Raw genomic sequence first — 57,078 nt, forward strand, 5'->3', positions numbered from 1 at the left:
CGGTGGCCTGCGTCCGGCCACGATCATCGAACTGGCCGCCGCCGTGGGTCATGAACTGCCCTCGACCGACCCGGTGGCACTGGGCGAGTGGTTCCGGGAGTCGGCAGACTCCGGCTCGCTGGTTCGCTACCTGGAAACCTTCGATCACACGGTCGCCGTCATGCAGACCAAAGAAGGCCTCTTCCGCGTGGCACAGGAATTCGTGGAGGACCTGGCCGACGATGGCGTGGTCTACGGAGAGGTCCGCTGGGCACCGGAGCAACACCTGACCAAGGGCCTGACCCTGGACGAAGCTGTTGAAGCCGTCCAGGCCGGGCTGGACGCGGGCGTGGACGCCGTCGAGGCCAGCGGCCGGCCCATCCAGGTTGGCCAGTTGATTACCGCGATGCGGCACGCCGATCGCGCCCAGGAGATCGCTGAACTGGCCCTCCGTCACCGGGACCGCGGCGCCGTCGGATTCGATATTGCCGGCGCTGAGGACGGCTTCCCGGCCTCGCGGTTCAAGGACGCCTTTACCTACTTGGCCGAACACCAGTTCCCGGTCACTGTCCACGCGGGCGAGGCGGCCGGCGTGGACAGCATCGCGGATGCACTGGTCAGCGGCCGGGCACTGCGGCTGGGCCACGGCGTACGGATCGCCGAGGACATCCAGGTGGACTTCGGCCCGGACGAGGAGGACGGCGACGAGGTTGGGATGGTCACCCTGGGCCGGGTCGCGGCGTGGGTCCGCGACCGCGGCATCCCGCTGGAGTGCAGCCCCTCGTCCAACCTGCAGACCGGCGCCATCGCCGTTTTCGGCGACGGCATTGAAGCCCACCCGTTCGACTTGCTCTACCAGACCGGGTTCAAGGTCACGATCAACACGGACAACCGGCTGATGAGCGGGGTCACGCTCTCGGACGAGTACGAGTTGCTGGTGGAAACCTTCGACTACGATCTGGACGACCTGCTGGAGATCACGCTCAACGCCGCGGAAGCCGCCTTCCTGCCGCTGGAAGAGCGCGAGGCGCTCGTCGAGTACATCGGCGAGGGCTTCCGCAGCCAGCTGGGCTGACCGCACCATGCCGCACGCCGGTCAGCCACCAGCAGCGGGACGGCATGGGGAAGGAACGACGGCGCAGCCCGGCCCCGGTTGGGCGGTTCCGCGGCTGCTTGAGGTCGTCGCGCAGCTGCGCGAACACTGCCTGTGGACCGCCGCGCTGACCCATGAATCGCTCGTCGAGTATCTGGTCGAGGAGGCCCACGAGCTGGCCGAGGCGATTGAAACTGGCCACACCGGCCAGGCCGACGTGGCCGAGCTCAGGGGCGAACTGGCGGACGTGCTGTTCCAGGTGCTGCTGCATGCCCGGCTGCAGGAAGAACGCGGACATTTTGATTTCGACGCCGTGGCCGCCGCACTGACAGCCAAACTCGTCCGGCGAAACCGGCACGTTTTCCGGCCGGACGGGTCCCTGCAGGAGACGTTTCCGGACACCATCGCCGAGATCGTGGCCAGCTACGACGACGTGAAGGCCGCAGAGAAGCCGGAGCGGACCACACCGTTTGACGGCGTTCCGACGTCGCTGCCGGCGTTGACCCTGGCGGCGAAATCCCTGGACCGGGCGCGCCGGGCGTCGGTCGTCGACCAAGGCGCGCAGCGCCGCGTGGAGACGCAGCCGGACCTGACCGAAGCTGAGGTGGGCGAGGCGCTGTTCGCCGTCGTCCGCCGCGCCGCGGAAGCCGGTGTGGACCCGGAACAGGCACTCCGGGCCGCCGTCCGGCGATTCCAGCAGCGCGTAACGGAAGAAAACCCCACGGGCTGATCTCGATTAGTCTTAAGCCGGACCTTGCGGCCGGCTGTTGCCATGCCTGCAGACATTCCATCTTTCGTTCCAACGAACAGGAGCTACCCCATGGCGCTGATCGATGCCATCCACGCGCGTGAAATCCTTGATTCCCGCGGCAACCCCACCGTTGAAGTTGAGGTGCTGCTGTCCGACGGCTCAATGGGCCGCGCCGCAGTTCCGTCCGGCGCCTCCACCGGTGCTTTCGAGGCCGTCGAACGCCGGGACGGCGAAAAGGGCCGCTACCTGGGCAAGGGCGTCAGCCAGGCCGTGGCCGCCGTGGTGGACACCATCCAGCCGGCGCTGGTGGGCCTCGACGCCACTGACCAGCGGCTGATCGACCAGACCATGCTGGACCTGGACGGCACGTCCAACAAATCCGATCTGGGCGCCAACTCCATTCTGGGTGTCTCGCTGGCCGTGGCGTCGGCAGCCGCCGAATCGGCCAACCTTCCGCTGTACAAGTACCTGGGCGGACCGAACGCCCACGTGCTGCCGGTGCCGCTGATGAATATCCTCAACGGCGGGTCGCACGCGGACTCCGACGTCGACATCCAGGAGTTCATGGTGGTGCCGCTGGGCGCCGCAACGTTCTCCGAGGGGCTGCGCTGGGGGGTGGAGGTCTACCACAGCCTGAAAGCCGTGCTGAAGGAGAAGGGCCTCTCCACCGGGCTGGGCGACGAGGGCGGATTCGCCCCGAACCTGCCCAGCAACCGGGCCGCCCTGGACCTGATCACCGAAGCGATCACCCGCGCCGGCTACACGCCGGGCACGGACATCGCCCTGGCCCTGGACGTGGCGTCCTCCGAGTTCTACCAGGACGGTGCCTACCAGTTCGAGGGCAAGTCGCTGACGGCGGCCGAAATGAGCGCCTACTACGGCCAGCTGGTGGCCGACTTCCCGCTGGTCTCCATCGAGGACCCGCTGGACGAATCCGATTGGGACGGCTGGGCGACCCTGACCGCCGAGCTCGGCGACAAGGTGCAACTGGTGGGTGACGACCTGTTCGTCACCAACCCGGAGCGCCTGCAGCAGGGCATCGACGCCAAGACCGCCAACTCGCTGCTGGTCAAGGTCAACCAGATCGGCTCGCTGACCGAGACGCTGGAGGCCGTGGCCCTGGCCCAGCGCAACGGCTACACCACCATCACCTCGCACCGCTCCGGCGAAACCGAGGACACCACCATCGCCGACATCGCCGTGGCCACCAACGCCGGCCAGATCAAGACCGGCGCCCCGGCCCGTTCGGAGCGGGTGGCGAAGTACAACCAGCTGCTGCGGATCGAGGAAGAACTCGACGACGCGGCACGCTACGCCGGTCGCAGCGCTTTCCCGCGTTTCACGGCGTAGTTCGGCCCAACCCTCGGTAATGTCTTAAGCGGGGCCGGCCGTCAGCCGACGCCGGCCCCGCACGACAACCACGGTGAGGAGCCTCAATGTCCACCCGACGCCCCAACATGCCGCGGGCCGGCCGCCCGGCCGGCAGCACGCAGGGCAGCGGCCAGGGGGAGGGCAGGGGCACCGACCGTCGGGAACCGGAAACCGGAAAAGTCATTCGGGCCGACTTCGGCCGAGCGGCGCCGGCTGCCGCGGCCCGGCCCGAGGCCGCCCCGCCAACCACACCGGAGGCAGGACACCGCCGGAAACCCAAACCACCGGCAAAGCCCAAGCCGGCCCCGTCGGAAGCCCGTGCCGCCGAACGGCGTCAGCTGTCCGAGGGAATCAGGCAGCCGGAAGGGCCGGCCCCGCGTCGGGAACAGCGGGAACCGGACCGGGAACTGCCCGCCGACGCCGTCCCGGTCCCGGCCAAGGCCTTCTCCGGCCGGCTGCTGGCACTGGCGGTGGTCTTGGTCTCCATCACGGTGCTGCTGGCGCCCTCAGTGCGGGTTTTCATAGAGCAGCGGGCAGAACTGGCCGCGCTGCAGGCGGACATCGCCGCCAAGAAAGACTCCCATGAGCAGTTGACCAAGGAACTGGCCCGCTGGGACGACCCGGCCTACATCAAGCAGCAGGCGCGGGATCGCATATTCTATGTAATGCCGGGGGAGAAGCGGTACATGGTCACCGGTGCGGAAGGACTGGGAGAGTCGGACGAACACGCATCCGCGACGGCGCCCGAGGACTTGCCGTGGGTCGACGCACTGTGGAATTCGATGACCCGGGCCGCCACGGACGTGCCCGCCGCCGACTAACAACGCGGCAGCCACGGCTGCCGGATCACACGGCTTGCTGCCAGATGAACCGCAGCGCCAGGAAGGACTGAGCCATGAACACCGCTCAGCGCACACCCACCCCCGAAGACCTCGACACGATGAGCCGCCAGCTCGGCAGGCCGGTACGCGATGTCGTGGAAATAGGCGCCCGCTGCGTCTGTGGAAACCCGCTGGTCGCCACGACCGCACCGCGGTTGGGCAACGGCATCCCGTTCCCCACCACGTACTACCTGACCCACCCGGTCATCACCTCCGCAGTATCCCGGCTGGAAGCGGCCGGGGTGATGACGGAAATGAGCGCACGGCTGGAGGGCGATCCTGAACTGGCCGCAGCATACCGGCGGGCCCATGAGGAGTACCTGGCCGCGCGCAATGAGGTGGGCCGCAGGGCCGGGATCGGGGAGGTGCCCGAGATCGCGGGAGTCTCGGCCGGCGGAATGCCCACCAGGGTCAAGTGCCTGCACGTCCTGGTGGGCCATTCGCTGGCCGCGGGCCCGGGCGTGAATCCGCTGGGCGACGAAGCGCTTGAGGGCATCGCCGAGTGGTGGACGGCCGACCGATGCTATTGCGCCGGCGCCTGGGACGTCGAAGGGGCTGCGCCCGCCCGTGATCTAAGCCGGCACACCCGGACCCAAGGCCTGCCGGCCGAGGCGCTGGCCGCGAAGAAGGCCAGGCGCTCCCGGGGCCAGGAATCCTCCGGCGGCGGCGCCGTCGACCCTCAGTCGCCCGGCGCAGCCGGAGGAGCGGAGTCCTAGTGGCACGTGTCGGAGCCATCGATTGCGGGACTAACTCGATCCGCCTGCTGATTGCCGATGTCCAGGACGGGGGGCTGAGCGATGTAGTCCGGGAGATGAAAATCGTGCGGCTGGGACAGGGCGTCGACGCTACCGGGTCGCTGGCACCCGAAGCGCTGGACCGGACGTTCGCCGCAGCGGAAGAATACGCCGTGCAATTGCGGCGCGAGGGCGTCGAAGCCCTGCGCTTTGTCGCCACCTCTGCCACCCGCGATGCTGCCAACCGGCAGGTTTTTGTTGACGGCATCCGCGACCGCCTCGGTGTGGAACCGGAGGTGATCAGCGGCCGCGAGGAGGCCGAGCTGTCCTTCGCCGGTGCCGCCAGTGTCCTGGCGCCGTCGCCGGGCGAAAAGATACTGGTGGTCGACCTCGGCGGCGGCAGCACGGAGTTCGTGCTGGGCAGCGCCGACGGGGTGCTGGCCGCGCTCAGCACGGATATGGGCTGCGTCCGTTTCACCGAGCGGTACCTGCGCTCGGACCCGCCCAGTGCGGCGGAGATTGCCGAAGCCGAGGCCGACGCCGAGCAGCATCTGACCCGCGTGCTGGACGAGGTGCCGCTGGCCGACGTCGACCGCTTGGTAGGCGTGGCCGGGTCCGTCACCACCGTCACCGCGCACGCTCTGCAATTGGACCGATACCGTTCCGACGCAATCCACGGGGCACGCTTGGACGGGGACCGACTGGATGCTGCCTGCACGTCGTTGCTGGAGATGACGCGGCAACAGCGGGCAGCGCTGCCGTATATGCATCCCGGCCGGGTGGACGTCATCGGCGCCGGAGCGCTCATCTGGCGCACCGTGTCACGGCGGCTGAAGGCATTGACCGCCGGACGCGCGGACGGCGCCACGGCCAGCGAACACGATATTCTTGATGGAATCGCCCTGAGCGCCGCCACCCGGCTGCCCACCCAGCGAGCCCCAGGGACCTAGACTGCTGTGCCAACCGAAGGGACATCTATGCGCCACCGCGAAAGTGAACGGCCAAGCAGGCGCTCGTCCGCCGCGAAGGCCATTTCGCTGGGGTCGGCGATTGCGGTGCTCGCTTCGCTGATGCTGGCAGGACCCGCCCACGCCGACTCCACCCGGGACAAGGAATACTGGCTGGACTCCTACGGGATCCGCGCCGTCTGGGAGGAATCGCAAGGCGAAGGCGTGAAAGTCGCGGTGATCGACAGCGGCGTTGACGCCACCCACCCTGACCTCAAGGGGGCCGTGGTGGGCGGCACGGATGCCTCTGGATCGGGAGATCCCGACGGCCAGCGCGGCATCGGACAGACGCCCGAGCACGGCACGCTGGTGGCAACCTTGCTGGCCGGGCGCGGTCATGCTCCGGACGAGGATAAAAAGGACACCAAGAAGAAGGACAAACAGCCCAAGGACAAGGACAAGGACAAGGGCATCGGGGCGGGCACCGACGGCGTGATCGGAGTGGCTCCCAAAGCGCAGATCCTGACCGCCTCCACCTGGCTCGGAACACCAAATCCTTCCGGCATCGGTGTTGACGAGCAGATCCCCGCGGCGGTCCGCTGGGCGGTGGACAACGGCGCACAGGTCATCAACATGTCGCTGACCAGTTCCAGCACCTCCTGGCCGGAGAGCTGGGACGCCGCGTTCCTGTACGCCGAACAGCACGACGTCGTTGTGGTTGCCGCCGCCGGAAACCGCGCGGGCGGAACCGAACAGTCAGGTGCTCCCGCCACCATTCCCGGCGTGCTGACCGTGGCGGGACTGAACCGCGACGGTGAAGCCAGCCAGGAGGCCTCGGCCCAGAGCATTGTCATTGGCGTTGCGGCGCCAGCCGAAGATCTGGTGGGCGGACTGCCGGGCGGCCGCTATGCCGACTGGTCCGGTACGTCCGGCGCCACCCCGCTGGTCTCCGGCGTGGCGGCGCTAATCCGCTCCAAGTACCCGAACATGAGCGCGGCCCAGGTCATCAACCGCATCATCAGCACGGCCAAGGACTCCGGCGTGCCCGGGCATGACCCGATCTACGGCTACGGCATACTCAACGCCGAAGCGGCGCTGAATGCCGAAGTTCCCGAGGTGGCGGCGAACCCGCTCGGTTCGATTGCTCAATGGATCACCGTGCACCGCCGCGGCCAAGTTGCTGCGCCGGAATCGCACTCTCCGGTGCAGTCCAAGGCGGCGGCGCCGGAGATTCCGGAACCGACCACCCCGGTGGCCGTTCCTCCGCGCACCGAGGACTCGGTACTGCCGGCCATCCTCGTCTTCTCGTTCGGCGCGCTGATCGCCGGTGTCCTGGCTCTGGGCGTAGTCCAGACGGTCCGGGCACGCCGGGCCGCGCGCGGAACGCAGGCTGTCGAAGACGCGGACACCGCCTTCATCCCGCCGATTCGGGACGGGAGCCAGAAGCCGATCAAGCGCTGATTGCGCCCCGGCCGCCACTTCGTGAAAACTTTCACAAAAGGCGCTACACTGGAGCAATGGCACTCACTCCTGCTCTGTCCGACCGCCCGCGCGTCCTTGTGGTCGGCGGCGGCTACGTTGGTCTCTACGTCGCGCTGAAGCTTCAGAAAAAGGTTAAGCAGCACGGCGGCATCGTCACCTTGGTGGATCCGCTGCCCTACATGACCTACCAGCCGTTCCTGCCTGAAGTGGCCTCCGGCAGCATCGAAGCCCGGCATGCCGTGGTCAACCACCGCCAGCACCTGCAGGACACCGAACTGATCACCGGCAGGGTCACCTCCATCGACCATGCCGCCAAGAAGGCCGTGATCACTCCCGCGGCGGGCGAGACTTTCGAGCTGGACTACCGCGACGTCGTTATAGCCGCCGGTGCCATTACCCGGACCTTCCCGATCCCCGGGCTGGCCGAAGTCGGCATTGGCCTGAAGACCATCGAAGAAGCCGTGGAACTGCGGAACAAGGTGCTCGAGCGGATCGAGACCGCCTCCCAGCTGCCGGCGGGGGCGGAACGGACCCGCGCACTGACGTTTGTCGGCGTCGGCGGTGGCTTCGCCGGCATCGAGGCGATGACCGAAATCGAGGATCTGGCCCGCGCTGCCGTCAGGAAGAACGGACGGCTGCGCCAGGAGGACCTGCGTTTCGTGCTGGTCGAGGCGATGGGCCGGATCATGCCCGAGGTTACCGAAGAGCAGGCCAAGTGGGTCGTCGAGCACATGCGCTCACGCGGCATTGAGGTCATGCTCAATACCTCCCTGGCCAAGGCAGAGGGCGGCGTGCTGGAATTGATCAACATGCCGGACAAGACCCCGGCCGAAACCTTCGAGACCGACACGCTGCTGTGGACCGCCGGCGTGCAGGCGAATCCGGTGGCGCGCAGCTTTGGCTTCCCGCAGGACGAACGCGGACGGATCAAGGCCGATGCCACCCTCCGGATCGTCGACGAGAACGGCCCGATTGACGGCGCCTGGACCGCTGGCGACGTCGCGGCCGTGCCGGATCTGACCGGCGGCGGGGTGGGCGGCTTCTGCGTACCGAATGCCCAGCACGCCATTCGCCAGGCCAAGCGGCTTGCCAAAAACCTTTACGCGGCCCGCTGGGGCGTCGGCAGCGTCCAGCAGTACAAGCACAAGAACCTGGGCGCCGTCGCCGGCTTCGGCCTCAACAAGGGCGTCGCCAAGATCATGGGCGTCAAGCTCAAGGGCTGGCCGGCATGGATGGCCCACCGCGGCTACCATGGACTGGCCATGCCAACCGTGGAGCGCAAGATCCGCGTGATCTCGAACTGGTTCTGGACCATCTTCCTGGGCCGCGACACCACGCGCCTCGCCGATCTGCAGACGCCGTACCGCCAGTTCCGTGAGGCCGCTTCACCGCAGCCGCGCCCGCAGGCCGCCGCCGCTCCCAAGCCGGCAGCAGATGCCGAGGGCACCGGGTCGGAGAAGGAACTCGCTTCCACCGGCCGCTAGCCAGACGCAGGCAGCAGGCCCGGCCACCGCACCGCGGTAGCCGGGCCTGCTGCTTTCTCCGAACCTGCTGCTCGATGCCTGCAGCCGCGGCTTAAAATGTTTTGGTGCTGATCAGGACAGAACAACCCGCGGACCGGCCCGCCGTCCTCAAACTGGTGGCGCGTGCCTTCGCCACCAAGGACGGTGCCGAGCCCGCTGAATGCCGGCTGCTGGCGGACCTGTACGCGTGCTCCGGTTTCCTGCCGGAGTTCTCCCTCGTCGCCGAAGACGGAGGGAACGTCGTCGGTCAGGTCATCAGTACGCGCGGTTGGATTGACGGGGCGCCCGCGTTGGGGCTGGGGCCCATCGCGGTGGAGCCGAACCGGCAGCGCTCGGGCGTCGGAGCTGCCCTGCTGGCCGAGACACGCCAGCGGGCCGAGGCTGCGGGGGAGAGCGTCATCCTGCTGCTCGGCAGCACTGAATACTACCCCCGCTTCGGCTATCGGCCCGCCAGCCAATCCGGCATCAAAGCGCCGGATCCCGCATGGGGCGATCACTTCATGGCGCTTCCGCTGACCGCCCTCCCGTCAGCGGGCACTTTTACGTATGCTGAACCTTTCGCCCGCCTGTAGGGCGGCACCAGGCTATCCAGTACCCTAGATAGGTGCAGAAACGTCCGGCCCCCGTAGTCCAATGGCAGAGACAACCGACTTAAAATCGGTCCAGTGTGGGTTCGAGTCCCACCGGGGGCACCTAAAAAGTGTGACGAGCGTTACAAGGATGTAATCGAAAACGCTTATTTTCAACAACAATTTCGACTAGTTTTCTCAGTAATCAGGAATACCTGGTAATCGCATCAAAGGTTCACAAACCTTTCGATCGAGGGGAAAACATACATGACTGCAACACGTAACGCAGTGCTTTTCGGCACCGGCGGCAACTCCGCGCGGGCGGGGAAGCTAGCCGCGCTCGGATTGGGGATCGCTTTGTTTGCCTCGGCCTGCGGCGGAGGGTCTTCCACGCCGTCGGGGACTGGTGGGGGAGAGTCGTCGGCGCCGGCGGGGGCGTCCGGGTTGGTGTGTCCCGAAGCATCAGAGGGCGGGGGGCCCACGAGCGGTTCAACCGGAAACCCGGCGGACGTCCCCAAGTCCAAGGGCTCCACTGATACTCCGCTGAAAATTGGAACGCTGCTGCCGACAACCGGAACTCTGTCCTTCCTTGGCCCGCCTGAAATCGCAGGCGTCAAGCTGGCCGTGGACAAGATCAACGAAGCCGGCGGCGTGCTTGGCAAAGACGTGGAAACCGTGCAGCGCGACTCCGGCGACACCACCACGGACATCGCAACGCAGTCGGTGACCGACCTGCTCAGCGAAAAGGTCAATGCGATTGTGGGAGCGGCGTCCTCGGGGGTTTCCTTCACCGTGATCAACCAGATCACCGGCGCGGGCGTTCTACAGATTTCACCGGCGAATACGTCGCCGGACTTCACCACCTGGGATGACAAGGGCCTGTACTGGCGGACCGCTCCTTCCGACGTTTTGCAGGGACGCACTCTCGGCAGCTACATGGTGACCTGCGGCGCCCAGACGCTCGGCATGATCGTGCTCAACGATGCCTACGGAACCGGTCTCGCGGACAACATCAAGCAGGCCTTCGAAGGCGCCGGCGGCCAGGTGGTGGCAACGGAGATGTTCAACGAGGGCGATTCGCAGTTCAGCTCGCAGGTTGACGCCGTAGTCAACGCCAAGCCTGACGCATATGCGCTGATTACTTTCGACCAGATCAAGTCGATTGCGCCGTTGCTGCTGTCCAAGGGCGTCAAGCCCGACCAGATGTTCTTGGTGGACGGCAACACCTCGGACCTGAGCAAGGAGCTTGACCCGGGTGCCATGGCTGGGGCGCAGGGTACGATTCCCGGCACCTTCGCCAAGGATGAATTCCAGGCGCAGCTGGCGACGGTCGATAGCAAGCTCAACTCCTACTCGTACGCGGGCGAGTCTTACGATGCGGTGAACCTCGTGTCGCTGGCCGCCGAGGCAGCCGGCAGCACCAAGGGCACGGACATCGCCAAGGAGATGCAGGCTGTCTCCGAGGGCGGTGAGAAGTGCTATGACTTCGCCGGTTGTGTGACGCTGCTGCGCGACGGCAAGGACATCGATTACGACGGCATCTCCGGACCGATTACCTTCGACAAGAACGGTGACCCGACCGAGGCCTACATCGGTATCTACCAGTACGACAAGACCAACGTGCCGAAGCCGAAGCTTGAGGAGTTCGGCAAGCTGTAACCGTTCCGCACCACCCGCACCATGCAGAGGGTCCCAGCCACCGGGTTGGGGCCCTCTGCCGTGCGGGCCCACGGACGCCTCATCGGCCCCCACGGACGCCACACCAGCAGCCGACGGACGCCATATCAGGAGGAGGCGGAAGCGGCGCCGCGCCGTCGCTCACCACTGCAGAAGGACTGACGAAAGTAGGCACATCGATAGGGCCAACGACGACGGCGGCGCCCGCCGCAAAGGGCAGGCGCCGCCGTCGTCGGCCGGTTGGAGGTGCTCAGGCAGTGTCCGCCAGGGTGCCCAGATAAAGCTGGATGACCTTTGGATCCTTGAGCAGTTCTCGGCCGGTGCCGGTGTATGCGTCCTTGCCTTGGTCCAGGACGTAGCCACGGTCGCAGATCTGCAGGCAGCGGCGTGCGTTCTGTTCCACCATGATCACCGAAACACCGGCCCGGTTGATCTCGTGCACCCGCAGGAACGTCTCGTCCTGCTTAACCGGGGAGAGGCCGGCCGAGGGCTCGTCCAGGAGCAGCACCGCCGGGTTCATCATCAGTGCCCGCCCCATGGCCACCATCTGGCGTTCGCCACCGGAGAGCGAACCGGCCCGCTGCGCGCGGCGCTTCGCCAGATCGGGGAAGATGCCGGCGACAAAGTCGAAGCGCTCCTTGAAGTCTTTGGGCCGCTGGAACATGCCCATTTCCATGTTTTCTTCGATGGTCAGCGTGGAAAAGACGTTGTTGGTCTGCGGGACGAACCCGATGCCGCGGCTGACCAGCTTATTGGCTTTCAGTCCCGTCAGGTCCTGACCGCGGACCACAACCGTGCCGGAATGCACTTTGACCAGGCCGAACATTGCCTTAAGCAGTGTTGACTTGCCGGCCCCGTTCGGGCCGATGATGCCGATCAATTCGCCTTGGCGGGCTTCGATGCTGCAGCCGTTGAGGATGTTGACGCCGGGCAGGTAGCCGGCCACCAAATCCCGCACAACGACCACCTGTTCCCCTGCCCCCACAGTGGTCGGGCTCGTATCCGCTCGGTGCGCATTCATGCCTGGTCCTTCCTGTTCGGGTCTCGGTCCGTATCGCGGGCCTCATCCGCGCTCGAATCATGCTCGCTGATGTGGCTGCCGAGGACTCCCTCGTCGGCCGTGCCGACTACCGACTCCGCGTCCTGGGCGAGTTCCTCCGTGAGCGCTTCGACCCCTTCCGTGTCGCCAAGGTCGACGTCGTGGTGGGCGCCCAAATAGGCATCAATCACGGCGGGGTCCTTCATGACGACGCCGGGCGGGCCTTCTGCCACGATCCGGCCTTCGGCCATAACCACCACCCAATCCGCGATGTGGCGGACCATATGCATGTCGTGTTCGACGAACAGCACGGTCATTCCCTCGGCCTTGAGGTTCTTGACATGCTCCAGCAGAGACTGGGTCAGGGCCGGGTTAACGCCGGCCATCGGCTCGTCCAGCATGACCAGCTTGGGCCGGACCATCAGCGCCCGCGCCATTTCCAGCAGTTTGCGCTGGCCACCCGAGAGCGAGGCTGCGTAGTCGTCGCGTTTGGCGTCCAGCTTGAATTTCACCAGCAGATCCTCTGCCTGCTCGGTGATTTCACGTTCCCTGGGGCCCCAGATCTTCTTGAACAGGGCTTTGAACAGGTTCTCGCCGGACTGCTCCGTGGCACCCAAGCGCATGTTCTCGATGACGGTCAGCTTGCCCATGACTTTGGTCAGCTGGAACGTGCGGACCATACCCATCCGGGCCACTTTGTAGGATGGCACGCCTGCCAGTGAGTGGCCTTCGAACGACCACTCACCGGTCTGTGGGATGTCGAATCCGGTGAGCAGGTTGAACAGGGTGGTCTTGCCGGCGCCGTTTGGCCCGATCAGCGCCGTGATCTGGTGCCGTGGGATCTCCAGATACTCCACGTCCACGGCGTTGACACCGCCGAACTGGCGCGTGACGTCCTTGGCTACGAGGATGGGATCGCGCTTGCGGCAGCCGGGACCCGGTTCGTCGGCAGCGATGGGGCGCGTGTCGGTCATGTAATCGTTCTGCACGGGTGACTGGTTCGCGGCGGAGCCGGCGCCTGCCGCGATGCCGTCTTGTTCGCTCATGCGAATACCAGCTCTTTCTTGTTGCCCAGCACCCCTTGGGGCCTGAAGATCATCAACAGCATCAAAGCGACACCGACCAGGATGTAACGCAACTGACCGGCCTGGGTGGTGGTGAGGAAGGTGATGTAGCCCGCCTCGATGGCTCCGTAGAGCAGCCCCTGGGTCAGCGAGAGCACTACCCAAAAGATCATGGCGCCGACGACGGGGCCGAGCACGGTGGCCATGCCGCCCAGCAGCAAGCACGTCCAGAGGAAGAACGTCAGTTCTGTCTGGTAGTTGGCAGGTTGGACAGCTCCACGGGGGAGCGTGAAGATCATGCCCGCAAAGGTGCCCAACAAGCCGCCGAAAATCAGCGACTGCATCTTGTAGGAGTAGACGTTTTTACCCAAGGAGCGCACTGCATTCTCGTCTTCGCGGATGCCTTTCAAGATCCGGCCCCAGGGGCTACGCATCAGCAGGAACACCAGCAGGCAGCAGAGGGCAACCAAGGTCCAGGCAACCACCCGGATCCAGAGGTCCCGCTCGTTCATGCTCGTTAGGCCGAAGTTGTAGGTGCCCTGTGGGAACGGGTTCATCGCGTAGAACCCGCCTTCAAACGCGGCCAACCCGTTGGCCGAACCGGTGATTTCGGTCAGTTCGTTGGTGGTGACCACGTACCGGATGATTTCGGCGGCGGCGATCGTGACAATGGCCAGGTAATCGGCACGCAATCGCAGGGTAGGGATGCCCAAGAGCAGTGCAAAGAGCACCGATCCGACGACCGCTATCAAGACGCCGACCACGAACGGGACATCCCATAGCAGGGTCGGTATGGCGAATCCGTAGGCGCCGATGGCCATGAAACCAGCTTGCCCGAAGTTCAGCAGTCCGGTGAAGCCAAAGTGGACTGCCAGGCCCAGGGAAGCCAGGGCGTAGGCGGCCGTTGTCGGGCTGACAATCTCGCCGAGTGCGTTGGTAAATATATTGAGGAAATCCATGGTGTTGCCTCCTAACCCACACGCTCTCGACGGCCCAGGATTCCCTGTGGTCGGAACAGCAGGACGACGATCATGATCAGCAGGGCGCCGACGTACTTAAGGTCTGCTACCAGCCAGAGCGTCGACAATTCGACGAACAGTCCGACCAGGACCGAACCAACCAGGGCCCCGAACACGGTGCCCAATCCGCCCAAGATGACGCCGGCAAAAACGAGCAGCAGGATTTGCTGTCCCATATTGAAGGTGACCCCGGGGCGGTAGTAGGCCCACAGAATGCCGCCGAGGGCAGCCAGCACGCCGCCCACTGTCCAGACAATCCTGATGACTCGGTCAACGTCGATGCCGGAGGCCGCGGCAAGCGCGGGGTTGTCGGCAACGGCTCGGGTTGCCTTGCCCAGACGGGTCTTGAGCAGCAGCATGGCGATCAGGACGATGACCACCAGACTGATAATCAGCGAGAGCAGCGTGTTGCGGCTGATGGAGATGACGCCAATCTCCAAGATGGGGCTGCTGGCCCCGGGAAGCTGTTGAGTGGCGCCGCCGAAAAAGAACAAGATCGTGTAGCGCGCGGCCAACGCCAATCCGATGCTGATGATCATCATGGGGATCAGCGCGGTACCCCGGCGGCGCAGCGGCTTCCAGAGCCAGCCATCCTGGACCCAGCCAAAGGCCCCGCCCAGCACGACCCCCAATAGCATCGCCAACCAGATAGGAAAGCCCGCCACGGAGAAGGCAAACATCAGGACGGCTCCAAGCGTGACCATCTCGCCGTGGGCGAAGTTGGTCAGGCCGGTAGTGCCGTAGATCAGCGACAAACCCACCGATGCCAAGGCCAGCAGCAGACCGAAGCTCAAGCCCGCAATCAGCCGTTCGACGAAAATCTCGCCGAAACTGGCACTCTGCACCACAATGCCCTCGCCCAGCGGGAAGACGGCGGCGGCATTAGACGTGTTGGTTAAGTTGACTTCGCGGGGATTGGGCGTGCCCTTGGCAAGGTTCACTCCCTCCGGGAGAGTGGAGACGTCGACCTCGACTTGGTACTTTCCCTGAACCGGAACTCCGATAGACCAGGTACCGTTTGCTCCCGTGGTCGCCTCGCCGCTGAACCCTTCCCCTGTCGCCGTGATTTTCACTCCGGCGACCGGACCGTCGGCGTTTCGCAAGACGCCGCTGATCTTGTAGCGGGAGGGTTCCGCAGGCGCCGACGTCGCAGGTGTTGCCTCTGGTGAGGCGGTCGAAGCCAGTGAGGGGGGAGCGGACAGCAGGATCCCCATGGTGATCGCCAGCAAGGCGAATAGCGTCCCCAATGGCCGAACAAGCTTCGGCATCGCTATCAAAATATGAACCTCCACAGTGTGGGGTGGTCCGCCGTATCACCGGCAGACACTGACAGCGTCTGTGATAAGAATCACTGACGTGTCGTTTATGTTACCTGCGCCACAGGCGGACGGGTGGCACGTTCTATCGCGATCAGGTAACAACTGTGAAGCACTCGTTAAGCAAACGTACAAGGTCGGGGCACCAAAGAGCAGGCTGGCTACAGTGACCGTAGCGGCCCCGCGAAAAGAAGCTGCCCCGACGGGCGCTACAGGTAGAGGCCGGTGCTGCTGTCGGCTTCCTCCGGCTGGGATACCGCGTGGATGTCGCGTTCGCGGAGGAGGGTGTAGTCGGCTGCGTTGACCTCGACTTCCGCACGGTCTTCAGGGTCGAAGAGCACCCGGTCGCCGACCGCAACTTGGCGAACCTGCGGGCCCGCTGCTACTACTTCGGCCCACGCCAGGCGCTTGCCCATCACTGCGGTGGCCGGAATGACAATTCCGGAGGATGAACGGCGCTCGCTGCTGTCCTGGTCCGGGGCCACCAGAATGCGGTCATGGAGCATCCGTAGGGGCAGTTTGTCCGGCGCGGAGGAGCGGTGCTTGTTGGAAGGACTGCGGGAAGTCACCGCAGCATTCTACCCGCGGCGGGCTCCGCCCGGAGCCGCCGCTTCCTGCCACAGAGCTAGGCACGGAAGAGTTCCTCGGCACGTTGTGGAATTTTCCGCCGCGCCGATCGTTGGCATTGGTAGTGTAATCAATAGCTCGCCCCCTGACGATGGAGGACAACAAGATGGCAATCGGAGGAAATCCGGTTTTCAACAACCCGAAGGTGTTCCGCGGTTCACCCGCTGGTTCTGCCGCAGCCGGTTCAACCGCACTGGCCGGACAGACGCAACTGACCAGCCAGCAACTGCAGGACCTGTACAACCAGCCGTCTGCGGGCCCCGCCCAGACCGGCCGGATGACGTACGACGACGTCATCTTCAAGACACTCGCTTGCCTGTCCCTGGTGGTCGTAGGCGGTGCCATTGGCTGGATGTTCCCGATCCTGATGATCCCGGGCATGGTTGTCGGGCTGGTTCTCGGCCTGGTCAACGCCTTCAAGAAGGAACCGTCCAAGGGGCTGATCCTCGCCTACGCAGCTGCCGAAGGTTTGTTCGTCGGCGGGCTGTCCATGGTCATCGACGGAATGTACCCGGGTGTCGCCCCGCAGGCCGTGCTGGGCACCGTGTGCGTCTTCGCCGTCACCTTGGCCCTGTTCAAGAGCGGCAAGGTCCGTGCCACCCCGAAGGCGATGCGCTTCTTCATGATCGCGCTGATGGGCTACGCACTCTTCTCGCTGGTGAATCTGGGCCTGATGTGGTTCGGCGTGCTGGATAACCAGTGGGGCATGCGCGGCACCGAAATCATGGGCATCCCGCTGGGTGTCCTCATCGGGTTGTTCGCCATCGGCCTGGCTGCCTTCTCGCTGATCGTCGACTTCACCTCGATCGAGCAAGGCGTAAAGCAGGGCGCGGACCGCAAGTACTCCTGGACGGCGGCCTTCGGCCTGACTGTGACCTTGATTTGGCTGTACGTGGAGATCCTGCGCCTGCTCGCCATCCTGCGCGGCGACGAATAATTCTGCTGCTCTTCCACCCGACCCCGGCCTAGTGCCGGGGTCGGTTGTTTAAGCGGCACCCGGTACGGTGTAACTTATGACGCGCGAGCGCACCGAAGCAGCCACCGGAGAACAGTTTGAACTGCGGCGTGCCGGGTCGCGTGCCGTGATTACCGAGCTCGCCGGCAGCCTGCGGCTCTTCGAAAAGCACGGTGTGCAGCTGACCGAAACCTACGACGACGATCGGATCCCGCCCTCGGCCTGCGGCATCCTGTTAGCGCCGTGGCCCAATCGGGTGGCCGAAGGCAGCTGGACTCTTGACGGCACCGTCCAGCAGCTGGACATCACGGAGCCGGCCCGCGGTCATGCCATCCACGGACTGCTCCGCAATACCGGCTACCGGCTCGTTGAATGCAGCGAGTCCAGGGTGGTACTGCGGGCGGAGATCTTCCCGCAGCACGGGTATCCCTTCCGGCTCAGTCATCATGCGGAGTACTCCTTGGACGAAGCCGGCGATCTGACTGTGCGGCAGCAGTTGCTGAACCTGTCCGGTGCGGCGGCACCAGTGGCGCTGGGCGCCCATCCTTTCCTGCGGTTGGGGGACGAACCTGCCGACCGGCTGACGTTGACTGTGCCCGCTGCACGGTTCTTTCCGGCGGATCCGCAGACCAAGATTCCAACGGCGGATGCTCCGGTGGACGAGCATACCGATCTCCGACAAGGCGCCCGGTTGGCGGAGCTGGCGATGGACCGGGCCTACACCGGACTGTCCGCCGGGCCCGACGGCCGGGTGGTGAGCACCTTGTCTTCGGATAGCGGGTCGATGGTCGGGCTGTGGCAGGCAGAAGCATTCCAATACGTGCATGTCTTTGTCACCTCAAAGTATCCGGGCCGGGCGTGCGCCGTGGCGGTAGAACCGATGACGGCGCCAGCGGACAGCTTCAATTCCGGCATCGGGCTGGCATGGCTGCAACCCGGCGGTTCGTTCGGCGGCAGCTGGGGGATTACGGCGCGGCTTCACTGAACACATGTCTGGGTGACAATATGAAACTATTGGCTTTATGAACCGGCCATTCCCCGAAAACCGTCTGCTGCCGGCGGCAAGAACGGCGGGCACCGACACCCGGCACCACGTCCGCGAGGACGTGCCCTATGCGTTGCGCATCAGCGCGGCGTGGGCCTGGCGGGTGGGCCTGATCCTGGTCGTCGGCGGACTCTTGGTCTGGCTGCTCAGCTTCGTCTCGCTGCTCATCATCCCGCTGATGGTCGCGGCCCTGATCGCCGCCCTGATTTCTCCCGTGGTCCGGTTCCTGCGCAAGGCCAAGGTGCCCAAGAGCCTCGCCGTCGCCATCACCATTCTCGGTTTCCTCGGGTTGATCGGTGGCGCTCTCTCGCTGGTTGGCCGCCAGCTCTACATCGGTTTCAGCGAACTGTGGGACCAGGTGCTGCAAGGTATCGGCCAGGTCCAAGGCTGGCTGACCGACGGGCCGCTCCGCCTGACCAACGAGCAACTCAACTCCTACCTGAACGAAGGCTTGCAGCAGCTGCAGAGCAACAGCAGTGCCATCTTTTCCAGCGCCCTGAGCGTGGGGTCCACCGCCGGGCACCTGTTCACCGGCCTGCTGCTGACCATCTTCGCGCTGATCTTCTTCCTTCACGACGGCGACCGAATCTGGCGTTTCTTGGTGGGCCTGCTGCCCAAGAAGGCCCGGGCGGCGGGCAACGGTGCAGGCCGCAAGGGCTGGACGTCGATGGTGCAGTACATCCGGGTCCAAATGTTCGTTGCCTTCGTCGACGCGGTCGGTATTGGTGCCGGCGCGGCCATTATCGGTGTGCCGCTGGCGCTGCCGCTCGGCGTGCTGGTCTTCCTTGGCTCGTTCATCCCGATCATCGGTGCGCTGGTGACCGGGTTCGTCGCCGTGCTCCTGGCCCTGGTGGCCAACGGCTGGGTCAACGCACTCATCATGCTCGCCATTGTGCTTGGCGTGCAGCAGCTTGAGGGGCATGTGCTGCAGCCACTGGTCATGGGTAAAGCCGTGTCGCTGCATCCGCTGGCAGTTGTGCTTGCGGTGGCGGGCGGCTCGATGGTCGCCGGAATCGCCGGCGCACTGTTTGCGGTCCCTTTGCTTGCGATCCTCAATTCCGTCGTCAGATACATCGCCGCCCGGGGGTGGGAAACAGACCAAGCACTGGGGGCGCCTCCTCCCGTGGAAGAGCCCTACATGGCGCCTGAACCGGCGCTGGCTTCGACCGGTCCAGGCAACCCGCCCGAGGCCTCAGAACAGGAATCCGTCCGCCGACGCCGCGTCCAGCTGCGCAGAAAAGAGTCCGACAAGTGACAGCCACCACCCAACTACCCGTCACGCTTGATGACATCCAGGCAGCGCGGAAGGTCCTTGATGGGGTCATCGCCAAGACACCGATTGAACAATCCCGCGCGCTGGGCCGGATGGTGGGTTCCGATGTCTTCTTTAAATGTGAGAATTTGCAGCGCGCCGGTTCCTTCAAGGTCCGCGGCGCCTACGTGCGCATGGCCGCGCTGACAGACGAGGAGAAGGCACGCGGGGTCGTCGCCGCCTCCGCCGGAAACCACGCCCAGGGCGTCGCCGTGGCTGCGGCTCGGCTGGGAATCAAGGCGCGGATCTTCATGCCTATGGGAGTAGCCCTGCCCAAGCTGGCCGCCACCCGAGGCCATGGCGCCGAAGTGGTCCTGCACGGCCACAACGTGGACGAAGCACTCGCCGAAGCCAAACGCTTCGCCGAGGAAACCGGCGCCGTGTTCGTTCACCCTTTCGACAGCCCGGACATTATCGCCGGCCAGGGCACGCTCGGACTGGAGATCTTGGAACAAGTTCCCAACGTGGACACCATCGTGATGGGCGTCGGCGGCGGCGGGCTGCTGGCCGGAGTGGCCACCGCGGTCAAGACCAGGGCCAAGGAGCTGGGCCGGGAAATTAAGGTCATTGGGGTGCAGGCGGAAAATGCGGCGGCCTATCCGCCGTCGCTGGCCGCCGACGCGCTGGTGCCGCTGCAGAAGGTGTCCACCATGGCCGACGGCATCGCCGTAGGCCGTCCCGGGCAGCTGCCGTTTTCGATTATCAGGGAACTGGTCGACGACGTGGTCACCGTCAGCGAAGACGCCCTGGCCCGCGCGTTGATCTTCTTGATCGAGCGGTCCAAGCTGGTGGTCGAACCGGCCGGCGCCGTCGGCGTGGCCGCGCTGATGGAAGGCGTCATCCCGAATCCCGGAACCACGGCGGTGATCCTTTCCGGTGGAAATATCGATCCCATGTTGATGCTGAAGGTCATCCAGCGCGGCCTGTATGCCTCCGGCCGTTTCATGTCCGTTCGGATCATGCTCGATGATCGGCCCGGTTCACTGGCCCAGATTTCGCGGATCATCGCGGAATCGGACGCCAACGTCACCCGCGTGGACCACACAAGGATCGGCGGCTCCATCAGCATGGGCGACGTCGCCATCACCATTGACATCGAGACCAAGGGGCACGAGCACTGCGAACAGGTGCTTGGCAGCCTCCGCGGCGAGGGCTTCCAGCCCGTCGTCGTGCACTGACCCATGCCCGGCAGCCGTGCCCTGCGCCCCGCCCAAGCCCTGGCTGGAGCTGGGGTTTTTGCGGTGCTGCTCTGGGTGGTCTTCCTGGTCAACGTGGCTGCCGGCGGCTACTTCAGCCTGCTGCTGGGGATTGCGCCTCGACAGGTGGACGGGCTCGACGGTGTGCTGTTCGCCCCGCTGCTGCATGCAGATACCGGCCACCTGTTGAGCAACACGCTCCCGCTGCTGGTCCTCGCGTTCCTGACGCTGCTGGAAGGAATCCGGCGGTTCCTGGTGGTGCTCGCGTGCAGTTGGCTGGCCTCGGGGATAGGCGTCTGGCTGACGGGTGCCGGACTGACGATCGGCGCCTCGGGCGTGGTCTTCGGGCTGCTGGCCTACCTGCTGGTCCGCGGCTTTTACAACCACAGCTGGCGGCAGATCCTGCTGGCGGCGGTCATCTTCGTTTTCTACGGCTCGGTACTGTGGGGCTTGCTGCCGACGGCGATGCCCGGCATTTCCTGGCAGGCGCACCTTTTTGGGGCAGCCGGCGGAGTGGTCGCCGCTGTGCTGCTGCGCAGACGCAGGCCTTACCTCGGCTGACCGCCCCGGCTGCCGTTGCGGACTTGCAAGCCGGCCAGCGCAGTAGATACGGCGAAGGCGGGTTCCCGCAGGAACCCGCCTTCGCCGTCAGCGCTGTGCGTGATCAGCCGGTGTAAGGCGTGGCCGAGATGATTTCCACCGAGATCTGCTTGCCGTTCGGGGCAGCGTACGTCGTGGATTCTCCCACCCGCAGGCCGTGGATGGCCGCGCCGAGCGGGGACTTCTCGCTGTACACGTCCAGGTCCGATTCCCCGGCAACTTCACGGCTGCCCAGCAGGAAACGCTCCGCATCGCCGGCGATCTTTGCCTCGATGACCATGCCTGGCTCGACGACGCCGTCGTCTGCCGGCGCTTCACCCACATGGGCGTTCCGCAGCAGATCGGTGAGCTGGCGGATCCGGGCTTCGGCCTTGCCCTGCTCTTCCTTGGCGGCATGGTAGCCACCGTTCTCCTTAAGATCCCCTTCGGAGCGGGCCTGTTCAATGCGGTCAACGATCTCTGCCCGGCCGGGGCCTGAAAGGTGATCCAGTTCAGCCTTCAGGCGGTCGTAGGCTTCCTGAGTGAGCCAGGCGACAGGTGCGCTGGAAGTGGACACGTAGTTCTCCTTAGTTGCTGCCGAAACCGCTGGACGCGGTTCCGGCACGGTGGCACTTTGCACAAAAGGCCGCCATGCCGGCGGCCACTTGATGCAAAGACCCCGCCGTGTTGGTGAACCATTTCGTTCTGGGATGTCCCAGTTCACCAGCTAGGCGGGGTGGAATGTATTTGCTCAATTGTAGTCAGGCGCCGCCGGTTTTCCCAATAACTCGGATGCAAAGGATGTTTTCCCCTCGGTTCCGGGGAAGGCGCGGCCCGGTCCGGTCGGGCGGATGGGCGCAGTCCCACGGCGACTGCTGCGTCAGCTGTTGGCGTCCTCGGCCCAGCAACTGTCCACACCGCCGGAGACAGCCATGGACTCGGTCCGGAGCTGGACGCGGTGCGATGTGGTCCCGTTGGTGGCTTCATCGGCGGGACCGATCGTTGCGACCTTCCAGCCTACGACGGCGTAATTGTCGTTCAGGGCCTTGACGGCGCACTGGACGGTGGCCCCGGGATCCTTGGTGAGTTGGAAATCCACGGTCATGTGTCCTGCGTCGGCCACGGCAAAGCCAACGTCCTTGCTCTCAATCTGTGGGCCGCTTTGGCTGAGGGCGAAAAAGCCAGCGCCGACAACGGCGACTCCGAGGGCGCCTCCAGCCAGCGCAAGTTTGGCGCGGCGGGACAGCGATCGCCGCGGTGTGCCGTAACGGTTGGAAACAGTTAAGCTGGAGGAAGTCTGAGGAGTACGGGGGCCTGCGGTGCTCACGCCCTCAAGTTTATCCTCCCGCCCACGCCAGATTTCCCAGGAGCAGCCCACGTGAGCTTCGATGCAGCCCAGCCAGCGCAGAGTGACGGACTGCGCCTGCTGGCGGTCCATGCCCATCCCGACGACGAATCCAGCAAGGGTGCGGCGTCGATGGCGCGCTACGCCGCCGAGGGCGTCCAGGTGATGGTAGCGACCTGCACGGGTGGAGAACGCGGGGACATTCTCAATGCCGAGGCGGCCACGGATCCCCAGGCGCACCGGGACCTTGCCGGGATCCGGCGGCTGGAGATGGCTCAGGCTGCGGCCGAGCTGGGTATCCAGCAGCGCTGGTTGGGGTTCGCAGATTCCGGCTTGCCGGAGGGGGACCCGCTGCCACCGCTGCCGTTCGGCAGCTTCGCCACGCTCCCGCTGGAACGGGCCGCCGCTCCGCTGGTCAAACTGGTGCGCGAGTTCCGGCCTCATGTGGTGATCAGTTACGACGAGAACGGCGGCTATCCGCACCCCGACCACATCATGGCGCACAAGGTGGCGGTGGAGGCGTACCATGCCGCCGGCGACCCCGAGCGGTATCCGGAGGCGGGCAGCGCTTGGGAGCCGCTGAAGCTCTACTACGATCGCGCATTCAATCCGGAGCGGTTCCGCGCACTCCACTTTGCTTTGGAGGAAGCAGGGCTGCAGTCGCCCTACGCCGCGCGGATCGCGGCGTGGCTCGAGGCAGACGCCGAGGGCCACCAGCCGCCGATGCCCAACCACCGCACCACCACACAGATCGACTGCGGCGACTTTTTCCGCCACCGTGACCGCGCGCTGCTCTCGCACCGGACCCAGGTGGAGCCCACCGGATTCTTCTTCGCCGTCTCGGAGGAGATGCAGCGGACGGTCTGGCCGTGGGAGGATTTCTCGCTGATCCATGCACGGGTGGAGACCAGTGTTCCTGAAACGGATTTCTTCGCGGGCATAAGATAGAGCTGCAGCCAACCAGCGCCGGAGCCTCGCGTCCCGGACGCACCCAGAAAGAGACGAAATTTGCCCCTGATCCAGATCCTTGCCGCCGTCGCCGCCGGTGCCGGCGAGCCCACCCTCCGGCCCGGACTCGACCCAAACCAGGTTACGCCCGGGCCCTGGGGCTTCTTCTTTACCTTTGCTCTGGCGGCCGTGGTGATCGTCTTGGTCTGGGACATGACCCGGCGCATCCGACGGGTCCGCTACCGCTCGCAACTGGAAGAAAACGTTAACGCCGGTGTTCGGGAAACCGGTCCCGGCTCGTCCGGACAGGCAGGCTCTGCAGGCGGCGGAACGGATCACGACGCCGAAGGCGAGGCGCCGGCGACCGGCAGAACGAACGAACCCGGTGGCGGCCCACGCCGCCCGGACCGCGGCGACTGACCGTGGCCGGCCGACTGCGCACCGAGGCCTCGGCCTACCTGCGCCAGCACGCCGGAAATCCCGTGGACTGGTGGCCTTTCGGCGATCAGGCCTTCGAACAGGCACGTCTGCGCGACGTGCCTGTTTTTGTTTCGGTGGGCTACGCCGCGTGCCATTGGTGCCACGTGATGGCGGGCGAATCCTTTGAGGACCAAGCCGCCGCGGAGTACTTGAACGAACACTTCATCCCGGTCAAGGTGGACCGGGAAGAGCGTCCGGATGTGGACAGCATCTACATGGCAGCCACGCAGCTGATGACCGGGCAGGGCGGCTGGCCGATGAGCGTGTTCACGCTGCCGGATGGCAGGGCCTTTTACGCCGGCACGTACTTTCCGCCGCGGCCGCTGCCGGGCCAGCCGTCGTTCCGCCAGGTGCTTCAAGCGGTGCATGAGGCCTGGGAGCAGCGCCGCGGGGCCGTCGAGACAACCGCTGTGTCGGTGGCGCAAGCGCTGGCGCAGGCCGGGGAAGCGAACCGCGGGCTTCTCGGCGACCTCTCGGTGGTGCCCGGCGGTGTGCTGCCGCTGCCGCCCGGCAGTCCGGCGGTTGAGCGGGGACCGGTGCACCTGCCGTCCGGCGAAGACGGAGAAACCGACGAAGCTGTCCTCGAAGAAGCCGTCGAGGTGTTGTCGGGTCAGGAAGACACAGTCTTCGGAGGTTTTGGCGGGGCGCCGAAATTCCCGCCGTCGGCCGTGCTGCACTTTCTGCTCCGGCATGCCGGGGCGTCCCGGTCCGACTCAGCGCAGCAGGCCGCCGGGTTGTCCGCCCGAACCTTGTCGGCGATGGCGGGGTCCGCGTTGTACGACCAGCTTGAGGGCGGCTTTGCCCGTTACACGGTGGACCGGCGGTGGTCGGTGCCGCACTTCGAAAAAATGCTTTACGACAACGTCCAGTTGCTGCGCGTCTACGCCCAATGGGCCGTGCAGTCCCCGGCGGGGGCGGACCGGGACCTGGGCTGCGCGGTCGCGGCAGGGACCGCAGAGTGGTTGGTGGACCGGCTGCAGTTGCCCCACGGCGGCATCGCTTCCTCGCTGGATGCGGACACCGTCGTCGATGGCGTCCACCACGAAGGTGCCACCTACCTGTGGTCGCCCGCCGAGCTGCGCGAGGTGCTCGGAGCCGACGACGGCGGCTGGGTGGCGTCCGTGATGAGCGTGGGAGAGCGAGGGAACGTCACTGCCACCGGGTCGACGCTGTATCCGGGGCGGACGTTGGAACCCGACGAACAGCAACGCTGGGCGGCGTTGCGCCCGGTACTGCTTGCGGCCCGGCAGCAGCGGGCGCAGCCGGCACGCGACGAAAAGGTTGTGGCCGGCTGGAACGGTTTGGCGGTAGCCGGGCTGGCCGAAGCAGGAGAACTGCTGGGCCGGGCGGAGCTCACCGCGGCGGCCGTGGCTGCAGCCGACTACCTGCTGTCCGTGCATCTGGATGGCAGCGGCCGGCTGGCCCGCGTTTCGCACGACGGTTCAGCGCAGCGCTTCGAGGGATTGCTGGAGGACTACGCCGGCGGTGCGGAGGGATTGTTCGCGCTGTACGCGGCCACCGGTGACAGCCGCTGGTACCGTGCCGCAGAAGGGCTGGTGCTGCGGGCGGAGGCGGTGTTCCTGCGGGATGGAACGCTCAGCGACCAGGCTGTCCCGGCAGCACAGGTTGCTGCTGCCGCCGGCGCCGTTCCACCGGCTGACCCGCTGGAGAGCGCCACGCCCAGCGGCACCAGCCTCTTCGCCGGTGTGCTGGCCACGTATGCGTGCTACAGCGGTTCCGTGCGGCACCGCCAGCTGGCGGGCAGGTTACTCGGTTATCTGGGCCGGATTGCCGCCCGGGCGCCACGGGCCGCCGGGTGGGGGCTGGCCGCTGCGCAGGCACTCGCGGCCGGGCCGGTCGAACTGGCGGTCACCGGGAACCCGGGAGCAGCCGCGGCGCTGATTGCCGCGGCACGCGCAAGCGGCAGCCCGGGTATCGTCGTCGCCCGTCGCGCGTCTGGCACCGCACAGGAAGATGCGGCACCGCTTGTGGCGGACAAGCCCGTCCCGGCGGACGGTGCGCTGGCCTACGTCTGCCGCGGGATGGTGTGTCGCCGCCCGGTGGCAACGGCCGCTGCCCTGCTGGCGGAGCTGGGCGCGGCTGGGAACTAAAGCGGGAAACGCCCCCGTCAGCCGGCGCGGGCCTCAGCCGGCGGTGCCAAGCACCGCGATCATAATGGCGATGTAGTGGCAGGCAAAAGCCACGACGGTGAAGGCATGGAACAACTCGTGAAAACCGAACCATGCAACTGAGAAGTTCGGCCGCTTGATCCCGTAAACGACTGCGCCGGCGATATAGAAGGCGCCACCCGCGCAGATCAGTACTGCAGCGGGGACGCTGGCGGCGAAGAAGTCGGGCAAGTAGAACAACGCCGCGAGTCCTAGCGCGCAGTAGATCGGGACGTAAAGCCACCGCGGGGCGTGCGGCCAGAGCACCCGGAAGCCGACGCCGGCGATGGCGCCGGCCCAGATCAGCCAAAGCAGCAGCGTGGCCTTCGACGGTTCCAGCAGCGCCCAGGCCAGCGGCGTATAGGTGCCGGCAATGACCAGCATGATGTTGGTATGGTCCAGGCGCTTAAGCAGCAGCTTGACCGGCGGGCTCCAGTTGCCGCGGTGGTAGACGGCACTGACGCCGAAGAGGAGCAGCCCGGTCACGGCGTAGACTGCGCAGGTCCACTTAGCGGCGGCGGTGGGCGCAAGGGCCACAAGGACAATGCCGGCCGCCAAGGCCAGGGGAGTGGCCCCCGTATGCAGCCAGCCGCGGAACTTCGGCTTGATATTCAGAGCGTCCGCGACCTGCTCCACGGCCCGTTCAACCGGTCCGTCGGTCGCTTCTGTCCGTGCGGTCGAGCCGTTATTTTCGCGCCGGGATCCTGCCGGCCCGGCAGCAGCACGGTGTTCACTCATGCGGATATTCTAGCGGCAGCGCAGCCCTTGTTACTGGTCGGTAACAAGGGCTGTGTACGGGACCGGCCGGCCGGGAGGATAGAATTCAAAGTCGTGAATGGGCGATCAGGAAGGCAGAGTGCTGTGTCTCTTCCCGGCGTCCTCTACCGCCTCTATGAGCGCCGTCTGCAGCGTTCGCTGGTCCCCGGCCGCATCCCCGGCCACATTGGCGTGGTGGTGGACGGCAACAGGCGCTGGGCGAAACTGGCCGGAGCGCCGACCAGGGAAGGGCATCAAGCCGGGGCGGACAAGATTCTCGAATTTCTCGGCTGGTGCGGGGACCTGGGCATCAAAGTGGTGACGCTCTACATGCTGTCCACGGACAACATGGGCCGGTCCGAAGACGAACTGCGCGAGTTGCTGGGTGTCATCGGCAATACCCTGGACCGGTTGGGCGAGGGCAAGAACGTGCGCGTCCATCCGGTCGGTGCGCTGGAAACCCTACCGGCGGACCTCGCCGCCAAGCTCCGCAGCTTGGGGGAACAGACCGCTGGCGTGGAGGGGGTCCATGTCAATGTGGCGGTGGGCTACGGCGGCCGCCGGGAGATTGTCGACGCGGTCAAGGGCCTGCTGCGCCACGCTGAGGCCGACGGCAAGAGCCTGGCGGAGGTAGCGGGGACACTGACCGTTGACGATATTTCCCAATACCTCTATACCAGCGGCCAACCGGATCCGGACCTGGTGATCAGGACCTCCGGGGAACAGCGGCTCTCCGGCTTCCTGATGTGGCAGAGCGCCTACAGCGAGTACTACTTTTGCGAGGCGTTGTGGCCGGACTTCCGGCGCCTCGATTTCCTGCGGGCGTTGCGCGATTATGCCAGCCGGCAGCGCCGCTTCGGCGCCTAAGGCGCGCCGCAGGAGCAAGGGGCGCATCGACGTCGTTCGTTCATCCGAAATTTGCTGAAACGCCTTGGTCCGGGCTCTTGTGCTGGCGAATTACAACAGCGTAATTTGGAACCATCAGTCAGCAGTCCGCAGATTGATCGGGAGGCCACCAGTTTGATGCGCAGAGCGACAGCTGCATCGGGGGAGGCCGGTTCCGGCCTGGTGGCCTTACCGTCCGCGCCCCGCTTCACATCAGTCGGAGCCGCCGCGCTCCGGACGGGAGCAAGCATGACAGCCACCAAGAACCAGAGTCTCACCGCCACGACCGGACCCAGGAAGCAGCCCGCAGCTGCCACCTCGGCCGGTCGTGCTGTTTCCGCCGGGGAACCGGAAACAGCACGTGCGTCGTACGTCCTGGACACCTCCGTGCTGCTCTCCGATCCTCGGGCACTGCTGCGGTTCGCCGAGCACGAAGTGATCCTGCCGGTGGTGGTGATCACCGAGTTGGAGGGCAAGCGGCACGATCCGGAGCTGGGCTACTTTGCGCGCCAGGCATTGCGGCTGCTGGACGACCTGCGCGTGCAGCACGGCGGCCTGAACCACGCCATCCCGCTGGGCGCGGAGGGCGGCACGCTGCGGGTGGAACTCAACCACATCTCACCCGATGTGTTGCCCGCCGGGTTCCGCGGCATCGACATCGACAGCCGGATCCTGGCGGTGGCCAAAAACCTTGCCGATGAGGGCTGCAACGTCACGGTTGTCTCCAAGGACCTGCCGATGCGGGTGAAGGCGTCCGCGATGGGACTCCAGGCCGATGAGTACCGCAACGAACTGGTCAAGGATTCGGGCTGGACCGGCGTGGCCGAGCTGGATGTGGCCGACGACGAAGTTAACACGCTGTACGGCCATGAGCCGGTTTTCATTCCGGCGGCAGCGGAGATGCCCGCCAATACCGGCCTGGTGCTGCTCTCCAGCCGCGGTTCCGCGCTCGGCCGGGTGGGCGCGGACAAACAGGTACGGCTGGTCAAGGGCGACCGGGACGTGTTCGGCCTGCACGGACGTTCCGCAGAGCAACGGCTGGCAATCGACCTGCTGATGGACCCCGAGGTGGGGATCGTTTCACTCGGCGGCCGGGCCGGAACCGGAAAGTCCGCGCTGGCGCTCTGTGCCGGACTGGAAGCGGTGCTGGAGCGGCGGGAGCATCGCAAGGTCGTGGTGTTCCGGCCGCTGTATGCCGTTGGCGGCCAGGAATTGGGATACCTGCCGGGTTCCGAATCGGAAAAGATGAATCCGTGGGCGCAGGCGGTGTTCGACACGCTCGGCGCGCTGGTCTCCACGGAGGTGGTCGAGGAAGTCATGGACCGCGGCATGCTGGAGGTGCTCCCGCTGACCCATATCCGCGGCCGCTCGCTGCATGACTCCTTCGTGATCGTGGACGAGGCGCAGTCGCTGGAGAAGAACGTCTTGCTCACGGTGATGAGCCGGATCGGCCAGAACTCCAAGATCGTCCTGACCCATGACGTGGCGCAGCGGGACAATTTGCGGGTGGGCCGGCACGACGGTATCGCGGCCGTTGTGGAGACGCTCAAGGGCCATCCGCTCTTTGGCCATGTGACGCTGACCCGGTCCGAGCGCTCGCCCATCGCAGCCCTGGTGACCGAGCTGTTGGAGGGCGCGGAGATCTAGGCAGCCTTTTCCACGGGGAAGCTGGCTGCCGCATGGCGGCCGGCTTCTTTGTGCGTGCGGCGCTTAGGCGCCGACGGACGGAAGGTTCACGGCAACCCGGGTTCCGGCACCCGGGGCGGATTCGATCTGCAGGGTGCCGCCAGCATCGTGCACGGTATCGCGCAGGATACGCAGGCCGAGGTGGCCGTCCCGCTGTGCATCGGCCGGACTGAAGCCGTCGCCGTCGTCGACAATTTCCAAAAGCACGAAGTCGCCCCCATCGGTCAGCGATACCTGGACCAGTCGGGCCCGGGCATGCTTGGCGGCGTTGGTGACTGCCTCCCGTGCGACGCGGTAGAGCAGGGCAGGTTGGACGATGGCCGCAGGGGCGGAGGCATCGATTTCCAGCTGCCAGTCCGACCCGTGTTTGCGAACCAGGTCGCCCAAACCATCCAGCGCGACCGGCAGCCGCTCGGCCGAGAGGTCGGGCGGATACAGGGCCACGGTGATCCGGCGCAGCGTGGCAATGCTGCCTTGGACAATGTTCTTCGCCAGCGCCTGGAAGTCGTGGTCTGGCTTTGTCCGCTGCTGTTCGCGCGATTCCAAGCTGTAGGACAAGGCGGCCAGATCCTGGATGACATCGTCATGCAGGGCGCGGGCCAGCCTCTGCCGTTCATGGTCAGAGGCTGTGATCGACTGTTGGAGCAACCGCCGGCGGTCCTCACCGTCTTTTTGCAGGCGGCGGGCCATTCGGATCCCCGGAGCCAGTTGGAGCAGTTGCAGCAGCGCCAGCGCTACCAGGACGACGGGCAGGACGCCCAGCATTTCGTCCTCCATGCGCTTGATCTCATCCGGCGGGTAGTACAACTCGAAGATGTAGTCGCTGCCGTTGCCGCCCTTTGCCTGAACATAGACTTCGACGAATTCACCGTGGTCCAGCTCAAAGATGTTGTCCTCCCGTCCCGGGGTTCCCAACACGGAGACAGGAGCCCCGCCCTGCAGCTGGGCCGCGAGGCTGGCTGGAAAGTCGAACTGCTGTCCGACCAGCGCATCAACATCCGAGTAGAGAATGGTCCCGTCCACATCCCAAATTTTTAACCGAAAGACGTGGCCGTCGCGGATCAGCGGGTCAACTTCGTTGTCCAGCTTGGCCACGGCGGCGGCATCACCGGCCAGCAGCGCATCCGTCACGACCGGTGCGAATTCATGCTCAACCATCATTTTGGTGCGCTCGGCGACGTGTGCCAGCGCTTGGTCCACGGCCAGGGAACGGGCGACGACCGCCACGGGAACCGCAACAATGATCAAGGCTGCCAGTCCGGACAGTGCGAAGCGCCGCAGGGCCGCCTGAATTTCCGAGCCTGTCCGCCCGTTCTCTTCCGTCCGCGCGTCGGGGAGAACCCTGCGCCGGATGCGGGTGGCCAGGTCAACGCTCATGGCCGGCGCCCAGCAGTTCCAGCCGTTGTGCCGTGGCGACGGCTTCCAGCTGCGAATGGGCGCCGAGCTTGGCCAGGATCGATTTCACATAGCCACGGCAGGTGTGCGTGGAGATGCCCAGCGTCCGTGAATTGGTGCGAACGTCGTACCCGGCGGCCATCAGGGCCAGCACCTGGCGCTCACGTTCGGTGAGAGCCGGGGAACCCGGTGTTCGGGCGGCCTGCGGGCGACGGTTCTGGCTGAGGATGGCGGGATAGACCACCATGCTGCCGATCGTGGCGTGCCGGATGCTCTCCAGCAGGGTGGATAGCGACCCGTCCTTGGGCAGGAATCCGCACAAGCCCGATCCAGCGGCACGGGCGAGGACATCGGGCGACGGGTTGCCGGTCAGCAGGATGATCCGCGTATCCGGGGCGGCCGCGAGGATCTGTTCGGCGGCCTCCAGCCCATCGCCGTCGGGCAGGTGGTAGTCCATGACCACCACGTCGGGCTTGGACCGCCGGCACAGGGCAACGGCTTCGCCGACCCCGGCGGCGTTGCCGACATTGATCAGGTCCGGTTCCCTGCCCAGCGCATCAGACAACAGCTCCGCGAAGGTAGTGTGATCGTCCACCACGGCAACGCGGAGTTCATGCTCAATCCCCAAAGAGCTCATTTTTCCCCAACTCAAGACACTAAGGACTTGACCCCACTATGAGTATGCATGGACCGTGAAAGGTTGTACATACTTTCACAGTCCATGCCTCTGACGGCCTCGTGGGGATCAGCTGGCCATGAGCGCCTTGGTCAGGAAGGTTTTAACGATGTCACCGGCTGCCACATAGTGCGATTCGACCGGAACGGAAGCCCTTCGGTGCGCCATCTGCGTGCGGGTGGCCCCTGGCGCCAGCCGTTCGTTGAGCACCAGCAGCGCAGCCAGCACCTCCGAAAGGCCGGACTCGGCCGTGGCGTGCAGCAGCCGGCCGTACACCTCCTGCAGGGCAGGACCCGGGGAACAGCCGAGTTCGTCATTGAACAGGCGCCGGCACCGATCGTAGGCCTGCAGCCCGTCGGCGTGGCGGTCGCATTGTTCCAGCCCGATGATGAGGGCGGCCCAGGCCGCTTCGTTGAGCGGAGCGGCGGCAATGCAGCGCTGGGCCCAGAGCACAGCCTCGTCGGGCCGACGCAAAGTCAACGCTGCCTCCGCGGCCAACAGTTGCGCGTGCAGCACCATCTCTGCGTGCGCGGCGCGGGCTTCCTCCGCCCACTCCGGAGTCAGCTCGTCGCCGAGCAACGGCCCGGAAGCAAGCGAGAGCGCATCGGTCAACAACGGATACGCGTCGGCCGGAGCGGCGAATTCGGCGGCCCGGAGCAACTGTTGGAACCGGTACACATCGACGTCGACCAACTCCCGGTCGATCATGTAGCCGCCATTGGCGGTGCGCAGCGGTCCGGACTTGGCGCAGCCAGGCTGCAGATTGCGGCGCAGAATGCTGACGTAGCTTTCCAAGGTAGCCAAGGCTTCGCCTGGTGCCCGACCGCCCCACAACATGTCCACCAGCCGGTCTTTGGACATCGCCGAGCCGACATTCAACAGCAGGATTTCCAATACTTGGCGCGGTTTTGGTCCGCCCAGCTTCTCGGCCGTCAGTACGGTATTCCCGCGCGAAATGCGTAAATTTCCAATCATTTGAACCGAAACGGGCATGGCCCGTCCACCCAATTGCTCCACGATTCCCCCTCGTAGGATGCACCCCCCAATGAGTGCACAACCATCGTGTGCTGGCAGCGTCTCGGCGGGACAGCCCCTAGTGGGGGAGTCCCTACCCCCAATTTGAGGGGGTGGCTGCCCAGCACCGGGTTTTCCCAAGGACTCGCCGCGATTCTTTAACCGTGGCACCTGAGGCTTGCGGTGCAGCGCAGGCCAAGCCTGCGCGGCAGCCGCAGATCGGCCGGGGCCCACGCGGCCGGGCCCTGGCCCTCGTCCCCCCAAAGCCAGGGCCCGGTCCAGCCAGGGGCAAGCGCTCAGGCCGGGTAGGGCCGGACGGGCCAGGGAATGTGCTCGCGCACATCGGTGAGGTTCATGCTGACCTCCAGGAACAGGTCGTCAAGCATGTACTCATCCACTCCCAGGATGGTCAGCGAATGCCCGCGTCCTTGCTGCGGCCCGTCCAGGGCGACGGCGAATGCGCAAACACCAGTCCTCCAGTCGATCCGCACTCGAGTACGGCCTTTCAGAAGCAGCGGATGGCCGGCGTCGTACGGTCGATACGTGAGGTTGGGCGAGACGATGGCCTCCAGCACCTGGCGGCCCCCGTGTTCGGTTTCGCTCAGTTCATGGATTTCAACCGGGTTGGCGAAGGGAGCTTCATACGCCACCGGAGCGCTGCCGGCCAGCTCAACCGGATCCAGCATTGCCGACCAGCGTCCGTTGCCGAAGATCGGTTCCCCGTAAGCGGCCTCGGGCCGGCGGCGGACCAGATCAATGCCATTGAACACTGGCGTGACCAGATGCGGCGGCAGCAGCCACGACTTGCGTGTGGCGCTGACGTAGAAACCGTCGCGCGAGTCGTTGATGCCCGTAGTGCTGTAGAGCAGCTGGCCGTCGCCCGACTCCACCCGGAGGGCGCCCGGGCGGCGGGTCCAAGCACGCAGCATGCCGGCAGACGGATCCCCCTCCGGCGCGTCTGGATTGACGGCGCGCAGTTCAAACCGCAGCGAGTTCCACTTCCACGGAGAGGACCGGCATAGGCACCTAAAGATTTCCGCATTGCCGGCCGCGTCGCCGGGTCTCAGCACGCTCCCGCCGTTCATATCCACAGTGTAGCCGCCGGGTCACGCCTCCGGCCCGGCGTGCAGTAGGTTGGGTCCATGGTCGAGGAATTGGTGCTGCTGTGGCACGACCATACGCTCGCATTCTGGATGCTGCTGGCCGCCGGAGGGTATCTGCTGGTCGTCGGGACTGGGTTGAGCTGGATCGATCTGCGCACGCACCGGTTGCCGAACCGCATCGTGTTTCCGGCCTATGCCGTCTCCGCGGTGCTGCTGCTCGCCGCCTCGCTTGCCGGCCACGACGGCGGTGTCTTCTGGCGCGTGCTGGCCGGAGGCGCGTTGCTCTGGGCCTTCTACTTCGCGGTCCGGTTCGCCTATCCGGCGGGCATGGGATTCGGCGACGTGAAGCTGGCCGGCGTGCTGGGAATGTATCTCGGGTATTTGGGCTTCGAACACCTGCTGTGGGGGACGTTTGCCGCGTTCCTGCTGGGCGGAGCGTACGGATTGCTGCTGGTGCTGCTGCGGCGCGGCACCCTGAGCAGCCACATCCCGTTCGGACCGTTCATGGTGGCGGGAACGTGGATGGCGCTGCTGATGCCGACCTAGCGACGTAGGCTTGGATGATGCCAACTCCCGATTTCATCCTGCGGCTGCGCGAGAAGATTGGCCACGACCTGCTGTGGCTGCCCGGGGTCACCGCCGTGGTGCTGGATGACCGGGGTCACCGCCGTGGTGCTGGATGACCGAGACCGGGTGCTGCTGGGCCGCCGCGCGGACAACGGCCGCTGGACGCTGATTACCGGAATTCTGGACCCCGGCGAGCAGCCTGCCGTGGGCGTCGTGCGCGAGGTTTTGGAAGAGACCGGCGTCGTGGCCGAAGTTGAACAGCTGGCCGAGGTCTACGCCGGTGGTCCGATGGAGTTCGTCAACGGTGACCAGGCCCAGTTCCTGACGCTGAACTTCCGGTGCCGCTACGTCAGCGGCAATGCCCGGGTGAACGACGACGAGTCGGCCGAGGTCGGCTGGTTTGGACTGGAAGAGCTTCCGGAGCTGACCGACTACCACCAGGCCAGACTGAGGGCAGCGCTGAGGGCCACGGGCGTCCCGGAGTTTGTCCGCTGAAACTACTGGACGTCCGAGTCGGGCGGCGGCAGGACCACTTGCCGGTCTTCGTCGACGGATTCAACGCCCTCAATACCGGCCAGGGAAGCGCGCTGTCCCTCCGGAAGTGAACCGGTGATCATGCCCAAGGTGGAGAGCACGTTCTCCACGTGCATGCCGCCGGCCGTCAACTGCTCGGCAATCCGACCGGTATCGGCGAGGTAGTCATGGCGCACCGTGACGGTGATCTGCATACCTCCCATGATATGTCTCCGGCGACCGGTCAGGGGAAGGGGTTGGCAAGGGGTTACTGAGGGGCAAGCACCAGCCCTGCGGCGACATCGACCGAAAGCAGGGGCAAGCGCTCGGCTTCCTGGACCAGGGTGGCCCACAGTTCCAGACCTCGCCGGCCGGTGGCCTGCGCCCACAAGGCTGCGACGCCGGCAGCATGCGGCGTCGCCATGCTGGTGCCGCTGATGGTGTTGTAGCGCTTCGGCATGGGCCAGGAGGAGTACACGTGGGCGCCGGGACCGGCGCAGTCCACCTGCCCGCCGCGCAACGGAAGGCTGCGGGCTGAGAAGAACGCGAGGTCGAGCGCCTGGTCCAGGGCCGCCACTGCCATGATGAACGGGCTATTGGCCGGGGAACCCACGAATCCGAATTCGCCTTTCCGCCGGTCCGCATTATTGCCCGCTGCGGCGACGAGCAGGGATCCTTGTTCCAGCGCCCGGCTTCCGGCGGCTGTGTAGGGCGGGTGAATCTGTGCCACATCGGCGCCCAGTGACAAGGAAATCACCGCGCAATTGTTTCCCACGGCCCAGTCGATCCCTGCCAAGATGCCGGCATCGGTGCCGGAACCGGCGTTGCTCAGCACCTTGCCGGCAAAGATTTCCGCTTCATGGGCCACACCGTAGCGGGGACCCGTACCGGGAACTTTCGGGCCGCAGGCGATCCCGATGCAGTGCGTGCCGTGTCCGTGCCCGTCCTGGGGCGGCTCGCCGGTGACGAAGGATGAGCTGGTAATGCCGCGGCCGGCAAAATCCGGATGCGAGCCATCGACGCCGGTATCCAGCACGGCCACCCGCACACCTTGTCCCGAATAGGGAGACGAGACTGCCCGGGTTGCTTGCAACCCCCAGGTGAAGTTGTTGTTGTCGGCGAAATCCGCGGGCGCGGCCCCTGCGTCTCGCCCGGTATGGAGGCCAGCTGCGAGGCGTCCGGCCAGGTCTGCCACGCCGTCGCGGTAGCCCGCCACATAGTCGTCGGCCGAACCCAGCACATCGTGGATGAGTTCGGGCGAGACCGAAAGGACCCGGTGTTTGTCCGCGGAGCTCACTTGGAGCGCACCGATTTGGTCCGGGGCGGCGTCGACGACGGCGATGCCCAGACTCGCAAAGAGGGTTGCCTCCGCGCCGGAGGCCGTGTCCGGATCCACCCCGCGGGTGCCGAAATCCCGGCTGTCCGCCACATGGGTCAGCCCCGCTGCCTCAGCCAGGATCCCGGCACAGTCATCGGAGCGGTCGGCGAAGACGACGATATAGCGTCCAGTGGTTTTCGGTTGTTCCGGCAGTGGGTAGTCGGCCGTCCTCAGGGACGGGGCCTGCGAATCGCCAATCATGGAGACCTCCTGCACAGTTCTCGGCATGTCCCCAGACGGCCCAGACAGCGGTCGTATCCGGCCTCCACCGGCTGTGCCCAGGGGGCACGTGTGCGCTCATCCTAGTACGGGCCGCCGCGCGCACAAGCTGTTTTCAATCGTTTCAGCCTCGTCAGGGCCCAATTAGCCGCATAAGCCGCTTCTCAGGCCCCACAGACGTCGGGCGGAACGGCTCCGAAGAAGCCCGGAGGGCGCCCCGGCACAAGCCGGAGCGCCCTCGGATACGCGTGCGGCGCGGGGTACTACTTCGCCTGCGGCGGGACGGTCATGGACAGCACATCCAAGGCGGAATCCAACTGCTCTTCGGTCAGTTCGCCGCGCTCCAGGAAACCAAGGGCCACGACGGACTCGCGCACGGTCAGGCCTTCCTTGACCGAGTGCTTGGCGATCTTGGCGGCGTTTTCGTAGCCGATGTACTTGTTCAGCGGGGTCACGATCGAGGGGGAGGCTTCGGCCAGGAACCGGGCACGCTCCACGTTGGCGGTCAGCCCGTCGATCATCTTGTCCGCCATGACGCGCGACGTGTTGGTCAGCAGGCGGATGGACTCCAGCAGGTTAGCGGCCATCACCGGAATGCCCACGTTCAGCTCGAAGGCGCCGTTGGTGGAGGACAAGGCGATCGTGGTGTCGTTGCCTACAACCTGGGCAGCAACCATGATGGCTGCCTCGCAGATGACCGGATTGACCTTGCCCGGCATGATCGAGGAGCCCGGCTGCAGATCCGGGATGGCGATCTCGCCCAGTCCGGTGTTGGGGCCCGAGCCCATCCAGCGCAGGTCATTGTTGATCTTCATGAACGCGTAGGCGATGTTCCGCAGTTGGCCGGAAGCCTCGATCAGGCCGTCGCGGTTGGCCTGTGCCTCGAAGTGGTTGCGGGCCTCGGTCAGCGGCAGCCCGGTGTCGGCCGCCAGCAGCTCGATCACGCGCTGCGGGAAGCCAGCCGGAGTGTTGATGCCGGTGCCGACGGCGGTGCCGCCCAGCGGGACCTCGGCCACGCGGGGCAGCGAGGCTTCAATGCGTTCGATGCCGTAGCGAACCTGGGCGGCGTAGCCGCCGAACTCCTGGCCCAGAGTGACCGGAGTGGCATCCATCAGGTGGGTGCGGCCGGACTTCACCACATCCTTGAACTCCTCGGCCTTGCGCTCCAGCGAAGCGGCCAGGTAGTCCAGCGCCGGGATCAGGTCGTTGATCAGCGCCGAGGTGGCGGCCACGTGCACCGATGTCGGGAAGACATCGTTGGAGGACTGCGAGGCGTTGACGTGGTCATTCGGGTGGACCGTCTTGTCGCTGCCGGCGTCCTTCAGGGCACGGGTGGCAAGCTCCGCCAGCACCTCGTTGGTGTTCATGTTCGAGGAGGTGCCGGAGCCGGTCTGGAAGACGTCGATCGGGAAGTCGCCGTCGTACTGGCCGGTGGCTACCTGGTCGGCGGCCGTGGCGATCGCCTTGGCCAGTTCGCCGTCCAGCACGCCCAGTTCGGCGTTGGCGGTGGCGGCAGCCTTCTTGATCCGGGCCAGGGCCTCGATGTGGGCGCGCTCCAGCGTCTTGCCGGAAATCGGGAAGTTCTCGACGGCGCGCTGGGTCTGCGCACGGTAGAGGGCGTTGACCGGAACCCGGACCTCACCCATGGTGTCGTGTTCGATGCGGTATTCAGCAGAATCAGCAGAAGTCATGGCTCCAAGCTTAGGCCCGCCGTGGCGCCGGTTCCGAATCGTGTTGCGGCGCAGCCGGTGGTGCGACGGCGGCCCGCTGCGCGTGCAACCGGCCGCCGTGGGGGGCTAGAGCGCGCCGTGTCCTGCGACCAACTCGGCGCGGCCATCCGCCAGCCGGTAGGCGACTCCGACGACGGCGGTGCGTCCGGCGTCGACGGCCTCCGAAATGGCGCGCGAACTGTCCAGCAGGCGTTCGGAGGATTGGCGCACGTTTTCGATCACCATGTCGTTGAGGTCGTCGTGTCCGGCGCGCCGGGCAGCCAGGACCGACGGAGAAATCCGCTCCACCAGGTCGCGCAGGCCGCCGCGCGGCATCACGCCGGTGTCAATCGTGTCCTTGGCGGCGGTCACCGCGCCGCAGCTGTCGTGGCCCAGAATGACGATCAGCGGGACGTTGAGCACGTCCACGCCGTATTCCAGCGAGCCGATCACCGCGTCGCCGAGAACGTGTCCGGCGGTGCGGACCACAAAGGCATCGCCCAGGCCCAGATCGAAAATGATCTCCGCCGCGAGGCGCGAGTCGGAGCAACCAAAGATGATGGCAAAAGGATTCTGTTCGTTGACCAGCGAACTGCGCCGGGCGGCGTCCTGGTTGGGGTGGACCGACGCGCCTGCAACAAAGCGTGCATTGCCGTCGAGAAGTTTTTGCCAGGCCTGGGCGGGAGTCAGTGAGGTGGGCACGAAGCAACCTTACTGCTTTCAGTGGCCCTCACCGTGCATTCGCGACGCTTCGGCGGAGGTAGGTTACTTGCGGTCCAGTTCTTTCACGACGGCGGTGGCCAGCACGTCGAATTCGTCCAGTTCCGCCGTGCCGCTGAGGATGACGGTGAAATCGCCGTGCTCCAGCACCAGGCTGCGCTCGCCCTTGCCGGCATCGCGCAGTTCCCAACTGGCGCCGGCCTTGCGGTCGCCGGTCACCGGTGCGTTGTCGGTTGCCTGGCTGATCCACGTGGGATTCGCCTTGTCCGTCTGGACCAGCCCGATGTACTGGTGGCCCGGGGTGAGGTAGCCGACTTCCCAAGCCGGTACCCGGGCCGTGCCTCCGGTGTTCCACCGGGCGTAGTTGGATGACCAGCCAGCCGGCAGGTTAACGGCAAGCGGCAGGTAACCCGCGCTGGATTCAGCCTGCAGGGCGACGCCGGGCACGTCAATATTACGTTTGTAGACTTCCGGCTTGCTGCCCGGGTTCAGGAACATCACCGGCAGGAGCACGGCAAGCGTGAGACCCACGGCCAGCAACATGCCGACTACCGGTGCTTTCGCCCGGTTGGCCTGCTTGGCCGTCAGGACAGGCTTGGCAGGCAATTCAGCCGATCCAGCCGATTCGGTCGATTCCTCGGGACGCACTTCACTCACGCTCCCATGATCTCAGATACCCGCCGCCCGCGCGCACACGGGCAGCCGCCCAACGGCCGGACGCTGGCCCCGCGCTGGATCCCCGGGTGCAGGCGACTATGATCGAAAGCAATGGAAGATGTCCGCAGCGCAGATTCATCCACCACGGCACCACAGCCGGTGTTGTCTGAAGAGCTACTCGAAGATGAGGTCGAAGTGTCCCACGAAGCCCAGGCTGATCCCTTTTCCAACTTTCCGCCGTCGATGCGCGTCGGTGACAATGAGCCGGACCGCAACCTGGCCCTGGAACTGGTGCGCGTCACCGAAGCCGCGGCGATTGCCGGCGGCCACTGGGTGGGCTACGGGGACAAGAATGCCGCCGACGGCGCGGCCGTGGACGCCATGCGGGCGTTCCTGTCCACCGTCAGCTTCAACGGAGTGGTGGTCATCGGCGAGGGCGAAAAGGACGAAGCACCGATGCTGTTCAACGGCGAAAAGGTCGGCGACGGCACCGGCGCAGAGTGCGACGTCGCCGTGGACCCGATCGACGGCACCCGGCTGACGGCGCTGGGCATCAACAACGCGCTCTCCGTATTGGCTGTCTCCGAGCGCGGCACCATGTTCGACCCTTCGGCCGTGTTTTACATGGAGAAGCTGGTCACCGGCCCCGAGGCCGCGGACCTGGTGGACCTGCGCCTGCCGATCAAGCAGAACCTGCACCTGATAGCGAAGGCCAAGAACAAGAAGATCAACCAGATCAACGTGATGATCCTGGACCGCGACCGGCACAAGCCGTACGTGGAGGAGATCCGCGCGGCAGGTGCGCGGACCAAGTTCATCATGGACGGCGACGTTGCCGGCGGCATCGCAGCCGCCCGTGAGGGCACCGACGTCGACGTCCTGATGGGCATCGGCGGCACGCCGGAGGGCATTGTCACGGCCTGCGCCATCAAGTCTCTGGGCGGCGTGATCCAGGGTCGGCTCTGGCCCACCAGCGACGAGGAAAAGCAGAAGGCCATCGACGCCGGCCACGATCTGGACCGGGTGCTGACCACCGATGACCTGGTCACCAGCGACAACTGCTTCTTCGTGGCCACCGGCATCACCGACGGCGACCTGCTGCGCGGCGTCCGGTACAAGAACCACAAGGTCCTGACGCAGTCGATTGTGATGCGTTCCAAGTCCGGCACCATCCGGTTTGTCGAGGGCGAGCACCAGGAATACAAGTGGGATCGATTCGAGCGGAAGCTCTAGTCAGCGGCCTCAGCGCAACGCGGACGGTCTAAACCCAACGAAAACCCCGCACCGGCCCAGGCTGGTGCGGGGTTTTTACGTGCTCTCCCTGCCGGCGTGCCTGCAGGGAAAGCCGGGTCAGCGGGGGAGCTTGCCTCGCAGCTTTTGAAGGGACGGCACGACGGCGTTGCGCGCCTTGTGCACCGCCGGCAGCACGGCGGTGCGCGCCTTGTTCACCGCAGGGCCGGCCGCCTCGCGGGCCCGCCGGGTGAGCAGATAGGCCCGGTACATGAGCTGGTTGACCGGCAGGTCCCAGCTGCCCGGGTAGCTGACCTCGTAGCCGCCGAATGAACGTTTGAAGCGCGAGAACCCGGCCCATTGATGGTCGGGCTCGTCTTCCGGGCTGACGCCCCACATGTCGAACCGGTCGATGCCGGCGGCCCGGGCATCCATCATCATGGTGACCACCAGCGGAATCCCGGCATTGAGCTTGCGGTGGGCGTCGTCGGCCGCGGCGTGCGCGTAGACCCGGGTCGATTCCGTGTCGTAGGAGAGCGCTGCCGCGATCGGCTTCCCGTCCAAGCGCGCGATGAAGATTTTGGCCGCACCGGCCGGCACCAGGTTCCGGGCAGCCTGCCGCAGGTAGTCATCGGACTGGGCCTTGAAGTCTGCGCGCTCGGAGACGTCGTGCAGGAATCCCAGCAGGATGCCGATGTCTTCGGGGTCCTTGGAGACGTCGAAGGTGACGCCCTTCTTGTGGATGTTGCGGTAGAGGTTCCGGCTGGTGCTGCGCATGCCGGCCAGCAACTCCTCTTCCGGCTGCTTGAGGTCCAGCATCCAGGTCAGCTTCGGCTGGACATCCACCGGGGCCTTGACCAGGCCCAGTGACTGCAATGCCGCCTGCGGCCGTTCCCCGAGGTCTGTGCCCACCGGTTCGATCCGCACGTAGTGGGCGTGCTGCTCGGCGGCCAGCGAACGCAGGGCGGCAAGGGCACGGACCAAGGCCGCGTGGTCTGCCGCCTCGGGGCCGTAGGGGACATACAGGAAGCGTCCCAGCGGCGTCTTTTCCAGCAGGGCCAGGAAGGTCCAGCCGTCTCCGCTGCGTTCGAAGACCTCTTTGCCCAGGCTTCGTTGGAAGCGGGCCCACGGCTCGGACTGCAGGATCGAAGCGGTCAAAGTGTTGCTCCCGTTCGTTGTTCGTCGAATTCATGTGTGCTGCCCGAAGTGGTGACCGCAAACAGCACGGCACCGGCTTCAGTTCCGCCCGCCGGATGGACGTTCACCGGCTGTTCGGCAGCGGGAATGAAGGCGGCCTCGCCGCGGCTGATCGTCAGGTCGGACCTCGGCGAGTCCAGCAGCACGCTCCCGGAGACCGCCAGCACAATCGTGGGACCATGCTGGGCCAGCGGAACGGGGCTGCCGCCGTCGGACAATTCAATGCGCTGGAGTTGGAATTCGGCAAATGGCGGGCAGTACAGCTCCTGACCCGCATCGGTGGTGGTCCGTTCCACGAATGGTGGGGTGATCGGACGGAAGTCGGTGATCTTCACCAGCTCCGGCACGTTGATGTACTTGGGTGTGAGGCCGCCGCGCAGCACGTTGTCCGAGGTCGCCATCACCTCCACGCCGAGGCCCTGCAGGTAGGCGTGGATGTTGCCGGCCGGCAGGCAGAGCGCCTGGCCGGGGGAGAGGTTGACCAGGTTGAGCAGCAGCGAGATCAAGGCACCGGGATCGCCCGGATAAAGTTCTGCCAGGCGGGCGGCAGCTGTGTATTCGCTGCCCAGGCTGCCGGCCGGAGCGGCCGCTAGGACGCGGGCCGTGTCGGTGGCCAGCCCGGTGGAACGGTCGCCGCCGTCGAGCAGGGCGACGAAGGCGCCGCGCAGGGCCGCTTCCTCGTCGGCCGTGTCCAGCAGATGCAGCACGTCGTCCAGGAGATCCAGACTGGCACCGGCCTCCGCCAGCTTCGGCCTCAGCCCGGCCAGCAGCCGGGCGGCGTCGCGCGGGGGACGGAAACCGCACAGCGCCTGGAAGTCGCTGAGCGCAAAGATCATCTCCGGCTTGTGGTTGTCATCCCGGTAGCTGCGCTGCGGGTCGTTGAAGGAAATGCCGGCGGCGTTCTCCGCGGCGAATCCGGACTTTGCCTGCTCCAGTGTGGGGTGGACCTGGAGCGAGAGGGCCGAATCGGCGGCCAGGACCTTGGTCAGGAACGGCAGGGTGGCACCAAACAGCCCCAGCACTGATTCGCCGAGAGTGGCGCCCGGATTCTCCTTGATGAACTCGTCCAGCGGCTGCTCGCGGTCGGCCAGCTGCACCGTGGAGGGAGAGTCGGGATGTGCACCGATCCAGAGCTCGGCTTCCGGCCCGCCGGACGGTTCCCGGCCGAACAGCTCGGCGATCGCCGTCGTCGAACCCCACGCGTAGGGGCGCAGTACATTGGTCAACCTGTACATCTAGAAGCCTCTTCCTCGTCCTTGTGTAACAAATGATCCTGCCAGAACAACCTGGTGCGGCCCGCCTGCCCGCCCGGCCAACCCGTCCAGCAGCACCCGGCCTCGCCGGAATAACGAATCAGGGCAGCGAGCACTTGCCGTTGTCGGCCAGCAGGGAACCGAGCGTATCGGTGTCGCCGATCTCCGCCAGCTGCTGGAGGTATTCCTCGGTGATCTGAGGAGTCGCCGCGGCCGGCGTCTCCGCCGGTTTCGTTGTGGACTTCTTCGGCTTCTTGGCTCCGCTTCCGGAGCCTCCGCCGTCGTTCTTGGAGGCGTTCTTTTCAGTCTCCTGTTCCTGACTGAACATCTTCTGAACCCGCGCGTGGATCACGGAGAAGTCCGGGTACGTGACGAAGTTGTCCGCCGCCGTGCCGAAGTCCGGCGGCCCGATGGTCAGCCGATCCGTCTTCTGATCCTTGGCTTTCAGCGCCAGCGAGACGAAGCTGCCCAGCTGGGAACTGGGGATGTCTGTTTCCACCACCTGCTCGCCCGCTTCGGCCAACTGCTGGAAACGAGTCAGCACGGTGCCCGGGTCCAGCTGGTTGACCATGGCGGACATGACGCACTGCTGGCGCTGGACGCGGTCGTAGTCGGTGGCGAATTCGCGGGAGCGGGCGTACCAGAGTGCGTGGTAGCCGTCGAGTTTTTGGACGCCCGGGGCAATCCAGCCCTTGGGCGGGTAATGCTGGTTGGTTCCCGGAATGGTCCTGTTGGAGATGGGCACCCAGCCGCCGGCGTCCACGGTGATGCCGCCCATCGCGTCCACCAGGGACTCGAAGCCGCCCATGTCCACCAGGGCGTACGCCTGGATCTCGATGCCCAAAATGCCGCTGACGGCGTCCTTCATGGCTTCCGCTCCCGGATTCTTGGCGTCCGGGTAGCGGTCGGCATGATTTTGCTCCACGTCCACGTACAGGGCGTTGATGATGCACTCGTCGCCGCAGTTGAAGCCTTCCGGATAGACCTCGTGCATGGGAGAGTCGGCCGGGAACGGAGCGTTTTGGAAGTTGCGCGGAATGCCGAACATCACGGTGTGGCCGGTCTCCGCGTTCACGCTGACCACCTGGATGCTGTCCGGGCGCAGCCCGACCCGTCCCGCGCCGGCGTCGCCGCCCATCAGCAAGAAGTTGTAGCGGCCGTCGACCGGGTCGAACGCTGGCCGTGTTTCGAAGATGTTGCCGAAGGCATTGCGGCTCACGTTGAGCAGATAGGCGGCGTAGCCGAGGCTGCCGCTGGTGACCACCATCAGTGCGGCCAGTGCCACGGCCACCGCGGGCTTGGCTCCCGGGGCCAGCAGGTTGGGCCTGATGATCCGCAACGTATTCAGGAACAAAAAGGCCCAGAACAGTGCCAGTGCTGCCAGCACCACGACCAGTACCAGCGAGCTCCAGCGGCCGGTGGCCAGGTTCACCAGCAGCGGCCAGTCAACCAACGCCACGATGCCTGCCGCCAGGATAGCTGCCCACACCAGGAGCGTGACCGCCAGTGCGCGGCGGCCCAGCGCACGGTCCCCGGCCACCAATTGCGCACTGCCGGGGATGACCAAGGTCAGCAGCAGCAGGACGAAGGCACGCTTGGTCCGCACGGGCGCCGAGGCGTGCTGCGGATAGCGGACTGGGTCCGTTATTCCGCGCGCCGACGCGCCGGACGGCCGGGTGGTCGGCTGGGGACTCACTGGCTAGGCCTCGCCGGAGCCGGTGACGCGTTCGCGCAGGGCGGCTCCCTTGTCATAGGCGGCCTGCCGCAGGCCGGTGGCGAACTCCAGCAGGGCAGGCTGCAGCTGCTCGGCCAGCGTATCGCCGCCGGCTGCCAGCATGCGCACGGCCAGCAGCCCCGCATTGCGGGCTCCGCCGACGGACACGGTTGCCACCGGAACGCCGGCCGGCATCTGGACGATGGAAAGCAGGGAATCCATGCCGTCCAAGTACTTCAACGGCACCGGCACGCCGATCACGGGAAGCGGAGTCACCGAGGCGAGCATGCCGGGCAGATGCGCGGCACCGCCGGCGCCGGCGATGATGATGCGCAGTCCCCGGGTATGGGCTTCCTTGCCGTAGCTGATCATGTCTTCCGGCATCCGGTGCGCGGAGACGACGTCCGCCTCATACGGGATGCCGAATTCTTCCAGCGCCTGCGCGGCGGCCTCCATCACGGGCCAATCGGAATCGGAACCCATCACGACGCCGACTATCGGCTTTTGGCTCATGGCTTGCCTTCCTGGGGGTCCACACCGTCACGGATGATCGAGGCGACACGATCCGCGCGCCGGCGCAAGTCCTCCACCTGGGACGCGTCCCGGCCCACCACGTTAACATGGCCGATCTTGCGGCCCGGACGGACCGACTTGCCGTAACCATGGACCTTGACCGCGGGCTCGGCCGCCAGCGCGCGCGGGTAAGCCGAGAACAAATCCGTATTGGCGCCGCCCAGATAGTTCTTCATCACGACGACGCCGCCGAGCACCGAGGTATCACCCAGCGGGAGGTCCAAGACCGCGCGCAGATGCTGTTCGAACTGGCTGGTGGCAGAGCCGTCCTGGGTCCAATGGCCGGTGTTGTGGGGGCGCATGGCCAGTTCGTTGATCACGAAGCCGGCGCCGCGGCCAGGCGTGGCGAATAATTCGGCTGCCATGACGCCGGTCACGCCGAGCTCGTCGGCGAGCTGCAGGGCGGCCTGCTGGGCGGCTGCGGCGACTTCTGCGGGCAGGTCCTGGGCGGGGGCGATCACTTCGTCGCAGACCCCGTCCACTTGGATGGTGTGGGCCACCGGCCAGGCCCGGGCTTCGCCGGACGGCGTCCGGGCCACCAGCGCCGACAGCTCCCGGCTGAAGTCGACTTTCTCTTCGACCAGCAGCGCGCCGCCGGTGAACCAGTCGGCGGCGTCGGCGGCCGCGGAGGCGTCCTGGATGATCCGCACGCCCTTGCCGTCGTAGCCTCCCCGCGGCGTCTTGAGGACCACCGGCCAGCCGGTCTGCTCGCCGAAGGCCACGAGCTCGTCGACGGTGGAGACGGAGGCCCAGGTTGGGTTCGGCAGCCCCAGCTTGTCCACCACCTCGCGCATGACCAGCTTGTCCTGCGCGTGGATCAGGGCGTCCGGATGCGGCTGCACGTTCACGCCGTCGGCAATCAGGGCCTGAAGGTGTTGAGTGGGAACGTGCTCGTGGTCGAACGTCAGCACGTCCAGGCCCTGGGCGAAGTCGCGCAGCGTCTGCAGGTCGCGGTAGTCACCGACCGGTGCCTTGGCGACGGCGGAAACCGCCGAGACATCGTCGGCTTCGGCCAGAACACGCAGTTCAAAGCCGAGTTCCACTGCACAGGGGGCCATCATCCGGGCGAGTTGGCCGCCGCCTACTACACCGATTACTGGAAAACTCACCTTGTCAGGTTACCGAACCGACTCTGGCAGACCTGCATTGCCCACCCCCGCGCCGGGATGTCCTAGGTAACGTCCAGTCTGGGGCAATACAATGATGCGTTGGCCGGCACCATTCCGGCGTCAGAACGAAAGGGCTTTTCCTTCGATCATGAATCGAACTATTTCCGAGCGCATCAGCGGCCTCGTCTCCCTTTTTTGGCGGGAAGTAGCGAAGTTCGGCACGGTCGGCGGGATCGCCTTCATCGTGGACAACGGCGTGTATTGGTGGCTGATCAACGGGCCGATGGACGACAGCGTGGTGAAGGCGCGGTTTGTTTCCGCCTCCGTGGCGACCCTGTTCTCCTGGGTGGCCAACCGCTATTGGACGTTCCGCCACCGCCGCCAAGCGAACGTGCTGCGCGAACTCGTGCTCTTCGTCGTGATCAACGTCATCGGCATGATTATTTCGGCTGGCTGCGTCTGGATTGTCCGGTACCCGCTGGAAATCACCGAACCCACCATGCTGCTGTTCGCCGGCATCTTCGGTACGGTCCTGGCTACTGTGATGCGGTTTTTTGCCTACCGCTTCCTGGTGTTCAACGCGGAACTGGACGCCGAGCCGGAGTTCGCCGACGACCACGAAATCTTCGAAAGCCACCACGGCCAGCATGTGGCGACCACGCGGGCGTCGGACACGCCCGAAATGGACGGGCCGCAGGCGTCCGGCCCCACGAGGAGCTAGGCGGCGCGAGGAGCTGCCACGTCCCGTAGCCAGGCGGCCAGCCGGCCGGCGGGTCTCAGAGTTGGGCGCTGACGCGTTCGCTGTCCAACAAGCGCTGGGTCACTGCCACGCCTGCATGCACCAGCACCACGGTGCCGCCGCCCTGCCATGTCGCCAGGGCCTCGCGCAGCACCTCGGGCCAGGCGGTCTGCGCCGGAACCAGCAGGACCCGGGCCGGCGCCGGTCGGCCGAGCAGTTGGGCGAAGGTGAGGTCTCCGTCGTCGTACTGCAACGCCCGGCCGTCAGCGGCCAAAACATCCAACCCCAGGTAGACGTCAGCATAGGACCGGACTTCCGCCGCGTAGTCCAAGACGCCGTCCGGCAATTCCCCGGGCCAGCTCAGCTGAAGTGCCCCCGGGGCCACCAGCACCTGGTGCGTGCTGTCGCCGGTCAACTGATCGGGATCGGCTGAGACCAGCACGTCGGGGGCAGGTTCTGCCGAGTCAAGCCGGACGGTAGCGCCGGCCTGCCACGCCGCCAGCACCCAGACCAGCGACCGCCAGTGCGGCTCCATCCGCAGGCCCACGGTTGTTCCTTCGCCGGCGTCCAGCTCCTCGGCCAGCAAGTTGGCGGTTTTGGCTACCCAGTTGTCCATCACGCGGCCGGACAACTCGACCCGTTCTCCCTCCGGTCCGTACCAGACCAGGCAGGGCGAGGAGTCGGGGCGCAGCCGGGCTAGCAGGTCGGTGATGGTGGCGGTAGGGTTCACGGTGTTCCTTCGGTGCGGGTGGCAGACACCTGCCGCGGTGCGGCGGTGGCCGGGTTGTCGTTAGCCGTCGCGGGTGTGGCGTATGTCACGCCGGCAAAATCTTCGCGTGGCGTGCCCGGTTTTGGGCCCGTCTGTCTCTAAGATTCCCGCCGGCACTTGACTTGGACCGGATTACACCCGTGTAATTAGGTTATTAAACGTGTAACAGCATTCTCGTATTCGGCGCTGAGATCCAGCACTGGAGTCGAACTTAGCACCATGCTGGTACAGCAACACCGGGAGGGCTGATGGGGCAGGCAGAACGTATTGCGCACCGGCGAGAGCTAGAGGCACAGGCTTCGGCATCGCAGGGAACGCGCGGCGTACCGGCAGATTGGTATGTGGATCCGGCTGATCCGGCGGCGGCAGAGCGCTTCCGCGAATCCAGCCAACAGACTCTGGAGGACGCGGCTACCGCGTTCCTGGCGGCACACGAAGCGCTGGCGGAAGAGCCCGAAGCCGAGGTGCTGGAGCTGACCGCTCCGCGGCTGCTGCGGGAACCTGCGGAGGCCGAACCCGCGCAGAAGCCGCTGTGGATCGGATTACCTGGCTTCGGGACCGGCTACGAGGATGAGGGCGAACTGGGCTGGCAGGCCGATGCCCTCTGCGCCCAGACGGATCCGGAGGCATTCTTCCCTGAGAAGGGCGGCTCTACCCGCGATGCCAAAAAGGTCTGCGGGGCGTGCACGGTGCGCTCGCAGTGCCTGGAGTACGCGCTGGCCAATGACGAGCGGTTCGGCATCTGGGGAGGGCTCTCGGAGCGCGAGCGCCGCCGGCTACGGAAAAGAGCGCTCTAATTCAGCAGCACGTTCGCGTCACCGCCGTTGTTGTTGCCCACAACGGCGCGTCCTACCTACCGCAGACCCTGGCCGCGCTGACTCAGCAGACTCGGCCCGCCGATGCCTATCTTGGCGTCGACACCGGATCGTCCGACGCGTCCGCTGATCTGCTGCGCACCCATCTGCCCGCCGGGACCCCTGTCACGTCGGCATCCGGCCGCGCCGGATTCGGTGCGGCGGTCCGGGTGGGGCTGGCCGAGCTGCCCAAGCACTCCGGAGAAGGCCCTGCGGCGCAAGAGTGGCTGTGGCTGCTGCACGATGATTCCGCGCCGACACCGGATGCCCTGGAGGAACTGCTGCTCGCCGTTGAAACGGCACCGTCGGTCACCATCGCCGGCTGCAAGCAGGTGGACTGGGACAACCCGCGCCGGTTGGTCGACGTCGGCCTGACCGTCAGCCGCTGGGGCGAACGGCTGACCATGATCGACCTGGATGAGCTGGACCAGGGCCAGTACAACGGGCGCAGCGACTTCTTCGCCGTCAACTCCGCCGGAATGCTGGTGCGCCGCGACGTCTTCGACCAACTGGGTGGGTTCGACTCAGCCCTGCCCGGGACGGGCGATGACCTGGACCTGTGCTGGCGGAACCGGCTGGCCGGGCACCGGGTAGTGGTCGTGCCGACTGCGACAGTCCGCCACGCCACCCGCGCCAGTGACCACACCACCGCCAAGGCAGCCCGCAAGGCACAAATCTATTTGCGGCTCAAGCATGCCGCATGGTGGAAGGTGCCATTCTTGTGGGTCGGCGCTTTGCTGGGCGGGCTCTACAGTTTCTTGGCATCGGTGGTGGCCAAGGATCCGATGCACGGGCTGCGCCAGCTCGGTGCCACCCTCGTGGCCCTCTTCCGCCCGGTCGGCTACTTCGCGTCCCGGCGGCAGGCAGCCAGGAGCCGGAGGACGTCGCGGGGGATCGTGCGCCCGCTGATGGTGCCGCAGCGCGAGGTCTGGGCCTACCGGCGGTCGCTCGCTGAGTCCCTCCGCCCCGAACTTGCCGCTGGCGTGGTGGGGGACGGGTCCGGCACCGATGCCGGCAGCAGCGACCAGCCCACCGGCGGTTCGGATGACTTTGCCGCGCTGGCGGCACCCGCGCGGACCTGGGTCGGTACCGGACTGGTGGTTGCCGCCGTCGTGCTGGCCATCGTGTCCGCGGTGGGCATGTTCGACTTCTTCGGGGCACCCGCGCTGGTCGGCGGCGGCCTGTTGCCCGTCTCGGCGACCGTCGCCGAGATCTGGCACAACGCGGCCAGCTGGTGGATCTCGCTCGGCTCGGGGATGCCCGGGCACGGCGACCCCTTCGGCTACGTGCTGGCAGTCATGGCTTTGCTGGGCTTGGGGAACGGCTCCGCCGCCGTCGTGACCTTGATCCTGCTCGCCATGCCGCTGGCCGCTGCCGGGGCTTGGTTCGCTGCCGGAGCCCTCACGCAGCGGCGCGGCCTGCGTTTTTGGGCCGCCATTTTTTGGGCGAGCGTGCCCGCGTTCCAAGTCGCTCTGGGTACCGGACGCCTCGGTGCGCTGATTGCCCATTTGCTGATCCCCTGGGCCGTGCTCGGCCTGTTGCGCGCCACCGGCTCGGCCGTCCAGCGCGTCGATGCCAACCGCCCGCTGCTGCCGCACGAGACCGTGCACAAGCCGGGCATCAATGGGAATCCCTCATGGACCGCGGCGGCAGCGGCCGGACTCTGCCTTGCCGGCATCACCGCGTCGGCGCCGGCGTTGCTGCCGGTGGCCGTTGTCTTCGTTGCCATCCTTGTGCTCTCGTTGGGCCGCCGGGCCAAGACCGTCTGGTGGTCGCTGGTCCCGCCGTTGGCGCTCGCCCTGCCCATGGTTATTGCCGCCCTGAACGAACCGCGTGCGCTGTTGGGCGACCCCGGCCTGCCGCTGGCCTTCGACGCGGCCCCGCTCTGGCAGCAACTGATGGGTTTCCCGCTGGCCTTCGGCCCCGCCGACGGACTCGCCGGAGCCGGACTGCTGGAAGAGCTGGCCCACGGGCCATGGGCGCTGGTCTACGCGCTCGTCGCGGCCGTGCCGATGCTCGCGCTGGCCGTGGCCGGCGCGATCGGGGGCGACGGAGCCGCCCGCGCACGACTGCTCTGGCTCGGCGCCTTCCTGGCGCTGGCGGCTTCGTACGGCTCGTCCATGCTGGCCACCGCGGTGGCGCCCGAAGCCGTGGTCACACCGTTTACGGGTCCCTTTGTCTCGGTGGCCATGTTCCTGCTGCTGGGCGCGGCCTTGATCGCCGGAAACCGAATGCAGCTGGGAATGGACTCGTGGGGCCGGTCGCGGAGCGGCCAGCGGCGCACGGTGGCGGTGGCCGCCGTCGTGCTCCTGGGCCTGGGTCCGGTGGTGGGCCTGGCGCACTGGCTGGTGCCCCAGTTCACCGGCTACACGGCCTCGACCGAGGCCCGTACGCTGACCGATTTCGGCACGCAGATGTTCATAGCCCCCGGGGCCGACCGCACGCTCCCGGCCACGGCCGCTGATCGGGGAACCGGGCCGGAGCAGGCGCGCGCGCTGGTGTTGACCGCGGGGACCGGCGGCACCGTGACCGCGGCAGTGATGCACGGCAGCGGCACTACGCTCGACCAGCTCTCCACCATCTATGCGGCAAGGTCCCTGGACGGTCCCCTGACCGAGGCCGAAGTAAGTGCCGACGACGATGCCGACGCCGAACTGCGCAACACGGTGGCCGTCATCGTGGCGGGCACCGGTGTGGACCCGCGGTCCTCGCTGGTACGCCTCGGCGTTGACTTCGTGGTGCTGCAGGAATCCGACACGGCGGCCGAACTGCTGGCCGGCCGCATCGATGCCGTTCCCGGGCTGACTTCCGTGGGACGCACCGATGCCGGATGGCTCTGGCGTGTTGTCAGTACGACGGGCAAGGACGGCACAGAGGCTGGCGCGCTGACGGCCCGGGTGCGTTTAGTGGATGCCAACGACAAACTGCTTCAAACGGTGCCGTCCGGCTGGACCGCGGCGGGCGGCGAGATTCCCGCCGGCGAGTCCGGACGACGGCTGATCCTGGCCGAGCGCAAGGATCCGGGCTGGACTGCAACCTTGAACGGGCAGCGGCTGGAGCCGTCGGAGGACGGCTGGGCTCAAGCCTTCGAGGTCCCCGCCGCGGCCGGGACCGTGAAGATTGGCTATGCCAGCCCGTGGTCGCCGTGGATTGGTATCCTGCAGATAATCGCCATCGGGCTGACCGTCCTGCTGGCCATCCCGATCCCGGCACGCCGGCGGTTCGTGCCGCGCCGAATCGACCACATCAAGACCACCGGGGCCGATGCCAGCACTGCTGAACTGCAACGTGCAGCTTTCGAAGACCCGGACGACGGCGCCATCGCCGCCTTGGCCGGAAAAGGACAGCAACGATGACCGAAACGGGTGGCCGCGGCGACCAGCCGGAGGCAACAGATGCGGGGGCCGGGGCAGCAGCCGCTGCCGGGGCAGCCGATGGCGCCGTGGCGCCACCTCAGGAGGCAGCGGCTCTCCGGCCGGCCGACGTCGAGGACGCTGCCGAGCCGGCCCAGTCGGAGGCAGCCGAGCCGGCCCAACCGACCGCAGCCGACCCGGCCCAACCGACCGCAGCCGAGCCGGCTCAACCGGCCGCTGCCGAGCCGGCCCAGTCGGAGGCAGACGGGCCAGCCCCAACTGCTGCCGCGCCGGCTCAACCGGCCGCTGCCGAGCCGGCCCAGTCGGAGGCAGACGGGCCAGCCCCAACTGCTGCCGCGCTGGCTCAACCGGCCGCTGCCGAGCCGGCCCAGTCGGAGGCAGACGGGCCAGCCCCAACTGCTGCCGCGCCGGCTCAACCAGCCGCTGCCGAGCCGGCCCAGTCGGAAGCAGACGGGCCAGCCCCAACTGCTGCCGATCCGATCAACCCAAGCGCAGCCGAGCCGGCTCAACCAACCGCTGCCGGCCCAGTCCAACCGGCCACCGCCGAGCCTGCTCAACCGACCGCAACCGAGGCCGTGCAGCCGGTCGACCGCAAGGCTGCCCGGCGCGCCGAGCGGCGGGACCGCGCCCGCGATGCCGCCGCGGGCAAATCGCAGGCACGGTCGGGCCGTACCGCCGGATCCGGCGCACGTGGCGGGCGGCGGACCCTGGGCGCCATCGCCGGAGCCGGGATAGTGCTGCTGACCGGCGCGGCGGTAGCGGCCGGCAGTCTGGCAGACGGGCAGGGCGCCGCCGCCGAACTTCCGCCCGTCTCCGCCGCGGTCCCGGCCGGCGACTACACCGCTGTCTGCCCGGAGCCGCTGCGGTTGCTGGATTTGGCCGCCGAAGCCACCGATCCGCAATTCAGCCCCGTCTCCACCACCGCCCAGACCAGGGCCCGGGCCCTGGTGCTCAGCGACCTGAGCGGCAACGTCCCCGGCAGCGAGCTGACCGAGCTCGGCGAGGACACTCCGCTCAAGCGCATCGCCGAGCCGACGGCGGAATCCTCCGGCGAAACCAAGCTGGTCGCATCCGTGGTGCCCGGGCAGCAGCTGTCCGCTCCAACGGTGCTGCGGGCCGACCCGGTGGGGGAGACCACCGCGGTGGCCGGTGCCGCGATGACCTACCGTGCGTCCGACGGCGACCTGCGGGGCCTGGCGGCGGCCAACTGCATGGCACCGGGCAACGATTTCTGGTTACTGGGTGCCTCCACCACCGTGGGCACCACGTCCGTGCTGAAGCTGCACAACAGTTCCGAAACCCCGTCCTCGGTGGACTTGGAACTGCTGTCCGGTGAAGGACAGCTCCAGGCTGCCGGCACTCGGGGGTTGCTGGTTGCACCGGGCGAATCCCGCTCCATCGTGCTGGCCGGCTTGGCCGCAAACCAGGAATCACTGGCCGTGCGCGTCCAGTCCTCCGGCGGCCCGGTGACCGGATTCATCCAACAAAGCGTCCTTCGCCAGCTGACGCCGGGAGGCGTCGAACTACTGCAAGCTTCGGCTCCGGCCGGGACGCGCCAGCTGGTCACGGGCATCACCGTCCAAGATGACAAGCTCGCGCGGAAAATCCGCAAACAGGACGGCTACCAGAACGCTGCGCCGGCGCTGGAGGTGGTGGTTCCGGGCGTGACCGATGCGGTCCTTGAAGTGCGGGTATTTGGCGCGGACGGACCGGTCAGCCTCCCGGGCGGCGGCGTCATCACTGCGGCCGCCGGCAGCATTACCAGTGTTCCGCTCGAATCCCTGCCAGCCGGCACATATTCCGTCGAAGTCAGCGCCGATGTCTCCATCGCTGCCGCCGCACGCGTCAGCAGGGCTACCGAGAAAGGTGCGCCAGTGGACTTCGGCTGGGCACCGGCCACCGGCCGGCTCGGCAGTAACCACCTGGCCGTCGTCCCGGGAGGAATCAGCTCCCGGATGGCTTTCAGCGCGCCGGCCGGCGCGGCCCAGTTGGAAATCACCCAGGTGGATCTGGAAGGCCGGCTGGGAAAGAAGCAGACGGTAGATGTTCCGGCCGGAACCACCGTGACACATAACCCCAAGGCCAACGACGCCGATCCTGCGGCATTGTTGATTAGCGCGTCGGGCGACGCAGTCTACGGTGCCCAAGTGCTGACCAACGGCAACTCGGCCGACGTTGCGGTCCTGCCCGTGCCAGCCGGTACGCAGGCCCAGAACGCTGTACCGGTCAATATAGGGTACTGACCCACGACCGTTGGTCAGGGGCGGGTCCGGCCGTACCCCGGGTCCACGGCTTCGGGCGCCATGTTCAGCAACTGCGCAGTCTGCTCCACCACCACGTCGTGGATGAGCTCCGGCAGTTCGGCCCGCAGCCGGGCTGCCATCTGCACCGGATGCCGGAACACGGTCACCACGGCCGGACGGCCCGGAGCGGCCGGTGTGAAGCTGCCCAGCGGCGCGGCCTGCCCGCGCGCCAGGAGCTCCTCGAGATGCGGCGGGATGTCCTCGACCACGAAGTGGGCTGCTTCGATCCGTTCGCCCCAAAAGTACTCCAGCCGCTCGGCAGACTCGGAAACCCACTGCTCGAATTGCTCGGGCCGGGTTAAATGGCCGGGCAGGTGGGCGGGCAGCAGATCGCCGCGCAGCCCGCGGCCGCGGCGGTTCCGGCGTCGTGCGGCGAACGGACGGCGCCAGCCACCGCCGTCGCCGCCCAGCGAAACAGTCAGTGATGGTCCGTTCTCCATATACCGACTTTAAGCCCGGCAGCGCGAAATCGGCACTGGCTGTCCACAGAGGGCCGGGGCAACCGCGGCGGCAGCGCCCCGCAGAGGCCCGATTGTGACCTAATCTTTCCGTCCCTGTCCGCGCCGGTGCCGCGGAAGACGAGCGGCCCGGAGTAGGATTCTTTCTCGTGGGATCCATTCGTCAATGTTCGCGCTCGGCCTGTCAGCGGTCGGCCATCGCTACTTTGACGTACGTGTATGCAGATTCCACGGCCGTGCTGGGCCCGCTGGCAACCTACGCCGAGCCGCACTGTTACGACCTGTGCGCCGAGCACGCCGAGCGGCTGACGGTGCCCCGCGGCTGGGAAGTCATGCGGCTGGCGCTGCCCACGCAGGCACCGGCCCCGAACACCGACGATCTGCTGGCCTTGGCCGACGCAGTCCGCGAAGCCGCCCGCACCCCGGAGAGCGCTGATGATCTGCCGCTGCCGCGCGGGCAGCGTGAGCCGCTGGAGCCCCCGGCTGGCGCTGCCGGCACCCGGCGCGGGCATCTGCGCATTCTGCGCGGACAACCGTAGGACGATACGCTGGGAAGCGGGCAGCCCGCATTCCCCGCAACACGCACGCTGTCCGCTGCGAGGCCCCGCCCCGCCGTCCACCGGACGCCGGCGCAGCCGAAGCCGCTTCCAGACCGAAGGACAACATTCGCATGGCACATCTGACACCCGAACTGCTGGCGGTCCTGCGCTGCCCGGAGACCGGTTCATCCCTGGTTCAGGAGGGTGGCGAGCTGGTATCGACCGGCCGCACCGCCGCGGGTGACCGGCTGCACTACCCGATCGAAGATGGCATCCCGGTGCTGTTGCCGCAGGCCGCCGCCGGCGCCGATGCGTCCGATTCAACCCTCGACGGCCCCGCTGACAACGCTTAGGAGCATGACTGTGACGATTGATTACAAGGTCAAGGACCTCTCGCTGGCGGCTGCCGGCCGACACCAGATCCGCTTGGCGGAGCACGAAATGCCGGGCCTGATGGCACTGCGCGAGGAGTTTGGCGCGACCCAACCGCTGGCCGGCGCCAGAATCGCCGGTTCGCTGCACATGACCGTGCAGACGGCGGTGCTGATCGAAACCCTGACCGCACTCGGCGCCGAGGTCCGCTGGGCATCCTGCAACATCTTCTCCACCCAGGACGAGGCCGCCGCCGCCGTCGTCGTCGGCCGGGGCACACCGGAGGACCCGCAGGGCGTGCCGGTCTTCGCCTGGAAGGGTGAAACGCTCGAAGAATACTGGTGGACGGCCGAGCAGATCCTGACCTGGCCCGGCGCCGATGAAAACCCCGAGCTGGGACCAAACATGATCCTGGACGACGGCGGCGACGCCACGCTGCTGCTGCACAAGGGAGTGGAATTCGAGGCCGCAGGCGCGGTGCCGTCGGCCTCCGCCGAGGACCCGCATGAGTACAGCATCATCCTGGACGTGCTGCGCGCTTCGCTGGCCAAGGACCCGCAGAAGTTCACCCGGGTGGCCGCCGGCATCCGCGGCGTCACGGAAGAAACCACCACCGGCGTACACCGCCTCTACCAGCTGGCGGAGCAGGGCCAGCTGCTGTTCCCGGCCATCAATGTCAACGATGCCGTCACCAAGTCGAAGTTCGACAACAAGTACGGCATCCGCCACTCCTTGCCGGACGGGATCAACCGGGCCACGGATGTGCTGATGGGCGGCAAGACGGCGGTTGTGTGCGGCTACGGCGACGTCGGCAAGGGCGCAGCCGAGGCGCTGCGCGGCCAGGGCGCCCGCGTGGTGGTGACCGAGGTGGACCCGATCTGCGCGCTGCAGGCAGCCATGGACGGCTACCAGGTCACCACCTTGGACAAGGTGGTGGGCGAGGGCCACATCTTCATCACCACCACCGGCAACAAGGACGTCATCATGGCCGCTGACATGGTGAAGATGCGCGACAAGGCCATCGTGGGCAACATCGGCCACTTCGACAACGAAATCGACATGGCCGGGCTGGCCCAGGTCGCGGGCGTGCAGAAGGTGGAGATCAAGCCGCAGGTCCACGAGTGGGTCTTCGATGCCGGCACCGACGCCGAACGCTCCATCATTGTGCTGTCCGAGGGCCGGCTGCTGAACCTGGGCAACGCCACCGGCCACCCGT

54 protein-coding genes and 1 tRNA gene (2 of these 55 running past the window's edge) are annotated in these 57,078 nt (G+C 66.5%); 31 read left to right on the forward strand and 24 right to left on the reverse strand.

Annotation, left to right across the window (positions count from 1 at the left end):
- From AC5RWX_RS11625 to AC5RWX_RS11675, 11 genes are all read left to right on the forward strand, one after another.
- On the forward strand, positions 1–1,054 hold the 3' portion of the coding sequence (locus AC5RWX_RS11625; RefSeq protein ID WP_494063591.1) for an adenosine deaminase. The gene continues 86 nt to the left of window position 1, outside the view; the window shows 1,054 of its 1,140 coding nt (coding positions 87–1,140); its start codon lies off the left edge, out of view; the stop codon is at positions 1,052–1,054.
- Positions 1,055–1,061: 7 nt separating this feature from the next.
- Positions 1,062–1,802, forward strand: coding sequence for a MazG nucleotide pyrophosphohydrolase domain-containing protein (locus AC5RWX_RS11630; RefSeq protein ID WP_494063592.1), 741 nt, complete (start codon positions 1,062–1,064; stop codon positions 1,800–1,802).
- Between the two features lie 90 nt (positions 1,803–1,892).
- A complete protein-coding gene (eno, locus tag AC5RWX_RS11635) occupies positions 1,893–3,173 on the forward strand; it encodes a phosphopyruvate hydratase (protein ID WP_493957168.1) in 1,281 nt (426 codons plus the stop codon).
- An 86-nt stretch (positions 3,174–3,259) separates the two neighbouring features.
- Entirely contained in the window at positions 3,260–4,015 is a 756-nt protein-coding gene (locus tag AC5RWX_RS11640; protein WP_494063593.1) for an FtsB family cell division protein, read from the forward strand.
- 74 nt (positions 4,016–4,089) lie between these two features.
- Entirely contained in the window at positions 4,090–4,791 is a 702-nt protein-coding gene (locus AC5RWX_RS11645) for a DUF501 domain-containing protein (protein WP_494063594.1), read from the forward strand.
- Positions 4,791–5,759: a Ppx/GppA phosphatase family protein gene (locus tag AC5RWX_RS11650; protein WP_494063595.1), complete on the forward strand. Its 969-nt coding sequence runs from the start codon at positions 4,791–4,793 to the stop codon at positions 5,757–5,759. The genes AC5RWX_RS11645 and AC5RWX_RS11650 overlap by 1 nt, the downstream gene beginning before the upstream one ends.
- Positions 5,760–5,786: 27 nt before the next feature.
- On the forward strand, positions 5,787–7,217 hold the full coding sequence (locus tag AC5RWX_RS11655) for a S8 family serine peptidase (RefSeq protein WP_494063596.1): 1,431 nt from the start codon (positions 5,787–5,789) through the stop codon (positions 7,215–7,217).
- Positions 7,218–7,273: 56 nt separating this feature from the next.
- Positions 7,274–8,722 carry an NAD(P)/FAD-dependent oxidoreductase gene (locus tag AC5RWX_RS11660; RefSeq protein WP_493940233.1) on the forward strand — a complete coding sequence of 483 codons (1,449 nt, stop codon included), beginning with the start codon at positions 7,274–7,276 and terminating at the stop codon, positions 8,720–8,722.
- A gap of 104 nt (positions 8,723–8,826) precedes the next feature.
- Entirely contained in the window at positions 8,827–9,333 is a 507-nt protein-coding gene (locus tag AC5RWX_RS11665) for a GNAT family N-acetyltransferase (RefSeq protein ID WP_493957174.1), read from the forward strand.
- Between the two features lie 47 nt (positions 9,334–9,380).
- Positions 9,381–9,453 (forward strand) — tRNA-Leu (locus tag AC5RWX_RS11670).
- Positions 9,454–9,597: 144 nt separating this feature from the next.
- Positions 9,598–10,989: an ABC transporter substrate-binding protein gene (locus AC5RWX_RS11675; RefSeq protein ID WP_493940235.1), complete on the forward strand. Its 1,392-nt coding sequence runs from the start codon at positions 9,598–9,600 to the stop codon at positions 10,987–10,989.
- 268 nt (positions 10,990–11,257) lie between these two features.
- On the opposite strand, the gene AC5RWX_RS11680 is transcribed toward AC5RWX_RS11675, so the two are convergent.
- From AC5RWX_RS11680 to AC5RWX_RS11700, 5 genes are all read right to left on the reverse strand, one after another.
- Positions 11,258–12,028 (reverse strand): ABC transporter ATP-binding protein, encoded by a 771-nt coding sequence (locus AC5RWX_RS11680; RefSeq protein ID WP_493957176.1) that lies wholly within the window; start codon positions 12,026–12,028, stop codon positions 11,258–11,260.
- Positions 12,025–13,020, reverse strand: coding sequence for an ABC transporter ATP-binding protein (locus AC5RWX_RS11685; protein WP_493940273.1), 996 nt, complete (start codon positions 13,018–13,020; stop codon positions 12,025–12,027). Before AC5RWX_RS11685 ends, AC5RWX_RS11680 begins: the two co-directional genes overlap by 4 nt.
- Before the next feature lie 68 nt (positions 13,021–13,088).
- Positions 13,089–14,069, reverse strand: coding sequence for a branched-chain amino acid ABC transporter permease (locus tag AC5RWX_RS11690; RefSeq protein ID WP_493940237.1), 981 nt, complete (start codon positions 14,067–14,069; stop codon positions 13,089–13,091).
- A gap of 11 nt (positions 14,070–14,080) precedes the next feature.
- Entirely contained in the window at positions 14,081–15,397 is a 1,317-nt protein-coding gene (locus AC5RWX_RS11695) for a branched-chain amino acid ABC transporter permease (RefSeq protein ID WP_493940238.1), read from the reverse strand.
- A 257-nt stretch (positions 15,398–15,654) separates the two neighbouring features.
- Complete coding sequence (locus AC5RWX_RS11700; RefSeq protein ID WP_127512147.1) at positions 15,655–15,951, reverse strand: GroES family chaperonin; 297 nt, start codon at positions 15,949–15,951, stop codon at positions 15,655–15,657.
- Positions 15,952–16,178: 227 nt separating this feature from the next.
- Between AC5RWX_RS11700 and AC5RWX_RS11705 the strand changes: the two genes are divergently transcribed.
- From AC5RWX_RS11705 to AC5RWX_RS11725, 5 genes are all read left to right on the forward strand, one after another.
- Entirely contained in the window at positions 16,179–17,009 is an 831-nt protein-coding gene (locus AC5RWX_RS11705) for a Bax inhibitor-1/YccA family protein (protein ID WP_493957177.1), read from the forward strand.
- Between the two features lie 76 nt (positions 17,010–17,085).
- On the forward strand, positions 17,086–18,012 hold the full coding sequence (locus AC5RWX_RS11710; RefSeq protein WP_494097460.1) for an aldose 1-epimerase family protein: 927 nt from the start codon (positions 17,086–17,088) through the stop codon (positions 18,010–18,012).
- Positions 18,013–18,049: 37 nt separating this feature from the next.
- Entirely contained in the window at positions 18,050–19,327 is a 1,278-nt protein-coding gene (locus tag AC5RWX_RS11715; RefSeq protein ID WP_493940241.1) for an AI-2E family transporter, read from the forward strand.
- On the forward strand, positions 19,324–20,562 hold the full coding sequence (gene ilvA / locus AC5RWX_RS11720; protein ID WP_494078205.1) for a threonine ammonia-lyase: 1,239 nt from the start codon (positions 19,324–19,326) through the stop codon (positions 20,560–20,562). Before AC5RWX_RS11715 ends, ilvA begins: the two co-directional genes overlap by 4 nt.
- A gap of 3 nt (positions 20,563–20,565) precedes the next feature.
- Entirely contained in the window at positions 20,566–21,141 is a 576-nt protein-coding gene (locus tag AC5RWX_RS11725; RefSeq protein ID WP_494097461.1) for a rhomboid family intramembrane serine protease, read from the forward strand.
- 103 nt (positions 21,142–21,244) lie between these two features.
- On the opposite strand, the gene greA is transcribed toward AC5RWX_RS11725, so the two are convergent.
- Both greA and AC5RWX_RS11735 read right to left on the reverse strand, forming a co-directional pair.
- The gene (gene greA, locus AC5RWX_RS11730; RefSeq protein ID WP_493940244.1) at positions 21,245–21,736 is read right to left on the reverse strand and encodes a transcription elongation factor GreA; all 492 of its coding nucleotides are present in this window, start codon (positions 21,734–21,736) and stop codon (positions 21,245–21,247) included.
- A gap of 303 nt (positions 21,737–22,039) precedes the next feature.
- On the reverse strand, positions 22,040–22,486 hold the full coding sequence (locus tag AC5RWX_RS11735) for a DUF4307 domain-containing protein (protein WP_493940245.1): 447 nt from the start codon (positions 22,484–22,486) through the stop codon (positions 22,040–22,042).
- A gap of 51 nt (positions 22,487–22,537) precedes the next feature.
- Between AC5RWX_RS11735 and mca the strand changes: the two genes are divergently transcribed.
- Genes mca through AC5RWX_RS11750 form a run of 3 tightly spaced genes read left to right on the forward strand, consistent with a single transcriptional unit; the run spans position 22,538 to position 26,043 of the window.
- Positions 22,538–23,452, forward strand: coding sequence for a mycothiol conjugate amidase Mca (gene mca, locus AC5RWX_RS11740; RefSeq protein ID WP_494097462.1), 915 nt, complete (start codon positions 22,538–22,540; stop codon positions 23,450–23,452).
- A 60-nt stretch (positions 23,453–23,512) separates the two neighbouring features.
- A complete protein-coding gene (locus AC5RWX_RS11745) occupies positions 23,513–23,872 on the forward strand; it encodes a hypothetical protein (RefSeq protein ID WP_494097463.1) in 360 nt (119 codons plus the stop codon).
- A gap of 2 nt (positions 23,873–23,874) precedes the next feature.
- On the forward strand, positions 23,875–26,043 hold the full coding sequence (locus AC5RWX_RS11750) for a thioredoxin domain-containing protein (protein ID WP_493957182.1): 2,169 nt from the start codon (positions 23,875–23,877) through the stop codon (positions 26,041–26,043).
- Positions 26,044–26,076: 33 nt separating this feature from the next.
- On the opposite strand, the gene trhA is transcribed toward AC5RWX_RS11750, so the two are convergent.
- Entirely contained in the window at positions 26,077–26,838 is a 762-nt protein-coding gene (gene trhA / locus AC5RWX_RS11755; protein ID WP_494063101.1) for a PAQR family membrane homeostasis protein TrhA, read from the reverse strand.
- Between the two features lie 123 nt (positions 26,839–26,961).
- Here trhA and AC5RWX_RS11760 point away from each other — a divergent pair, with 123 nt between their 5' ends.
- Together AC5RWX_RS11760 and phoH2 are read left to right on the forward strand one after the other, a co-directional pair.
- Positions 26,962–27,723 carry an isoprenyl transferase gene (locus tag AC5RWX_RS11760; protein ID WP_493940250.1) on the forward strand — a complete coding sequence of 254 codons (762 nt, stop codon included), beginning with the start codon at positions 26,962–26,964 and terminating at the stop codon, positions 27,721–27,723.
- A 267-nt stretch (positions 27,724–27,990) separates the two neighbouring features.
- Positions 27,991–29,388, forward strand: a complete 1,398-nt coding sequence (phoH2, locus tag AC5RWX_RS11765; RefSeq protein ID WP_494063100.1) for an RNA 5'-3' helicase PhoH2 — start codon at positions 27,991–27,993, stop codon at positions 29,386–29,388.
- Positions 29,389–29,451: 63 nt separating this feature from the next.
- On the opposite strand, the gene AC5RWX_RS11770 is transcribed toward phoH2, so the two are convergent.
- The 4 genes from AC5RWX_RS11770 to AC5RWX_RS11785 form a co-directional block, all read right to left on the reverse strand.
- Positions 29,452–30,804, reverse strand: coding sequence for a sensor histidine kinase (locus AC5RWX_RS11770; protein ID WP_494063099.1), 1,353 nt, complete (start codon positions 30,802–30,804; stop codon positions 29,452–29,454).
- Complete coding sequence (locus AC5RWX_RS11775; RefSeq protein ID WP_494097464.1) at positions 30,794–31,450, reverse strand: response regulator; 657 nt, start codon at positions 31,448–31,450, stop codon at positions 30,794–30,796. The genes AC5RWX_RS11770 and AC5RWX_RS11775 overlap by 11 nt, the downstream gene beginning before the upstream one ends.
- A 117-nt stretch (positions 31,451–31,567) precedes the next feature.
- Positions 31,568–32,491, reverse strand: a complete 924-nt coding sequence (locus AC5RWX_RS11780; RefSeq protein WP_494014806.1) for an AfsR/SARP family transcriptional regulator — start codon at positions 32,489–32,491, stop codon at positions 31,568–31,570.
- 317 nt (positions 32,492–32,808) lie between these two features.
- Positions 32,809–33,597 (reverse strand): hypothetical protein, encoded by a 789-nt coding sequence (locus AC5RWX_RS11785; protein ID WP_494063097.1) that lies wholly within the window; start codon positions 33,595–33,597, stop codon positions 32,809–32,811.
- A gap of 57 nt (positions 33,598–33,654) precedes the next feature.
- Between AC5RWX_RS11785 and AC5RWX_RS11790 the strand changes: the two genes are divergently transcribed.
- Together AC5RWX_RS11790 and AC5RWX_RS11795 are read left to right on the forward strand one after the other, a co-directional pair.
- Positions 33,655–34,161, forward strand: coding sequence for a prepilin peptidase (locus AC5RWX_RS11790; protein WP_493940256.1), 507 nt, complete (start codon positions 33,655–33,657; stop codon positions 34,159–34,161).
- Positions 34,162–34,266: 105 nt separating this feature from the next.
- A complete protein-coding gene (locus AC5RWX_RS11795) occupies positions 34,267–34,677 on the forward strand; it encodes an NUDIX hydrolase (RefSeq protein ID WP_494063096.1) in 411 nt (136 codons plus the stop codon).
- A 2-nt stretch (positions 34,678–34,679) separates the two neighbouring features.
- On the opposite strand, the gene AC5RWX_RS11800 is transcribed toward AC5RWX_RS11795, so the two are convergent.
- From AC5RWX_RS11800 to AC5RWX_RS11820, 5 genes are all read right to left on the reverse strand, one after another.
- Positions 34,680–34,910 carry a hypothetical protein gene (locus AC5RWX_RS11800; RefSeq protein ID WP_493940258.1) on the reverse strand — a complete coding sequence of 77 codons (231 nt, stop codon included), beginning with the start codon at positions 34,908–34,910 and terminating at the stop codon, positions 34,680–34,682.
- 53 nt (positions 34,911–34,963) lie between these two features.
- On the reverse strand, positions 34,964–36,274 hold the full coding sequence (locus AC5RWX_RS11805) for a S8 family serine peptidase (RefSeq protein WP_494097465.1): 1,311 nt from the start codon (positions 36,272–36,274) through the stop codon (positions 34,964–34,966).
- A gap of 281 nt (positions 36,275–36,555) precedes the next feature.
- Positions 36,556–37,983, reverse strand: coding sequence for a class II fumarate hydratase (locus tag AC5RWX_RS11810; protein ID WP_494097466.1), 1,428 nt, complete (start codon positions 37,981–37,983; stop codon positions 36,556–36,558).
- 105 nt (positions 37,984–38,088) lie between these two features.
- Complete coding sequence (locus tag AC5RWX_RS11815; protein ID WP_493940261.1) at positions 38,089–38,703, reverse strand: carbonic anhydrase; 615 nt, start codon at positions 38,701–38,703, stop codon at positions 38,089–38,091.
- 63 nt (positions 38,704–38,766) lie between these two features.
- A complete protein-coding gene (locus AC5RWX_RS11820) occupies positions 38,767–39,378 on the reverse strand; it encodes a DUF4245 domain-containing protein (protein WP_494097467.1) in 612 nt (203 codons plus the stop codon).
- A 243-nt stretch (positions 39,379–39,621) separates the two neighbouring features.
- Here AC5RWX_RS11820 and glpX point away from each other — a divergent pair, with 243 nt between their 5' ends.
- Complete coding sequence (gene glpX / locus AC5RWX_RS11825) at positions 39,622–40,611, forward strand: class II fructose-bisphosphatase (RefSeq protein WP_127512143.1); 990 nt, start codon at positions 39,622–39,624, stop codon at positions 40,609–40,611.
- 117 nt (positions 40,612–40,728) lie between these two features.
- Here glpX and AC5RWX_RS11830 read toward each other — a convergent pair whose 3' ends face one another.
- The 5 genes from AC5RWX_RS11830 to AC5RWX_RS11850 form a co-directional block, all read right to left on the reverse strand.
- The gene (locus AC5RWX_RS11830) at positions 40,729–41,766 is read right to left on the reverse strand and encodes a lipid II:glycine glycyltransferase FemX (protein ID WP_494097468.1); all 1,038 of its coding nucleotides are present in this window, start codon (positions 41,764–41,766) and stop codon (positions 40,729–40,731) included.
- The gene (gene manA, locus AC5RWX_RS11835; RefSeq protein WP_494097469.1) at positions 41,763–43,040 is read right to left on the reverse strand and encodes a mannose-6-phosphate isomerase, class I; all 1,278 of its coding nucleotides are present in this window, start codon (positions 43,038–43,040) and stop codon (positions 41,763–41,765) included. Before manA ends, AC5RWX_RS11830 begins: the two co-directional genes overlap by 4 nt.
- Before the next feature lie 118 nt (positions 43,041–43,158).
- On the reverse strand, positions 43,159–44,754 hold the full coding sequence (locus tag AC5RWX_RS11840) for an LCP family protein (protein ID WP_493944382.1): 1,596 nt from the start codon (positions 44,752–44,754) through the stop codon (positions 43,159–43,161).
- A 3-nt stretch (positions 44,755–44,757) separates the two neighbouring features.
- Entirely contained in the window at positions 44,758–45,285 is a 528-nt protein-coding gene (gene purE / locus AC5RWX_RS11845) for a 5-(carboxyamino)imidazole ribonucleotide mutase (RefSeq protein WP_494063092.1), read from the reverse strand.
- On the reverse strand, positions 45,282–46,454 hold the full coding sequence (locus AC5RWX_RS11850; RefSeq protein WP_494078195.1) for a 5-(carboxyamino)imidazole ribonucleotide synthase: 1,173 nt from the start codon (positions 46,452–46,454) through the stop codon (positions 45,282–45,284). The genes purE and AC5RWX_RS11850 overlap by 4 nt, the downstream gene beginning before the upstream one ends.
- 148 nt (positions 46,455–46,602) lie before the next feature.
- On the opposite strand from AC5RWX_RS11850, the gene AC5RWX_RS11855 reads away from it, so the two are divergent.
- Positions 46,603–47,175, forward strand: a complete 573-nt coding sequence (locus tag AC5RWX_RS11855; protein WP_493940268.1) for a GtrA family protein — start codon at positions 46,603–46,605, stop codon at positions 47,173–47,175.
- 55 nt (positions 47,176–47,230) lie between these two features.
- Here AC5RWX_RS11855 and AC5RWX_RS11860 read toward each other — a convergent pair whose 3' ends face one another.
- Positions 47,231–47,923 (reverse strand): TIGR03089 family protein, encoded by a 693-nt coding sequence (locus tag AC5RWX_RS11860; protein WP_494063091.1) that lies wholly within the window; start codon positions 47,921–47,923, stop codon positions 47,231–47,233.
- Positions 47,924–48,210: 287 nt separating this feature from the next.
- Here AC5RWX_RS11860 and AC5RWX_RS11865 point away from each other — a divergent pair, with 287 nt between their 5' ends.
- From AC5RWX_RS11865 to AC5RWX_RS11875, 3 genes are all read left to right on the forward strand, one after another.
- Positions 48,211–48,759 carry a WhiB family transcriptional regulator gene (locus tag AC5RWX_RS11865; RefSeq protein ID WP_493940877.1) on the forward strand — a complete coding sequence of 183 codons (549 nt, stop codon included), beginning with the start codon at positions 48,211–48,213 and terminating at the stop codon, positions 48,757–48,759.
- Positions 48,760–48,827: 68 nt separating this feature from the next.
- Complete coding sequence (locus AC5RWX_RS11870) at positions 48,828–52,172, forward strand: glycosyltransferase family 2 protein (RefSeq protein WP_494097501.1); 3,345 nt, start codon at positions 48,828–48,830, stop codon at positions 52,170–52,172.
- Positions 52,169–54,433, forward strand: coding sequence for a DUF5719 family protein (locus AC5RWX_RS11875; RefSeq protein ID WP_494097470.1), 2,265 nt, complete (start codon positions 52,169–52,171; stop codon positions 54,431–54,433). The genes AC5RWX_RS11870 and AC5RWX_RS11875 overlap by 4 nt, the downstream gene beginning before the upstream one ends.
- A gap of 14 nt (positions 54,434–54,447) precedes the next feature.
- Here AC5RWX_RS11875 and AC5RWX_RS11880 read toward each other — a convergent pair whose 3' ends face one another.
- Positions 54,448–54,933 (reverse strand): metallopeptidase family protein, encoded by a 486-nt coding sequence (locus AC5RWX_RS11880; RefSeq protein WP_493940880.1) that lies wholly within the window; start codon positions 54,931–54,933, stop codon positions 54,448–54,450.
- A 167-nt stretch (positions 54,934–55,100) separates the two neighbouring features.
- Between AC5RWX_RS11880 and AC5RWX_RS11885 the strand changes: the two genes are divergently transcribed.
- From AC5RWX_RS11885 to ahcY, 3 genes are all read left to right on the forward strand, one after another.
- Positions 55,101–55,490 (forward strand): DUF3499 domain-containing protein, encoded by a 390-nt coding sequence (locus tag AC5RWX_RS11885; RefSeq protein ID WP_494078193.1) that lies wholly within the window; start codon positions 55,101–55,103, stop codon positions 55,488–55,490.
- Positions 55,491–55,621: 131 nt separating this feature from the next.
- The gene (locus tag AC5RWX_RS11890) at positions 55,622–55,843 is read left to right on the forward strand and encodes a Trm112 family protein (protein ID WP_494078192.1); all 222 of its coding nucleotides are present in this window, start codon (positions 55,622–55,624) and stop codon (positions 55,841–55,843) included.
- 10 nt (positions 55,844–55,853) lie between these two features.
- A protein-coding gene (gene ahcY, locus AC5RWX_RS11895) for an adenosylhomocysteinase (RefSeq protein WP_493940883.1) crosses the window boundary here: on the forward strand, positions 55,854–57,078 show its 5' portion. 269 nt of this gene lie beyond the right edge of the window; 1,225 of the gene's 1,494 nt are visible here — the first part of the coding sequence; its start codon is at positions 55,854–55,856; its stop codon lies beyond the right edge, outside the window.

Source organism: Arthrobacter sp. SPT-J7, assembly GCF_059089965.1.

Coding starts and splice junctions, on each gene's coding strand:
- AC5RWX_RS11695 (WP_493940238.1), bottom strand. CDS start 15,397: ATGCCGAAGCTTGTTCGGCCATTGGGGACGCTATTCGCCTTGCTGGCG.
- AC5RWX_RS11770 (WP_494063099.1), bottom strand. CDS start 30,804: ATGAGCGTTGACCTGGCCACCCGCATCCGGCGCAGGGTTCTCCCCGAC.
- AC5RWX_RS11710 (WP_494097460.1), top strand. CDS start 17,086: ATGACGCGCGAGCGCACCGAAGCAGCCACCGGAGAACAGTTTGAACTG.
- AC5RWX_RS11855 (WP_493940268.1), top strand. CDS start 46,603: ATGAATCGAACTATTTCCGAGCGCATCAGCGGCCTCGTCTCCCTTTTT.
- AC5RWX_RS11785 (WP_494063097.1), bottom strand. CDS start 33,597: ATGAACGGCGGGAGCGTGCTGAGACCCGGCGACGCGGCCGGCAATGCG.
- AC5RWX_RS11655 (WP_494063596.1), top strand. CDS start 5,787: ATGCGCCACCGCGAAAGTGAACGGCCAAGCAGGCGCTCGTCCGCCGCG.
- AC5RWX_RS11790 (WP_493940256.1), top strand. CDS start 33,655: ATGGTCGAGGAATTGGTGCTGCTGTGGCACGACCATACGCTCGCATTC.
- AC5RWX_RS11880 (WP_493940880.1), bottom strand. CDS start 54,933: ATGGAGAACGGACCATCACTGACTGTTTCGCTGGGCGGCGACGGCGGT.
- AC5RWX_RS11810 (WP_494097466.1), bottom strand. CDS start 37,983: ATGACTTCTGCTGATTCTGCTGAATACCGCATCGAACACGACACCATG.
- AC5RWX_RS11660 (WP_493940233.1), top strand. CDS start 7,274: ATGGCACTCACTCCTGCTCTGTCCGACCGCCCGCGCGTCCTTGTGGTC.
- AC5RWX_RS11780 (WP_494014806.1), bottom strand. CDS start 32,491: ATGCCCGTTTCGGTTCAAATGATTGGAAATTTACGCATTTCGCGCGGG.
- AC5RWX_RS11705 (WP_493957177.1), top strand. CDS start 16,179: ATGGCAATCGGAGGAAATCCGGTTTTCAACAACCCGAAGGTGTTCCGC.
- AC5RWX_RS11700 (WP_127512147.1), bottom strand. CDS start 15,951: ATGCTCCATGACCGCATTCTGGTGGCCCCGGACCAGGACAGCAGCGAG.
- AC5RWX_RS11715 (WP_493940241.1), top strand. CDS start 18,050: ATGAACCGGCCATTCCCCGAAAACCGTCTGCTGCCGGCGGCAAGAACG.
- AC5RWX_RS11690 (WP_493940237.1), bottom strand. CDS start 14,069: ATGGATTTCCTCAATATATTTACCAACGCACTCGGCGAGATTGTCAGC.
- glpX (WP_127512143.1), top strand. CDS start 39,622: ATGCGCGTCGGTGACAATGAGCCGGACCGCAACCTGGCCCTGGAACTG.
- AC5RWX_RS11795 (WP_494063096.1), top strand. CDS start 34,267: ATGACCGGGGTCACCGCCGTGGTGCTGGATGACCGAGACCGGGTGCTG.
- purE (WP_494063092.1), bottom strand. CDS start 45,285: ATGAGCCAAAAGCCGATAGTCGGCGTCGTGATGGGTTCCGATTCCGAT.
- AC5RWX_RS11805 (WP_494097465.1), bottom strand. CDS start 36,274: ATGATTGGCGATTCGCAGGCCCCGTCCCTGAGGACGGCCGACTACCCA.
- trhA (WP_494063101.1), bottom strand. CDS start 26,838: ATGAGTGAACACCGTGCTGCTGCCGGGCCGGCAGGATCCCGGCGCGAA.
- phoH2 (WP_494063100.1), top strand. CDS start 27,991: ATGACAGCCACCAAGAACCAGAGTCTCACCGCCACGACCGGACCCAGG.
- AC5RWX_RS11640 (WP_494063593.1), top strand. CDS start 3,260: ATGTCCACCCGACGCCCCAACATGCCGCGGGCCGGCCGCCCGGCCGGC.
- AC5RWX_RS11865 (WP_493940877.1), top strand. CDS start 48,211: ATGGGGCAGGCAGAACGTATTGCGCACCGGCGAGAGCTAGAGGCACAG.
- AC5RWX_RS11645 (WP_494063594.1), top strand. CDS start 4,090: ATGAACACCGCTCAGCGCACACCCACCCCCGAAGACCTCGACACGATG.
- manA (WP_494097469.1), bottom strand. CDS start 43,040: ATGTACAGGTTGACCAATGTACTGCGCCCCTACGCGTGGGGTTCGACG.
- AC5RWX_RS11890 (WP_494078192.1), top strand. CDS start 55,622: ATGGCACATCTGACACCCGAACTGCTGGCGGTCCTGCGCTGCCCGGAG.
- AC5RWX_RS11680 (WP_493957176.1), bottom strand. CDS start 12,028: ATGAATGCGCACCGAGCGGATACGAGCCCGACCACTGTGGGGGCAGGG.
- AC5RWX_RS11725 (WP_494097461.1), top strand. CDS start 20,566: ATGCCCGGCAGCCGTGCCCTGCGCCCCGCCCAAGCCCTGGCTGGAGCT.
- AC5RWX_RS11630 (WP_494063592.1), top strand. CDS start 1,062: ATGCCGCACGCCGGTCAGCCACCAGCAGCGGGACGGCATGGGGAAGGA.
- eno (WP_493957168.1), top strand. CDS start 1,893: ATGGCGCTGATCGATGCCATCCACGCGCGTGAAATCCTTGATTCCCGC.
- AC5RWX_RS11675 (WP_493940235.1), top strand. CDS start 9,598: ATGACTGCAACACGTAACGCAGTGCTTTTCGGCACCGGCGGCAACTCC.
- AC5RWX_RS11685 (WP_493940273.1), bottom strand. CDS start 13,020: ATGACCGACACGCGCCCCATCGCTGCCGACGAACCGGGTCCCGGCTGC.
- AC5RWX_RS11800 (WP_493940258.1), bottom strand. CDS start 34,910: ATGCAGATCACCGTCACGGTGCGCCATGACTACCTCGCCGATACCGGT.
- AC5RWX_RS11875 (WP_494097470.1), top strand. CDS start 52,169: ATGACCGAAACGGGTGGCCGCGGCGACCAGCCGGAGGCAACAGATGCG.